Annotated in this window: 52 protein-coding genes (1 of these 52 cut by a window edge); 19 read left to right on the plus strand and 33 right to left on the minus strand. The window is 64.8% G+C overall.

What is annotated here, in order from left to right:
* A protein-coding gene (locus tag HU735_RS18820) for an AI-2E family transporter (RefSeq protein WP_186714727.1) crosses the window boundary here: on the minus strand, positions 1-1,011 show its 5' portion. 54 nt of this gene lie to the left of the window's left edge; 1,011 of the gene's 1,065 nt are visible here — the first part of the coding sequence; it begins with the start codon at positions 1,009-1,011; the stop codon falls past the left edge of the window.
* 124 nt (positions 1,012-1,135) lie between these two features.
* Here HU735_RS18820 and yegQ point away from each other — a divergent pair, with 124 nt between their 5' ends.
* From yegQ to HU735_RS18845, 5 genes are all read left to right on the plus strand, one after another.
* Positions 1,136-2,470: a tRNA 5-hydroxyuridine modification protein YegQ gene (gene yegQ, locus HU735_RS18825; RefSeq protein WP_186714728.1), complete on the plus strand. Its 1,335-nt coding sequence runs from the start codon at positions 1,136-1,138 to the stop codon at positions 2,468-2,470.
* A 145-nt stretch (positions 2,471-2,615) separates the two neighbouring features.
* Positions 2,616-4,352 carry a copper resistance system multicopper oxidase gene (locus HU735_RS18830; RefSeq protein WP_186714729.1) on the plus strand — a complete coding sequence of 579 codons (1,737 nt, stop codon included), beginning with the start codon at positions 2,616-2,618 and terminating at the stop codon, positions 4,350-4,352.
* Positions 4,345-5,250 (plus strand): copper resistance protein B, encoded by a 906-nt coding sequence (locus tag HU735_RS18835; protein WP_186714730.1) that lies wholly within the window; start codon positions 4,345-4,347, stop codon positions 5,248-5,250. The genes HU735_RS18830 and HU735_RS18835 overlap by 8 nt, the downstream gene beginning before the upstream one ends.
* Positions 5,251-5,319: 69 nt before the next feature.
* A complete protein-coding gene (locus tag HU735_RS18840; RefSeq protein WP_186714731.1) occupies positions 5,320-5,748 on the plus strand; it encodes a DUF411 domain-containing protein in 429 nt (142 codons plus the stop codon).
* Positions 5,748-6,185 (plus strand): YqaA family protein, encoded by a 438-nt coding sequence (locus HU735_RS18845; RefSeq protein ID WP_186714732.1) that lies wholly within the window; start codon positions 5,748-5,750, stop codon positions 6,183-6,185. Before HU735_RS18840 ends, HU735_RS18845 begins: the two co-directional genes overlap by 1 nt.
* Before the next feature lie 56 nt (positions 6,186-6,241).
* On the opposite strand, the gene HU735_RS18850 is transcribed toward HU735_RS18845, so the two are convergent.
* The 11 genes from HU735_RS18850 to HU735_RS18900 form a co-directional block, all read right to left on the minus strand.
* A complete protein-coding gene (locus tag HU735_RS18850) occupies positions 6,242-7,450 on the minus strand; it encodes a hypothetical protein (protein ID WP_186714733.1) in 1,209 nt (402 codons plus the stop codon).
* Positions 7,451-7,729: 279 nt separating this feature from the next.
* Positions 7,730-8,551, minus strand: coding sequence for a hypothetical protein (locus HU735_RS18855; protein ID WP_186714734.1), 822 nt, complete (start codon positions 8,549-8,551; stop codon positions 7,730-7,732).
* 14 nt (positions 8,552-8,565) lie between these two features.
* Positions 8,566-9,657, minus strand: a complete 1,092-nt coding sequence (gene sctE / locus HU735_RS18860; RefSeq protein WP_186714735.1) for a type III secretion system translocon subunit SctE — start codon at positions 9,655-9,657, stop codon at positions 8,566-8,568.
* Positions 9,647-10,153, minus strand: coding sequence for a SycD/LcrH family type III secretion system chaperone (locus HU735_RS18865; RefSeq protein ID WP_238349848.1), 507 nt, complete (start codon positions 10,151-10,153; stop codon positions 9,647-9,649). Before HU735_RS18865 ends, sctE begins: the two co-directional genes overlap by 11 nt.
* 8 nt (positions 10,154-10,161) lie before the next feature.
* Positions 10,162-11,055, minus strand: a complete 894-nt coding sequence (locus HU735_RS27145) for a virulence-associated V antigen (RefSeq protein ID WP_186714736.1) — start codon at positions 11,053-11,055, stop codon at positions 10,162-10,164.
* A gap of 224 nt (positions 11,056-11,279) precedes the next feature.
* Complete coding sequence (gene sctV, locus HU735_RS18875) at positions 11,280-13,379, minus strand: type III secretion system export apparatus subunit SctV (RefSeq protein ID WP_186714737.1); 2,100 nt, start codon at positions 13,377-13,379, stop codon at positions 11,280-11,282.
* Positions 13,376-13,705, minus strand: a complete 330-nt coding sequence (locus tag HU735_RS18880) for a type III secretion protein (protein WP_186714738.1) — start codon at positions 13,703-13,705, stop codon at positions 13,376-13,378. The genes sctV and HU735_RS18880 overlap by 4 nt, the downstream gene beginning before the upstream one ends.
* A 4-nt stretch (positions 13,706-13,709) precedes the next feature.
* Complete coding sequence (locus HU735_RS18885) at positions 13,710-14,075, minus strand: hypothetical protein (protein ID WP_346655370.1); 366 nt, start codon at positions 14,073-14,075, stop codon at positions 13,710-13,712.
* Positions 14,072-14,443: a type III secretion chaperone SycN gene (locus HU735_RS18890; protein ID WP_186714740.1), complete on the minus strand. Its 372-nt coding sequence runs from the start codon at positions 14,441-14,443 to the stop codon at positions 14,072-14,074. The genes HU735_RS18885 and HU735_RS18890 overlap by 4 nt, the downstream gene beginning before the upstream one ends.
* 2 nt (positions 14,444-14,445) lie before the next feature.
* Positions 14,446-14,730 (minus strand): TyeA family type III secretion system gatekeeper subunit, encoded by a 285-nt coding sequence (locus tag HU735_RS18895; protein ID WP_186714741.1) that lies wholly within the window; start codon positions 14,728-14,730, stop codon positions 14,446-14,448.
* Positions 14,711-15,553, minus strand: coding sequence for an HrpJ domain-containing protein (locus HU735_RS18900; protein WP_186714742.1), 843 nt, complete (start codon positions 15,551-15,553; stop codon positions 14,711-14,713). The genes HU735_RS18895 and HU735_RS18900 overlap by 20 nt, the downstream gene beginning before the upstream one ends.
* Before the next feature lie 207 nt (positions 15,554-15,760).
* Between HU735_RS18900 and sctN the strand changes: the two genes are divergently transcribed.
* The 8 genes from sctN to sctU all read left to right on the plus strand — a co-directional run bounded on the left by sctN (position 15,761) and on the right by sctU (position 22,058).
* Entirely contained in the window at positions 15,761-17,089 is a 1,329-nt protein-coding gene (sctN, locus tag HU735_RS18905) for a type III secretion system ATPase SctN (RefSeq protein WP_186714743.1), read from the plus strand.
* Complete coding sequence (locus HU735_RS18910) at positions 17,080-17,550, plus strand: YscO family type III secretion system apparatus protein (protein WP_186714744.1); 471 nt, start codon at positions 17,080-17,082, stop codon at positions 17,548-17,550. The genes sctN and HU735_RS18910 overlap by 10 nt, the downstream gene beginning before the upstream one ends.
* 206 nt (positions 17,551-17,756) lie before the next feature.
* Positions 17,757-18,392, plus strand: coding sequence for a type III secretion system needle length determinant (locus HU735_RS18915; protein ID WP_186714745.1), 636 nt, complete (start codon positions 17,757-17,759; stop codon positions 18,390-18,392).
* Complete coding sequence (gene sctQ, locus HU735_RS18920; RefSeq protein ID WP_186714746.1) at positions 18,389-19,312, plus strand: type III secretion system cytoplasmic ring protein SctQ; 924 nt, start codon at positions 18,389-18,391, stop codon at positions 19,310-19,312. Before HU735_RS18915 ends, sctQ begins: the two co-directional genes overlap by 4 nt.
* Positions 19,309-19,962 (plus strand): type III secretion system export apparatus subunit SctR, encoded by a 654-nt coding sequence (gene sctR, locus HU735_RS18925; protein ID WP_186714747.1) that lies wholly within the window; start codon positions 19,309-19,311, stop codon positions 19,960-19,962. Before sctQ ends, sctR begins: the two co-directional genes overlap by 4 nt.
* A gap of 1 nt (position 19,963) precedes the next feature.
* Positions 19,964-20,230: a type III secretion system export apparatus subunit SctS gene (sctS, locus tag HU735_RS18930; protein ID WP_050704915.1), complete on the plus strand. Its 267-nt coding sequence runs from the start codon at positions 19,964-19,966 to the stop codon at positions 20,228-20,230.
* Positions 20,227-21,015 carry a type III secretion system export apparatus subunit SctT gene (gene sctT, locus HU735_RS18935; RefSeq protein ID WP_186714748.1) on the plus strand — a complete coding sequence of 263 codons (789 nt, stop codon included), beginning with the start codon at positions 20,227-20,229 and terminating at the stop codon, positions 21,013-21,015. The genes sctS and sctT overlap by 4 nt, the downstream gene beginning before the upstream one ends.
* Entirely contained in the window at positions 21,012-22,058 is a 1,047-nt protein-coding gene (gene sctU, locus HU735_RS18940) for a type III secretion system export apparatus subunit SctU (RefSeq protein ID WP_186714749.1), read from the plus strand. The genes sctT and sctU overlap by 4 nt, the downstream gene beginning before the upstream one ends.
* A 261-nt stretch (positions 22,059-22,319) precedes the next feature.
* On the opposite strand, the gene HU735_RS18945 is transcribed toward sctU, so the two are convergent.
* The 12 genes from HU735_RS18945 to HU735_RS27400 are packed head-to-tail and all read right to left on the minus strand — an operon-like array spanning position 22,320 to position 29,283.
* The gene (locus HU735_RS18945) at positions 22,320-22,955 is read right to left on the minus strand and encodes an HrpE/YscL family type III secretion apparatus protein (RefSeq protein WP_186714750.1); all 636 of its coding nucleotides are present in this window, start codon (positions 22,953-22,955) and stop codon (positions 22,320-22,322) included.
* On the minus strand, positions 22,934-23,548 hold the full coding sequence (locus HU735_RS18950; RefSeq protein WP_186714751.1) for a SctK family type III secretion system sorting platform protein: 615 nt from the start codon (positions 23,546-23,548) through the stop codon (positions 22,934-22,936). Before HU735_RS18950 ends, HU735_RS18945 begins: the two co-directional genes overlap by 22 nt.
* Positions 23,545-24,258 (minus strand): type III secretion inner membrane ring lipoprotein SctJ, encoded by a 714-nt coding sequence (gene sctJ, locus HU735_RS18955; protein ID WP_186714752.1) that lies wholly within the window; start codon positions 24,256-24,258, stop codon positions 23,545-23,547. The genes HU735_RS18950 and sctJ overlap by 4 nt, the downstream gene beginning before the upstream one ends.
* Positions 24,259-24,286: 28 nt before the next feature.
* A complete protein-coding gene (gene sctI / locus HU735_RS18960) occupies positions 24,287-24,625 on the minus strand; it encodes a type III secretion system inner rod subunit SctI (protein WP_186714753.1) in 339 nt (112 codons plus the stop codon).
* Complete coding sequence (locus tag HU735_RS18965) at positions 24,622-24,843, minus strand: hypothetical protein (protein ID WP_186714754.1); 222 nt, start codon at positions 24,841-24,843, stop codon at positions 24,622-24,624. Before HU735_RS18965 ends, sctI begins: the two co-directional genes overlap by 4 nt.
* Positions 24,840-25,190, minus strand: coding sequence for a YscG family type III secretion system chaperone (locus HU735_RS18970; protein WP_186714755.1), 351 nt, complete (start codon positions 25,188-25,190; stop codon positions 24,840-24,842). The genes HU735_RS18965 and HU735_RS18970 overlap by 4 nt, the downstream gene beginning before the upstream one ends.
* Before the next feature lie 2 nt (positions 25,191-25,192).
* Positions 25,193-25,453, minus strand: coding sequence for an EscF/YscF/HrpA family type III secretion system needle major subunit (locus HU735_RS18975; RefSeq protein ID WP_186714756.1), 261 nt, complete (start codon positions 25,451-25,453; stop codon positions 25,193-25,195).
* Position 25,454: 1 nt separating this feature from the next.
* Complete coding sequence (locus HU735_RS18980) at positions 25,455-25,652, minus strand: EscE/YscE/SsaE family type III secretion system needle protein co-chaperone (RefSeq protein ID WP_186714757.1); 198 nt, start codon at positions 25,650-25,652, stop codon at positions 25,455-25,457.
* Positions 25,642-26,544: a type III secretion system inner membrane ring subunit SctD gene (gene sctD, locus HU735_RS27310; protein WP_186714758.1), complete on the minus strand. Its 903-nt coding sequence runs from the start codon at positions 26,542-26,544 to the stop codon at positions 25,642-25,644. The genes HU735_RS18980 and sctD overlap by 11 nt, the downstream gene beginning before the upstream one ends.
* A 1-nt stretch (position 26,545) precedes the next feature.
* Positions 26,546-28,066 carry a type III secretion system outer membrane ring subunit SctC gene (gene sctC, locus HU735_RS18990; RefSeq protein WP_186714759.1) on the minus strand — a complete coding sequence of 507 codons (1,521 nt, stop codon included), beginning with the start codon at positions 28,064-28,066 and terminating at the stop codon, positions 26,546-26,548.
* A complete protein-coding gene (locus HU735_RS18995; protein WP_186714760.1) occupies positions 28,054-28,476 on the minus strand; it encodes a CesT family type III secretion system chaperone in 423 nt (140 codons plus the stop codon). The genes sctC and HU735_RS18995 overlap by 13 nt, the downstream gene beginning before the upstream one ends.
* Positions 28,477-28,509: 33 nt before the next feature.
* Positions 28,510-29,283: an AraC family transcriptional regulator gene (locus HU735_RS27400; RefSeq protein WP_186714761.1), complete on the minus strand. Its 774-nt coding sequence runs from the start codon at positions 29,281-29,283 to the stop codon at positions 28,510-28,512.
* Positions 29,284-29,590: 307 nt separating this feature from the next.
* On the opposite strand from HU735_RS27400, the gene HU735_RS19005 reads away from it, so the two are divergent.
* Positions 29,591-29,959: a CesT family type III secretion system chaperone gene (locus HU735_RS19005; protein WP_186714762.1), complete on the plus strand. Its 369-nt coding sequence runs from the start codon at positions 29,591-29,593 to the stop codon at positions 29,957-29,959.
* Between the two features lie 7 nt (positions 29,960-29,966).
* Here the strand turns inward: HU735_RS19005 and HU735_RS19010 are convergent, their stop codons facing one another.
* The 6 genes from HU735_RS19010 to HU735_RS19035 form a co-directional block, all read right to left on the minus strand.
* A complete protein-coding gene (locus HU735_RS19010) occupies positions 29,967-30,551 on the minus strand; it encodes a DinB family protein (protein WP_186714763.1) in 585 nt (194 codons plus the stop codon).
* Positions 30,552-30,562: 11 nt separating this feature from the next.
* Positions 30,563-31,663: a cell division protein ZapE gene (gene zapE / locus HU735_RS19015; protein WP_186714764.1), complete on the minus strand. Its 1,101-nt coding sequence runs from the start codon at positions 31,661-31,663 to the stop codon at positions 30,563-30,565.
* Between the two features lie 61 nt (positions 31,664-31,724).
* Positions 31,725-32,873: a PQQ-dependent sugar dehydrogenase gene (locus HU735_RS19020; protein WP_186714765.1), complete on the minus strand. Its 1,149-nt coding sequence runs from the start codon at positions 32,871-32,873 to the stop codon at positions 31,725-31,727.
* A gap of 21 nt (positions 32,874-32,894) precedes the next feature.
* Positions 32,895-33,215: a hypothetical protein gene (locus HU735_RS19025; protein ID WP_186714766.1), complete on the minus strand. Its 321-nt coding sequence runs from the start codon at positions 33,213-33,215 to the stop codon at positions 32,895-32,897.
* Positions 33,216-33,347: 132 nt separating this feature from the next.
* The gene (gene speB / locus HU735_RS19030; protein ID WP_186714767.1) at positions 33,348-34,313 is read right to left on the minus strand and encodes an agmatinase; all 966 of its coding nucleotides are present in this window, start codon (positions 34,311-34,313) and stop codon (positions 33,348-33,350) included.
* A gap of 23 nt (positions 34,314-34,336) precedes the next feature.
* Positions 34,337-35,416, minus strand: coding sequence for an extracellular solute-binding protein (locus HU735_RS19035; protein WP_186714768.1), 1,080 nt, complete (start codon positions 35,414-35,416; stop codon positions 34,337-34,339).
* Between the two features lie 102 nt (positions 35,417-35,518).
* Between HU735_RS19035 and HU735_RS19040 the strand changes: the two genes are divergently transcribed.
* From HU735_RS19040 to HU735_RS19050, 3 genes are all read left to right on the plus strand, one after another.
* Positions 35,519-36,409, plus strand: a complete 891-nt coding sequence (locus HU735_RS19040; RefSeq protein WP_186714769.1) for a LysR family transcriptional regulator — start codon at positions 35,519-35,521, stop codon at positions 36,407-36,409.
* A gap of 122 nt (positions 36,410-36,531) precedes the next feature.
* Positions 36,532-37,002, plus strand: coding sequence for an LEA type 2 family protein (locus tag HU735_RS19045; RefSeq protein ID WP_186714775.1), 471 nt, complete (start codon positions 36,532-36,534; stop codon positions 37,000-37,002).
* A 28-nt stretch (positions 37,003-37,030) separates the two neighbouring features.
* Positions 37,031-37,609, plus strand: coding sequence for a GNAT family N-acetyltransferase (locus HU735_RS19050; RefSeq protein ID WP_186714770.1), 579 nt, complete (start codon positions 37,031-37,033; stop codon positions 37,607-37,609).
* Here HU735_RS19050 and HU735_RS19055 read toward each other — a convergent pair.
* Both HU735_RS19055 and HU735_RS19060 read right to left on the minus strand, forming a co-directional pair.
* Positions 37,545-38,486 carry a carbon-nitrogen hydrolase family protein gene (locus HU735_RS19055; protein WP_186714771.1) on the minus strand — a complete coding sequence of 314 codons (942 nt, stop codon included), beginning with the start codon at positions 38,484-38,486 and terminating at the stop codon, positions 37,545-37,547. The genes HU735_RS19050 and HU735_RS19055 overlap by 65 nt on opposite strands.
* A gap of 66 nt (positions 38,487-38,552) precedes the next feature.
* The gene (locus HU735_RS19060; RefSeq protein WP_050704891.1) at positions 38,553-38,816 is read right to left on the minus strand and encodes a hypothetical protein; all 264 of its coding nucleotides are present in this window, start codon (positions 38,814-38,816) and stop codon (positions 38,553-38,555) included.
* Between the two features lie 132 nt (positions 38,817-38,948).
* Here HU735_RS19060 and HU735_RS19065 point away from each other — a divergent pair, with 132 nt between their 5' ends.
* The gene (locus HU735_RS19065) at positions 38,949-39,269 is read left to right on the plus strand and encodes a DUF883 family protein (protein ID WP_186714772.1); all 321 of its coding nucleotides are present in this window, start codon (positions 38,949-38,951) and stop codon (positions 39,267-39,269) included.
* Position 39,270: 1 nt separating this feature from the next.
* Here HU735_RS19065 and miaE read toward each other — a convergent pair whose 3' ends face one another.
* On the minus strand, positions 39,271-39,888 hold the full coding sequence (miaE, locus tag HU735_RS19070; protein ID WP_050704889.1) for a tRNA isopentenyl-2-thiomethyl-A-37 hydroxylase MiaE: 618 nt from the start codon (positions 39,886-39,888) through the stop codon (positions 39,271-39,273).
* 156 nt (positions 39,889-40,044) lie between these two features.
* Between miaE and HU735_RS19075 the strand changes: the two genes are divergently transcribed.
* A complete protein-coding gene (locus HU735_RS19075; protein WP_050704888.1) occupies positions 40,045-40,908 on the plus strand; it encodes a universal stress protein in 864 nt (287 codons plus the stop codon).
* Positions 40,909-41,007 lie beyond the last annotated feature (99 nt).

Raw genomic sequence — 41,007 nt, forward strand, 5'->3', positions numbered from 1 at the left:
AATGAACAACGCCGCGATCAACGGCCCGATCACGAAGCCATTGAGCCCGAACACCGCCAACCCGCCCAGGGTCGACACCAGCACCAGGTAATCCGGCATTCGCGTGTCCTTGCCCACCAGGATCGGCCGCAGCAGGTTGTCCACCAACCCGATCACCAGGACGCCGAACGCGGTCAGCACGATCCCCTGCCAGATCGCCCCGGTCAGCAGGAAGTACAGCGCCACCGGCCCCCAGACAATCCCCGCGCCCACCGCCGGCAGCAACGACAAAAACGCCATCAGCACCGCCCACACCAGCACGCTGGGAATGCCCAGCACCCAGAAGATCAACCCGCCCAGCGCACCCTGGGTGATCGCCACCAGCAGGTTGCCCTTGACCGTGGCCCGCACCACGCGCTTGAACTTCAACTGCAGGCGGCGCTTCTGCTGCTCGGGCAGCGGCACCGCCTGGCGCACCTTGCGCGCCACCTCCGCGCCCTCGCGCAGGAAGAAGAACAGCAAATAGAGCATGATGCCGAAGCTCACCAGGAACTCGAAGGTGCCCTGGCCGAAGCTGAACGCCTGGCCGGCGAGGAACTGGCTGCCCTGGCTCGCCCACTTGCTGATCTTGTCGCGCAGGCCGTCGAGGTTGCCCATGCCCATGCGGTCGAGGAAATGCTGGGCATAGGCCGGCAGCATGTCCTTGCCGCGTTCGATATAGCCGGCGATATCCAGCTGGCCGCTCTCGATGCGCTGGTACAGCGCGGCGCCCTCCTGCACCAGCAAGGCGCCGATGATAATCACCGGCAGCACCGCGATCAGCAGGCAGGTGAGCAACGCCGTCGCCGTGGCCAGGTTGCGCCGCCCGCCGAAGCGCAGCAACAGGTGGCGCTGCAGGGGCGCGAAGAGTATCCCGAGGATCACCGCCCAGAAGATCGCGCCGGAGTACGGCAGCAGGATCCAGATGAAGGCGATGGTCACCAGTGCCAGCAGCACGGTCAGGGCTTTGTTCTGCAAGACGGCTTCGTTCATGGGCATTCCTCGAGGGCTCAACAATTTAGTGCCCCGCGCATCGGCAAAAGTGCCGTTGACCCAGATCAATACCTGTGCGGTGCCGCCGTCTTAGCATCCGCGCCTTTTGCCCCCGGTGCGCACCATGACCTCTCCCGCCAAGCCCGAACTGCTCGCCCCCGCCGGCACCCTCAAGACCATGCGCTACGCCTTCGCCTACGGCGCCGACGCGGTCTACGCCGGCCAGCCGCGCTACAGCCTGCGGGTGCGCAACAACGAATTCGACCACGCCAACCTGGCCCTCGGCATCCAGGAGGCCCAGGCCCAGGGCAAGCGCTTCTACGTGGTGGTCAACATCGCCCCGCACAACGCCAAGCTCAAGACCTTCCTCAAGGACCTGGCACCAGTGATCGAGATGGGTCCGGATGCACTGATCATGTCCGACCCGGGATTGATCATGCTGGTGCGCCAGCACTTCCCGCAGATGCCCATCCACCTGTCGGTGCAGGCCAACACGGTGAACTGGGCCAGCGTGCAATTCTGGCAAGGCCTGGGGCTGACCCGGGTGATTCTGTCGCGGGAGCTGTCGCTGGAAGAGATCGAGGAGATCCGCCAGCAGGTGCCGGAGATGGAGTTGGAAGTCTTTGTGCACGGCGCCTTGTGCATGGCCTATTCCGGGCGCTGCCTGCTGTCGGGCTACATGAACAAGCGCGACGCCAACCAGGGCACCTGCACCAATGCCTGCCGCTGGAAGTACCAGGCCACCCCGGCCAGCGAGAACGCCACCGGCGATATCGTCCGTGAATGCGAGCCGACCCTGGGCCTCGGCGCGCCGACCGAGCAGGTGTTCCTGCTCCAGGAGTCCAACCGCCCCGGCGAAGAGATGCCGGCCTTCGAGGACGAGCACGGCACCTACATCATGAACGCCAAGGACCTGCGCGCCATCCAGCACGTCGAGCGCCTGGCCCGGATGGGCGTGCATTCGCTGAAGATCGAGGGCCGCACCAAGTCACACTTCTACTGCGCCCGCGCCGTGCAGTCCTACCGCCAGGCCATCGACGACGCGGTGGCCGGGCGGCCGTTCGACCGCGGCCTTATGAACAACCTCGAATCCCTCGCCCAGCGCGGCTACACCGAAGGTTTCCTGCGTCGCCACGTGCACGACGAGTACCAGAACTACCAGCGCGGCAACTCGGTGTCCGAGCGCCAGCAGTTCGTCGGCGAGCTGACCGGGGTGCGCGTGGACGGCCTGGCCGAAGTGAAGGTGAAGAACCGCTTCGCCGTGGGCGACCACCTGGAGCTGATGACCCCGCGCGGCAACTACCACTTCGACCTGCACCGCCTGTGCGACCGCCAGCAGCAGGGCATCGAGGTGGCGCCTGGCGACGGCCATGTGGTGTACCTGCCGATTCCCGAGCAGGTGTCGCTGGAATTCGGCCTGCTGATGCGCGACCTGGAGGGTGGCGAGGCCGCTGCCTGACAAATCTGTAATCCGCGCCTCAGGTGGCTGACAGGCGCTGGCGACGACCATCGTCTCATTCCTGATCGCGGGGCAAGCCCGAGCCCACAGTGGGAGCGGGCTTGCCCCGCGATCAGATGAACCTTGCCAGCACCGAGAACACGCCATGCCACCGACTCCAACCCGCCGCACCTTCGTCAAGGGCCTGGGTGCCGCCAGCGCCCTGGCCGGCCTCGGCCTCTGGCGCCCGCTGGCCCAGGCCGCCGAAGGCCGCCTGCCGCTGCACGACCTGAGCGGCCAGCAGTTCGACCTGTTCATCGGCCAGACCCCGGTCAACATCACCGGCCGCCCACGCACCGCGCAGACCATCAACGCCAGCCTGCCCGGCCCGCAGTTGCGCTGGCGCGAGGGCGACACCGTGACCCTGCGCGTGCGCAACCGCCTGGACCAGCCCACCTCGATCCACTGGCACGGCATCATCCTGCCGGCCAACATGGACGGCGTGCCGGGCCTGAGCTTCGCCGGCATCGAACCCGGCGGCGACTACCTCTACCAGTTCACCCTGCGCCAGAGCGGCACCTACTGGTACCACAGCCACTCCGGGCTGCAGGAGCAGGCCGGCGTGTACGGCGCCATCGTCATCGAGCCCCGCGAGCCCGAGCCGCACCAGTACCAGCGCGACCATGTGCTGTTGATCAGCGACTGGTCGGACCAGGCGCCAGAAGCGCTGATGGCCACCCTGAAGAAACAGTCCGACGCCTTCAACTACCACAAGCGCACGGTCGGCGACTTCGTCGACGATGTCGCGGAAAATGGCTGGGGCAAGACCGTCGACAACCGCTGGGCCTGGGCGAAGATGCGCATGAGCCCGACCGACCTGGCCGACATCAGCGCCGCCAGCTACACCTACCTGCTCAACGGCCAGCCCCCGGACGGCAACTTCACCTGCCTGTTCCAGCCCGGCGAGACCGTGCGCCTGCGCCTGATCAACGCCTCGGCGATGACCTACTTCGACTTCCGCATTCCGGGCCTAAAGCTCACGGTGATCGCCGCCGACGGCCTGCCGGTGACCCCGGTAACCGTGGACGAACTGCGCATCGCCGTGGCCGAAACCTACGACGTGCTGGTCACCGTGGGCGACCTGCCCGCCTACACGCTGTACGCCCAGAGCATGGACCGCACCGGCTTCGCCCGTGGCACCCTGGCCCGCGCGGCGGGTCTGCAAGCCCCCGTGCCCGAGCCGGACCCGCGTCCGGTGCTGACCATGGACGACATGGGGCACGGCGGCATGGGCGGGATGGACCATTCGAACATGCCAGCGATGGACCACGGCAACATGGCGGGTATGGACCACTCGAACATGGCCGGCATGGCCATGATGCAAGGCCACCCTGCCAGCGAGACCGACAACCCGCTGGTGGACATGCAGACCATGGCCCCCCGGGCCAACCTGGCCGATCCCGGCATTGGCCTGCGCGGCAACGGCCGCCGCGTGCTGACCTACGCCGACCTGCGCAGTCCCTACCCCGATCCGGACGGGCGCGAACCATCGCGGGACATCGAGCTGCACCTGACTGGCCACATGGAACGCTTCGCCTGGTCGTTCGACGGCATCAAGTTCAGCGATGCCGAGCCGCTGCGCCTGAAATACGGCGAGCGGGTGCGCATCACCCTGGTCAACGACACCATGATGACCCACCCCATCCACCTGCACGGCATGTGGAGCGACCTGGAGGATGAACAGGGTCGCTTCCTGGTGCGCAAGCACACCATCGACATGCCCCCCGGCAGCCGGCGCAGCTACCGCGTCAGCGCCGACGCCCTGGGCCGCTGGGCCTACCACTGCCACCTGCTCTACCACATGGAGACCGGCATGTTCCGCGAGGTACGGGTCGATGAATGAGAACCGCAACCGCCACATCGTCACCGGTGTCGCGCTGATGGCCTTGCTGGCCAGTGAACGGGCCCTCGCCGCGGGCATGGATCACATGAACCATGGCGCCATGCCGATGGACCACGGCCAGATGAACCCTGGCAGCATGCCCATGGACCACAGCCAGATGAACAACGCGGCGGCACCACCCAGCCAACCGCGCACACCGCTGCCGGTGATCACCGATGCCGATCGCCGCGCCGCCTTCCCGCCATTGCCGGGGCATCAGGTGCATGACCGGGCGACCAACTGGGCAGTAATCGTCGACCAACTGGAGTACCAGAACTTCGAAAACAGCAGCGCCCTGAACTGGAACGCCACCGCCTGGGTCGGCGGCGATATCGACCGCCTGTGGCTGCGCTCCGAGGGTGAACGGGAACAAGGCAAGACCCACAAGGCCGAGCTGCAGGCCCTCTGGGGCCATGCCATCAGCCCCTGGTGGGAACTGGTCGGCGGCGTGCGCCAGGACTTCAAGCCCGCCAGCGGCCAGGGCTGGGCCGCCTTCGGCATCCAGGGCACGCCGCTCTACGGCCTGGAGCTGGAGGCCACTGCCTACGTCGGCGAGCGACAGCAGACCGCGCTGCGCCTGGAGGCCGGTTACGCTATGCTGCTGACCAATCGCTGGATCCTCGAACCGACCGTCGAAGCCAACTTCTTCGGGCGCAACGATGCCGGGCGCGAACAGGGCTCGGGGCTGGCCGAAAGCGAAGTGGGCCTGCGCCTGCGTTACGAGATCACCCGCGCGTTCGCGCCCTATGTCGGGGTCAGCTTCAATCGGCTGCATGGCAACCGCGCCGACCAGGCCCGGGAGGATGGCGAGGACATCGGCCAGACCCGGCTGGTGGCCGGGGTCCGCCTGCGTTTCTAATGTTTGACGCCGCTCCTACAGGGCCGGCGCTGATTAACTCGATGTGTTTAGTTTCACAGGAGCTCCACCATGCTGCGCAAACACCTGCTCACACTCGGCCTGCTGGCTGTCACCGGCCTGGCCCAGGCCGCCGAGACCATCGATGTCTACCGCAACCCCAACTGCGGCTGCTGCAAGGAATGGATCAAGCACCTGAGCGACAACGGCTTCATCGTCAACGACCACGTTGAACCGAACATGAGCGCGGTCAAGCAGCGCCTGGGCGTCGAGCCACGTCTGGCGTCGTGCCACACCGGGGTGATCGACGGCAAGTTCGTCGAAGGCCATGTCCCGGCGGAGCAAGTACGCCTGCTGGCCAAGCGCAATGACCTCAAGGGCATCGCGGTGCCGGGCATGCCGATGGGCTCGCCGGGCATGGAAATGGGTGACCACAAGGACGCCTACCAGGTCATCGGCGTGACCCGGGATGGCCAGGATACCGTGGTCGCCAGCTACTGATGCTCAGCCTCGGGGCGCTGTTCCTCAGCGCCTTCGGCGCCGCCACCCTGTTGCCGCTGCAGTCCGAGGCGGTGCTGGTCGGGTTGCTGATTCGCGAACCAACTGCCTGGGCGACCCTGCTGCTGGTGGCCACGCTCGGCAACGTGCTCGGTTCCATCGTCAACTGGCTGCTGGGGCGGGCCATCGAGCACCTGCGCGAACGCCGCTGGTTCCCGTTCAGCGCCAGCCAGCTGGAACGCGCCCAGCGCCGTTACCAGCGCTGGGGCCAATGCTCGCTGCTGCTGAGCTGGATGCCGGTGATCGGCGACCCGCTGACCTTGATCGCCGGGATCATGCGCGAGCCGTTCTGGCGCTTCGTGCTGCTGGTCACCCTGGCCAAGGGTGGGCGCTATATCGTGGTGGCGATGATCACCCTGGGCTGGTTTCACACGGGGTGATCAGGCGGGAATTCGAAGGGCTGGCTGGAGCCTGCAGGCTCCAGCCAGCGTTACGCTCAAGCCGCGTCTGCGGCCTGCAGGTTGTCGAGCAGACGTGCCGCCATGTCCAATTTCTTCTGCAGCGTGTCCACGAACGAGAGCGCGGAGTGAGCCTGCAACAGATAGGGCTCCAGCTTGCGCTGCCCGAAGAGATCGCCGTAGGAGTGGGACTGCCCTATCGCCGCATGGTCCAGGACCATTGAAGCGATTGCCTTTTCGGCAGCACTGCCATGCTCGGCCAGATGCTCCAGGTGCTCAAACGACTGCGAGAGCGGACTGCTCGGCCGCTGCAGCGAATGCATGGTCGCGTTGAAGTCATTGCGCGTCGGCAGAGCGACATCATCGTCAATCTTGACAAAGGCGAGCTTGACGGCCTTCAACGACGTTACCGGATCGGGCTGTCCGGCGGTAGTCGCTTGGTAAGCCGCTTCAGGCTCCACAGGCTGTGCAGCGCTCGCTCCGGCTAAGGTGCCGGCCACCACCGAAGAGGCATCGTCGCTTGCATCCACCACGACAACTGGCGCCACTGCATCAGGCTTCTGGGCGAACAGTTCGATGAACTCGGCATCGACCTCTTTGACAAACTCCACCACCACTTCAGGCCCCACCTGCTCGGGATCCGGAAACTCGGCGAATCGCGAAGCCAGGAAAATCACCGCATCGAGCACCTTGGCGGCAGCCATCGAGTCGTTTTGAATCAGTGCGATATTGTCCGGAAATTGGGCTTCCTTCAAAGAGTATCCGCCGACGATATCGACCTCGTTGATGCTCGTCTCTACCTTCAGCTCTGGCACAAGCTCACCCAGCTTGACGACATTCGACAACAGGCAGTTGGCGTTACGCATGACATTACTGCCCGTGAGCTGTTCCGTGTAACTGGCCATGAACTGCTCGGTTGGCAGACTCTCCTGCTTCGCCAGTATCCCGTTGGCCTGCGACCTCATGACATCCGGCAGCCCTTTGGCCATCTGCTCGTTCAAAGAGCGCATCATGTCCGGCGTCGAGGCCGTGGCCTGCGTACCACCCGTCGCAACGCCGGGACGAAAGCCAAAGAACTCGGCAATCGCAATGAACAGGCGCATCAGGATGCCATGTTTCTGCGGTTCCTCATGGCGTGCCAAGCGCTGCGCCGACTCGCTGGTTTTCACCTGTGCGCAATCGCTGCTCTCGTTGACAGGGTCCAGGCTGGCGCCACATACCCAACTGGTTGAAACCGATTCGATCATTGTGCAAACCTCATCTTGCAGCATCGTTTGGCTTGGGGAGAAGACCGCTCCCACACCTGCAAGAACAGATGTCTTCTCCGAAGTGTCTTGCCTCCAACATGACGGAAGCTGAGCGAACGATACCGCCGCTACACCTCAGGCCCCATCAGCCCTTATCGCCTTTTTTGCACTTTTCGGCGTTGGTGTGCCGGCACGGTATTCGTTGATGCACAAGCATGAATAAGCCGCAAGAGCCTGAACCCTTGCGGCTTGGAACATTCTTCAAGGAACCTGACGTGCTCAGGCCATGATGCCTGCAGCCCTTAGCCCTTGATTGTCATTGCGCAGGATTTCCTGGATCAGCTGGCGCACCTGATCGATCATCTTCGCCAGGTCATCGGTACAGCGCTGGAATAGCTCCTTCTGGTTGCCGGCAACCGCCGCCGCAAGCTCCTGCTCCTTGGCCCAAGTATCCTGCAGGGACTTGACCCCTTGGGCGATGCCCGTAGCGCAGGCGGCGCTACTCTGGGCCACGCCATTGAGCGTGTGCAGCCTGGTGTTGCGGGCGTCGATCGCGTTCTGCAGATGCTTGACCTCGATACGGTTCTCGGCGATCAGCTTTTTCGAAGCCATCGCCAGCTCGCCGGGCTTGGCATACTCGGCAGCATGGCTGGCTTGTTCCAGGCCCTTGATGGTCCGCGCATCTCCCAGGTTCTTGAGCATGCCGGTGCTGCCACGGGTCAGGGTGAACATACCCAATGCACCACTGACGGCCGCCGAGGCGAACAGCGCATTGCTGGCGGTCCTCATCCAGCCGATCTGCTCCTTGCTCGCCAGCACGCCGACTTCGGCCTGGGTCCTGCGCCCCTGGGCGTTGCCGTCGCGCACCTGCATGGCGGCTCGGAGAATGGCCAGCAGGCTCTCCAGGTCCTGGCTGCAGGGCGTGGCCTGCGGCGTATCCAGGCTCACCCGCCCCTGCTTCTCGGCAAATACCGCCCTCGCGCTTGCGCAGGGCATGGCCAGCATCGCCCACAGCGGCTGCCCAGCCTTCTGCCCCTCGGTGACCGGCAGTTGGGCATCCATGCGAGACGAATGATCGATAGTGGAAATGGACAGACTCATGATTGACTCCTTGATCAGGCAATGACGTTTCGGCACGCGATATCGGCGCAGGCCTTGCTACGGTTGTTCAACAGTTCCAGCAGTTGCTCGAAGCGTTGCTCCTTCCCTGCGAGGAGTTGTTCAAGCGCCTTGGCCAACTGCTCGAGAAAACTGTGTCCCTGGTCCAGCAGCAGGCGCATTTCCGCCAGTTGAGCCTCGCTGCGCAGTGCCAGCCCCTGCATGATCGAACTGGCCACCTCCCCGGTGCAGGACAGCGTGGTGCCCCCGATGGAGACGACGTTCTGGATATTCTGGACCACCGACTGTACTGTCTGCGCGACCTTGCCACTCGCCTTGCCGGCCACCCGAGCGGCGACCACCACGAGGCTGCCGCCGCAGGTCAGCACTACCGAGGCCAGCGCCAGGGCGACTTCCACCGCCATCAGCATCGGCCCGAGGTACTTCATCACTTCCTTGGAGATGTGTCCGTCCTCGGCGGCCTGGTTCAACGACATGGACACCACGCCCATGACGCCACCAGCGATCATCAGCGCGCCCGCGACGGCGCCCAGACCGGTCGCGACCATGACGGTCCCCACCACGATAGACACGATGGCTGCGGCCCAACCAAAGACCTTGGCGAACACGCCCGCCGTGCCGGCGTCCTGGTGCCGCTGGGCAACCTCCTCCATCTTCTGCGCGTTGAGCGCCATCTGCTGGCGGTTCTGTTCGGTGAGCTGACGTACCTGCTGCAGGTTCAGCTCGGTCTGGCGAGCACCCAACTGGCTCAGCATTTCGGTGAGGCGGATATCCAGTTCGGCGTCGGAGATGTCCCCGGCGAGTTGGCCGAGGATCAATGCACCGACATCAGGTACCGCGACCAGCACCGGTTGCATGAGACCTTCAGCATCGATCAGCTTTTCGAGTACCAGCCCCTGTTGCTGTCCCGTCGCCAGTGACGCTGGAGGATCCAGCCGGACGCTCATGTCTGGCTTGGTCGTTGTGGCTGCAGACGGTGTGCCGGTCTCGCCGGGCAACTGGATCGCCATGGCCGGCAGCGGCGATTGCGATTCGATTTCAGCCGGCATCAGGAGCAGTTGCTCCACAGCCAGAAGCTCAGTTCGCATGACGTGCGTCCTCCTTCTGCTGCAGGGCCTCGAGCAGCACCTGTGCCTGGCCTGCCAGAGCGGCATGCTCACTGTCCAGCGCCAGGATCTGCGCCTGCTCGTAACTGCTGCGCGCCGAGGCAAGGTCGCCCAGGTGCTGGTGGCATTGCGCGGCATGGAAGGTGAAACGCGGGTCCTGCGGCGCGAGCATCGCGCCATAGGCATAGGCCGGCAATGCGTCCTGGTAGCGCTCGAGGGCCTGGTACGCACCTGCCACCCCCAGAAACGCCCGGGGGTCATAATGGTCGAGCGCCGCCAACCCCTTGAACAGCGTCAGCGCATCGTCCAGCCGACCCGCCTGGTAGAAGTTGAATGCCTGGGCATAGAGCGTTTCCAGTTGCGCCGCGCAGACTCCGCGCAGCATGGCGAAGGTACCGCCATCGCCGAAGAAGCGCTCGATCGCATCGACATTGTTGGCATCGGCATCGTGGCCGGCCACCTGTTGTACTGCCATCATCACCTACCTCAGTTCTGCAGAATCTTGGACAGCATCGAGAACCAGGTCTCGACGAACTTCATCATCACCTCGGTGGAGGTGGTGTACCGCGACCCCACATCGTTGAGCAGGGTGGTCTGTTCGGTCACCTTGTCGTTGACGATGCGGGTTCGGTCGCTCAATGCCTGGGAGAAATTGGCCAACGGGTTGTTGTCCTTGTCCCAGGCGTACTGCGTTTTCAGGTCGGTCATCGGTCCACTGACCTTTTGCAGGCGGCTACCGCTTTCAGTCGACGAAGTGGCAGATTGCGTGCCCTCGAGGAAGTGCCGCACCGTGACGATCCCTGAGCCGTTGAAGGCGGGCTTGAACGTGTCCAGGCTCGAGAGCAGTCGGCGTTCGGCGCTCTTCTCCCAACTGTCCGCATCGAGGTCGTAGAGCTTGCGGTCGAAGAGGTTGAAACCATCGTCTTCCAGCTTGAAGGTGCCCTTGTCGGCCATCACCACGTTGACCTTCGACTGGATCACGCTGAAGATCTTCAGCTCCGCCGTGAGGCACTTGAGCTGCTCGCTGAGCTCGGTGCGTTCGGCCTTCTGCTTGCGCATGCGCAGGCCCATCGCCGCCATCACCAGCTCGTCCATGCGCAGGCGCTCGCCCAGGTTCTGCAACTGCAGAGGCGCGCCCGGTAACCAGCTGGCATAAGCCTCAAGCAGTTGGCTCACTGCATCAAAATGCTGGTCGGACAGTGGTTGCGACAGCAGGTTGTCGAAGTAAGGGCGATTTGCCGCCAGCTGCGCCTGCCCTTCGGGCCCCAGCAGCGCCTCGATGGCCGGCCAGCGCAGCTCCCGGCTCAGCGGCTGTCCTTGCCCATCAACGGCTACGATGCCTTTTTGGTCCAGAAGCGACTCCAGCCTCTGAATGTCCACCCAGATGTCCGGCGGTGCGACACGGTCCACGTACGGCAATGGGACAGGGCGACTACTTGATTCAATAGAACTGCTCATCATCTGTATCCGGTTGGCCAGGTACCCTTCTTGGCGCAAGGCCGGGGTACATGCAGATGAAGTCTATTGAGGGGCGAGCGGCCGCTCCGTCAGGCCCGGCCGCGATTTTGTAGTTTATGGGTACGGAATCTGACGCCAGCATGGCGTCAGCCGATGCGCCCCAGTGGCTGGATGTTGATCTGCGTGGTGAGCTCCTGGAATGACAACACCGGCAGATCGAAATAGATGCCCTCGACCAGCTTGCGCACATAGCGGCGGATATCCATCGACACCACCAGCACGGGCCTGGCCTGAACATCCTGCAGATCGCCCACCACGGCTTTCACCTGGGCGAGAAAGGCGTCGCTCTGCGCCGGCTCCAGGGCCAGGTAGCTGCCGGCGCTGGTCTGGCGGATACCATTGCGGATCATCTCCTCGGCCGCCGGGTCCAGCAGGTAGGCCGGCAGCAGGTTGTGGCCGCTGGCGTACTTGTAGCAGATGTAGCGCTTGAGGCTGCTGCGCACGTATTCGGCCAGTTGCACCACATCCTTTTCCTTCTGCCCCCATTCCACCAGCGCCTCGAGGATCGAGCGCATGTTGCGGATCGAGAGGCCTTCGCCCACCAGCCGCTGAAACACCTCGGTGATGCGCTGCAACGGCAGGATGCGCTGCACCTCCTTGACCAGCTCGGCATAGCCCTGCTCCATCTGTTCCAGCAGGTAGCGGGTCTCCTGGATGCCGATGAAGTCCCCGGCGTACTCGCACAGTACCTGGGACAGGTGCCAGGCGAGCACCTGGTCGATCGCCAGGAAGGCGCATCCGGCGTGCTCCAGGCGCTCGCGCTGGGCCTGTTCCACCCATAGCTCCGCACGCCCTGGCCGCAGGGCTTCGCCTTCCTCGTAGGGCACGCCGATGAGCGCCAACTGGCTGGGCTTTTCCTGGACCAGCAGCCGCTCCGGCATCAGCCTGCCACGCGCCACCGGCACTTCCTGCAACAGGATGCGGTACTCGCCGGGGCCGAGCGCGCGGGTGAAACGTAGGCGGATACCGGGAAACGGCACGCCATGATCCAGGTAAAGCGCCTGACGGACCCGCGCCAGCTCCTCATTCAGCGAGGCGGCCTCCAAGGCGGCTTGCAGGCCGCTGTCCACATCGATGAGCAAGGGCACCGTCAGGGCGAACGCTTGCGCGTCAGCGGTCGTCTTCGCCTTGCCGGGTGGCTTGAGCGTGGGCGCACCGGCGCCATTGGCCAACAGCGCCGGTAGGCCACCGCTCTGCTGCCGGCCATTCTCCTCGATGCGCCGCTGGCGGTTTGCCCACCAGCCACCGCCACCGACCAGCAGTGCCAGAAGGAAAAAAGTAATCGTCGGAAAACCCGGGATGATGCCGAACAGCGCCAGCAGCGCGCCGCCAATCATCAGGGCCTTGGGTTGCGCCATCACCTGGCTGCCGATGTTCGCCCCCAGGTCGCGGGACCCTTCGCCATCGCGAGTGACGATGATGCCCGCGGTAATGGCGATCAGCAGCGCCGGCACCTGGCTGACCATGCCGTCGCCCACGGTAAGCACCGCGTAGAGCTGCAAGGCATCCCCCGCCGTCATGCCCTTCTGCATCACGCCGATGGCAAGGCCCGCCAGCAGGTTGACGACGATGATCACCAGCCCGGCGATGGCATCGCCCTTGACGAACTTCATCGCCCCGTCCATGGCGCCATACATCTGGCTGGCCTTCTCCACCTCGCCACGACGTTCGCGGGCCTCGTTGACATCGATCACCCCGGCGCGCAGGTCGCCATCGATGCTCATCTGCTTGCCCGGCATGGCGTCGAGGGAAAACCGCGCGCTGACCTCCGCCACTCGCTCGGCGCCCTTGGTGATGACCAGGAACTGCACGATGGTGATGATCAGGAACAGGATGCAGCCCACCACCAGGTTGCCGCCCACCACGAAGTCGCCGAAGGTCTGCACGATCTGCCCGGCGTCGGCCTCCAGCAGGATCATCCGCGTGGTACTGATCGACAGCGCCAGGCGAAACAGCGTGGTGACCAGCAGCACCGAGGGGAACACCGAGAAGTGCAGCGGCGAGACGACGTACACCGACATCATCATCAGCACCACGGCGATGGTCATGTTCAGGGCGATCAGCAGGTCCAGCAGCAGCGGCGGCAACGGCAGGATCATCATGAACACCACCGCCAGCAGCATCACGGCCAGCATCAGGTCCTTGCGCGCGCCAATATGGCCGAGCATCCGGGTCAGGGTGTTCATGAGCGGTCCTTGCGTCGCAGGTACTCGGCGAAGGTGACCTGTGCCTGTTCCTGCCGGCCCGCCATCTGCTGCGCCTCGCTCAGGCACAGCCATAGGGATGCCTGCTGCTCGCCGGCGTCACGCAGCGCCAGGCATTGCTGCTCGGCACGCGCCCAATCGCCCAGCTCGAGTGCCGCCACTACCGAGGCGCGCCGTCCGGCGAAATGATCGGGCTCAACCCGCAGCAGCACCTCCAGCAGGGTTTGCGCGCCTCCAGGTCGACCACATCGCAGGTGCAGCCAGGCCAACAGCTGCAGGACATCACGCTGTTCAATCGTCAATTGCATCTATTCATACCTTGAGCAGAAGGGTCACGTAGCACGCCAGCATGTGCCGGTCGGCCAGCAATGCTTGCAGCAGTACCGCCGCCTGGTGGTCCTCGCGGGCCTGGGTGTTCAGGAGTTGCTCCACCAGGGAGCCCAGTGTCGTGGCGAAACGCTGCGGGTCGTACAGGGCTCGCAGCTCGTGTTCGGGAGTGGCGTACGACAGGCGCAGGCGTGCCATCTGCTGCTGCGGGTAAAGGTCACGCAGATGAGCCTGCACGGGTTGTCCCGGCATCGGCAGCGGTTCGCCCGCCGAGCGAGGAAGCGCTGTATCAGCTGCCAATGACGGCAGCCACAGGTCATGGAGCTGCCCGGCTCGCTCGATCACTCTCATGCCGCGAGCACTTCGGCGCGCACCCGCGACAGCAGCCGGTAAGCTTCATGCAGGACCGGTTCGCTCACCCGGCGCTCATCGAGGCTGGCCAGCAACACAAGACGTTCGTCAGGCAGCAGGCCGCAACGCAACTGCAGGCCAGACGTCTGCTGGTCATGGACCTGCCTGAGCGCACTCGACATGGCGTGCTCGAACAATGCTCCCTGTACGGTAAAGCCCAGCCAAAGCGTCAACTGCCCCCCCAGCCGCTCGAACTGCAGGACACCGATATCCGCCAGATCCAGGCGTAGCAACGTTCCCGGCGCATACGGCAGAACCACTCCCTGATCGCGGCAGAACCGGGCGATGGCGTCAGCACAAGAATCCATGCTCATTCCTCCTGCACACCTCGCAACGACACCTCCTCCTCGTCAATGACCAGGTCCATGGTCAACTGACAGACCGCCAGCAGATGTTCGCGCTGGGCCTCTTCGCTGAATACCTGCAACGGCAACAGGCGAATGATCCGCCTCAGTTCACGCAGACAGTGAACACGTTGAGCGCCAGGGGCGAGCGGCAGCGCGGCGAGCAGGCGCAGGATGTCCTGCTCGGTGACCCAGCGCTTGTCGATCAGCGCCAGCAGGTCGCTGACCAGGTCAGAAGGCCCGTACGCCACTGGGCTCTCCGGCAAGCTGGCGGAACAGCGCGACCGTATCGCCTTCCAGTTTCTTGAGGGCCTGCACCAGCTTCATGTCACTGATGACCTGCTGCAGCTGGTTGCTGTCCAGGTACGAGGACGGCCCACTGATATGACTGGCCAGGCCGTTGAGCATGAACTGGGCGATATCGCCGATGGCAGCGTCGCCGAAGCGTGTCCGCAGGTCATCCCAGGCGTGCCTGAGCCCACGATAACCGCACAGGAAGTCGCGATAAACCTCGCGCAGCGCGGCCACCTCGGCGACACCCTGCTCCTGGGTCGCCTGGGCCAGCGGACCGATCTCGATCCCCAGCGCGATCGCCTGGCCCTGTGTTTGCGCCATGCTTGCCATGGCCTGGTCCAGCTTGCCGAGCACACCGCTGCCATCAGCCGTCTTGCCCAAGGTGTCGCGGGCATAGGCCAGGGCCAGGTAGCGATGGCAGGCCTCGGCGGAAAAACCATCCAGGCGTGCTTCCAGCTCTCCCGACGTCAGGTTTGGATGGTGACGCAACCAGGCCACCAGTTCATCCAGGGCGCGACGCTGGACGTCCGGCACCTTGGCCAGCATCTCCTCGGCCGCCTGGCCCGTCTGCAGCCCATGCTGGCGCGCATCGGTGACGCGGCTGCGGGTACTGAGCCGGGCATTGGCCAGCGACGAGAAGGCCATCGACACCTCCTCCGCCATCTCGGCCTGCTGCCCCATCGGGGTCACTTGCCGCGCCTGAAGGGTTGCCTGCGTCCCCCAGCCACCCTCCATGGCTACCCTCGGGTCAACCCGGGCAAAGCCGATGACTTCGCTCATCCCCACCTCACATCGAAATAAATGAATGAGCGGCATGCTAGAGGCAAGCCAACCGCCGCACTGTCAGCATCGGGCGCTTCTTTTTAGCTGGCCGGCGCGCGCAACACGTAGCGACCGGCATCTAAAAACATGCGACTCACAGTGAAATCCGTCTCCGGGCAGACTCCCTAGAATGCTCGCCTTCATTCACGCACCCACATCGTTCCCATGTCGCCATCGCTGCTCCAGATTCCCCAGACCCTGAAGTCTGCCGTGAACGGCGCCACCCTGGTCCAGGTCAACGGCAAGGTCTCCCAGGTCACCGGTACCCTGATCCGTGCGCTGGCGCCCGGGGTGCAGGTGGGCGAACTGTGCCAACTGCGCAGGCCCAACCATGAGCAGACGCTGCTGGCCGAGGTCATCGGCCTGCAACAGGACCAGGCGTTGCTCGCCCCTCTGGGTGACATGCAGGGCCTTTGCACGCGCACCGAGGTCTGCCCGACCGGGAGCATGCATCGCGTGGGCGTGGGGGATCATTTGCTGGGAACAGTGCTCGACGGCCTCGGCAACCCGCTCGACGGCAGCATGCCGGCCACACCGCAAGCCTGGTACCCGGTGCACCGGGATGCGCCGGCGCCCTTGAGCCGCAAGCTGGTCGACACACCCTTGAGCCTGGGCATCCGTTGCATCGATGGCCTGCTCACCTGCGCCGAAGGGCAACGCGTCGGCATCTTCGCGCCTGCCGGCGGCGGCAAGAGCACGCTGCTGGCCTCGCTGCTGCGCAACGCGCAGGCCGACGTGATCGTCCTCGCCCTGATCGGCGAACGTGGCCGCGAGGTGCGCGAGTTCATTCACCATGAGCTCGGCGAACAGGGCCTGCGCCGTGCAGTGCTGGTAGTCGCCACGTCAGACCGTCCGGCGATGGAGCGGGCCCGGGCGGGCTTCGTCGCCACTACCGTGGCCGAGTATTTCCGCGACCAGGGCCGCAAGGTCCTGTTGCTGATGGACTCGCTGACCCGCTTCGCCCGTGCCCAGCGGGAGATCGGCCTGGCCGCCAATGAGCCGCCTACCCGGCGCGGCTTTCCGCCGTCGGTGTTTGCCCAGTTGCCGCGCCTGCTCGAACGTGCCGGGCACTCGGACAAGGGCTCGATCACCGCGCTCTACACCGTGCTGGTGGATGGCGACGACCTGAACGAGCCGATCGCCGAGGAAACCCGCTCGATCCTCGATGGCCATATCGTGCTGTCGCAAGCGCTGGGAGCGGCCAACCACTACCCGGCCATCGACGTGCTGCGCTCGGTCAGCCGGGTCATGCACCAGGTGGTCAGCCCTGCCCACCGCGCCGCCGCCAGCCAGTTGCGCCAGTGGCTGGCGCGCTATGAAGACGTCGAGCTGCTGCTACGGGTCGGCGAGTACACCCGAGGCCAGGACCCGGCCGTGGATCAGGCCATCGACAAGCGCGACGCCATTCGCGGCTGGCTGTGTCAGGCGCCGCACGAGCGCAGTTCACTGCAACAGAGCCTCGAACAACTGCTGGAGATCGCCCGGTGCCCTTGACCGCCCTGTTATCCATCAAACAACGCCGGCTGCAACGGGCCGAGCGCGAAGCGCGCACTCAGCAGGCACGCTTGCAGGCGGCCCAGGCGGACAAGGCGCAATCGGTCGAGGCGCACCTGGCGTATCGGCGGTGGGCTCTCGAGGAAGAGCAGCGTCTGTTCGATGCGCAGGTGGGCCGCCTGACCAACCTGCATGGCCTGGAACACTGGCGTCGACAGGTCGGTCTGCTCGGTGAGCGCGAAGCGAGCCTGCGTGGACAGGTGGTGGCCTGCGAGGACGCGCTGATGCGCCAGCACTCGGCACGCCAGCAGGCGCAAGCGAAGCTCGCCAAGGCCAGCCAACAGTTGGACAGTTTCAAGCAGTTGCACGAGCAAGCTTCCCGGCAAAACGCTCGGCGCACAGAGCACAGCCAGGATCTCGAAGTGGAAGAGCGCCATGCCCAGGGAGGATCGCCATGCTGAACACCCTGCCTGCCCCTGCACTGCCGGACAACCCATTGCCTGACACGCCTGGACCTGGACCTGGGCCTTGCAACGAGCAGCGACTGTTGTTCGAACACCTGCTGGAAGCTCCACGGCTCAAGCGCAGGGCACCGCAGGATACTGGCCATCGGCCCGCCCGGGACCAAGCCAGGCCTGAACGCCCTATCACCCCGGTAGTCCTGAACATGGCTGCCTTGATCGAAAAGTGCCCGCCCGCCTGCGCAGCAGAACGACCTGCGCTGATCGAGGATGTCATCGAACGCCCCCTTCCAGAGCTCATGCCAGCGATACCTGATGTAGCCGAGCCAATCTCATTGACCGAGGCAAGTCGTGCCGAGGCGGGCCCTCAAACCGTCCACGACAGTACCGACAACGTGCCGGATCGTCTGCTACCCAGTGATATCGACCCAATCCTTGCGCCCCCTGCCCCATCGAGCGAGCGCACCCTGATCGACAGGGTCCTGCCATCAACTGTCGTTGCCCCCGTCCAGGATCTGCAGACGCTTGTGGAGCGCCTGCAATTGCAACTGTTCGGCAGCAGGACTGGAACCCGCGAACAGGCCCTGTTGCAGGTGCAGTTACCTCAACTGGGCCATGTCGAAGTACGCATGAACCATGTGAGCGCTGGCCTGCAGGTAGAGATACAGGCCGCGCCGGTTAGCCTGCGGCAATTGCAGGTGGCCGGCACGGACCTGCTTGAACGCCTGCAACGACTCGATCCCGCACAGGCGGTCAGCCTCGGCTTCGGCGCAAATGGCGACAGCCAGCAAGGCTCGCGCAACAAGCGCCATGTAGAGGACGAAGGCTGGCCTGAACCATGAGTACATCGAACTTGCCTGCCACCCACACCCAGGAACTGCGCTTGCAGCAGTTACTGAGCCATCGCCAACTCCATTATGCCGACGATCACGGGCAGGTCTCGCTGAGTGTCAGCGCTCCCGGCGATGACCTGGATCTGGTCGTGCTGATCGATTGGCACGGCGTGCCGGCTCGCCTGCTGTGTCGTCAGCAGAAGCTGGCACAATGGTTCGCACCGCAGTTGCAGGCAGCCGACTTCGCCAGTCTCCCCTGCGCGCTGCAGCTGGCGGTGCTGCAACGGGATACCCCTCGCCTACCCAGCCTGCAATGCCTGGGCATCGAGCCGGCAGGCGCCATCGAGCGCTCAGCCGGTCTGCAGGTGACGCTGAGAAGCGCGCAAGGCCTGCTGCCCTGCTGGGTACAAGGCGACAGCGAGCACCTGCTGGCGGCCTTGCCACGGCGTCCACTGCGCGAACGCCTGAACATCCAGCTCAACCTCTCGCTGCAGTGGCGCCCCCTCGAATTGACGTTGCACGACCTGCGCGACCTGGGCACGGGCGACATCCTGCTGCTGCCTGCCGGCACGCCAAGTTCCCCGCGACTGCTGGGCGTACTCGATGGCCAGCCCTGGGCCGAACTGCAACTCGACGACACACACCTGGAGCTAATCCGCATGCACGATACGCCACCTGTGACCGACACCACGCTGGACGCGCTGGAGCAACTGCCCATCCCGGTCAGTTTCGAAGTCGGTCGCCAGACTCTCGACCTGCACACACTGTCGACCCTGAAGCCTGGAGCGCTGATCGAACTGCACAGCCCGCTGGATGCCCAGGTGCGCATCCTCGCCAACCAGCGCTGCATCGGCACTGGCCTGCTGGTACAGATCGACGGCCGCCTCGGGGTGCGCGTCGACCGCCTGCTGGAACAGCAACCGACATGATCCAGCTGCCGGACGAACTGAGCCTGATCCTCGGCCTGGCGCTGCTGTCGCTGGTGCCCTTCATCGCGGTCATGGCCACCTCGTTCCTGAAGATGGCCGTGGTCTTCTCGTTGCTGCGCAATGCCCTGGGCGTCCAGCAGATCCCGCCGAACATGGCCCTGTATGGCCTGGCGATCATCCTCAGTATCTACGTCATGGCCCCGGTGGGCATGGCCACCTACGACTACCTGAACGGCCACGAGACCAGGCTCGACGATGCCCGTTCGGTCGAGCGCTTTCTCGACGAAGGCATGGCGCCGTTTCGCGCCTTCCTCGACGGCCAGGTCAACCAGCGCGAGCGCGCCTTCTTCCTCGATAGCGCCCGCCAGCTATGGCCCAGCCAGTACGCCGAACGGGTCGATGGCAACAGCCTGCTGGTGCTGCTGCCGGCGTTCACCATCAGCGAGCTGAGCCGGGCCTTCGAGATCGGCTTCTTGATCTACCTGCCGTTCATCGCCATCGACCTGATCATCTCCAACATCCTCCTGGCCATGGGCATGATGATGGTCTCGCCCGTGACCATCTCGCTGCCCTTCAAACTGCTGCTGTTCGTCCTGCTCGACGGCTGGGGGCGACTTTCCCATGGCCTGGTGCTGAGCTACGGAGGCTGACATGGGCAGTACCGAAGTCCTGCACTTCGCCAGCCAGTCGCTGTGGCTGGTGCTGGTCCTGTCGCTGCCGACGGTGCTGATGGCCGCGCTGGTCGGTACCCTGGTTTCCCTGGTGCAGGCGTTGACCCAGGTGCAGGAGCAGACCCTCGGCTTTGTCGCCAAGCTGGTGGCGGTGGTCGTCACCCTGTTCGTCACCGCCGACTGGATGGGCGGCGAGTTGTACCGCTACACCGATCTGGTGCTCAACCGGATTCCCTCGGTGCGATGACGGTCCAGACGCTTGAACAGATGTTGCTAGGCTTCAGCCTGATCCTGCCACGGCTGTTCGGCTGCTTCCTTATGCTGCCGATCCTCGGCAAGCAGGTGCTGGGCGGCGCGCTGGTGCGCAATGGCGTGGCCTGTTCGCTAGCGCTGTTCATCTACCCCTGCGTGGCCGGCACCCTGCCTGCCGACCTGGACGGGTTGCAGTTGGGGCTGCTGGTCGGCAAGGAGGTGCTGCTCGGCGTGCTGCTCGGCTTTGTGGTGGTCATCCCGTTCTGGGCCCTGGAGGCCTGCGGCTTTCTCATCGACAACCAGCGCGGCGCCACCCTGGCCTCCACCCTCAACCCGCTGCTGGGCAGCCAGACCAGCCCCACCGGCGCGTTGCTGGCGCAGACCCTGGTTACCCTGTTCTTCACCGGCGGCGCCTTCCTGGGGCTGCTGGGGGCGCTGCTGGGCAGTTATGCCAGCTGGCCGCTGACAAGTTTCTACCCGCACATCGCCAGCCAGTGGAACACCTTCTTCCTCGCCCAGTTCGACTACCTGCTGCGCCTGTGCGCACTGTTCGCCGCGCCGTTGCTGATCGCCATGTTCCTCGCCGAATTCGGCCTGGCCCTGGTCAGCCGCTTCGCGCCGTCGCTGAACGTGTTCATCCTGTCCATGCCGATCAAGAGCCTGGTCTGCAGCGCGCTGCTGGTGCCGTACCTGTTCCTGCTGATGACACTGGCCGAGGATCAGGTGTTCATCGCGCTGGCCAAGGTACGTCTGCTCGGTCCGTTGCTGGAGCAACCATGAGCAGCGAAAAGACCGAACAGCCCACACGGGCGAAGCTGCGCGATGCACGCAGTAACGGCCAGGTGGCCAAAAGCAAGGAACTGGTCTCCACGGTGCTGATCCTGAGCCTGGTTGCTTTGCCCATGGCTTTCCCCGACTACTTTCTCGGGCACCTTGGTGAGCTGATGCTGCTGCCCGCGCCCTTGCTCCACCTGCCCTTTCGCCAGGCGCTGGAGCTGATGCTGGAGCAACTGCTGCATGAATTGCTATGGCTCACCCTGCCGTTCCTGCTGACGGCGGTGCTGGCGGCCCTCGCCGGCAATCTGCTGCAGACCGGCTTCGTGTTCAGCGGCCAGTCGCTGGCACCGGACCTTAAGAAGGTCAGTCCGCTGGAGGGGATGAAGCGGATCTTCTCGGTCAGAAACCTGCTCGACTTTCTCAAGTCATCGCTCAAGGTGTTGCTGCTGGGCGCACTGGTGCTCGGCCTGCTCGGCGACCACCTGCGCACGCTGCTGCGGGTGTCGTCGTGCGGCATCGAATGCATCCTGCCGTTGCTGGGCAACCTGATGGGCCAGCTGATCGGGGTCTGCGCCGTGGGTTTCATGGCGATCTCGGCGGCCGACTATGGCCTGGAGCGTTGGCAGCATCTGAAACAGCTGCGCATGAGCAAGGAGGAGGTCAAGCGTGAACACAAGGAAATGGAGGGGGCCCCGGAGCTCAAGCGCGAGCGTCGCAAGCGCCACCGCGAGATGCAGAACGGCACGCTGCGCGCGGATGTCAGGCGCTCGTCGGTCATCGTCGCCAATCCGACCCATATCGCCGTGGGCCTGCGCTATCGGCCCGGGGAAACGCCTTTGCCGCTGGTCACCCTCAAGTACACCGACGAGCAGGCGCTGTTGGTTCGACGGATTGCCGAAGAGGAAGGGATACCGGTGCTCGAACGTATTCCCCTGGCCCGGGCGCTGTTCGCCGCCAGCCGGGTGGAGCAGTACATTCCGGGCGATTTGATCCAGCCGGTGGCCGAGGTGATCCGTTGGTTGCAGGCGCAGGAAGAGATGGCGTAGATAACGCAAACCACAGGGATCGCGCCAGACTCTAGAAATTGAGCAAGACAGTTGCTCCCACAGGTCCTGGACAATGGAGATGGGAGAGCTAGACCAGGATCCCTCGCTGCGGCAATGGTCGGCGCACAGGCAAGGTATCTGCGCCATCCCCTGCAGGCGTCCGTGCAGGCTGGCGAAGCTGTGTCCAGAACACCTGGAGCAACGCATCGCGCTCCTGATCATCGCGGATCGCCCGCTTGGCTGCGGCCAACACAGCTTCGTTCATGGCGCTTCAGCCTCATCATCAAGGTGCCGTTGCGTCAGCGCCCGCTGCAACGCGGCCAACTGCCCGTCGATACTGGCATCGACCACGCAACCTTCGGTCTCCAGGCGACAACCACCTCGCGCAAGCCGGGCATCGGCGCGAATCTCGACAGGCCCCGCCTCGGGAAACAGCATCAGTACTTCATCGAAGCGCCGGCGAACCTCAGCCAACTGATCCGGAGCAACGTGCAGGAGCAGTGCCTCCCGTGGCTGGACCCGCGCCAGCGCCTGACGGGTCGCGGCCAATGTCAGCTCGATATCGGGGTATTCGCCCAGCACCTTGCACACCGCCTGCTGCACCACCTCGCTCATATGCCGGTCGGCCCGACGATAGAATTCGGCACAACGCAAATGCGTCCGGTGCAACAACGCCGCCTGTTCGACGGCGGCCGTCTGCAACCCGATCTCCCGCCCGAGTCGCTGATGCTCCTCGAGCACAGCATCGGCCCGGGCGTCGATGTCTCGGGCACGCTGATGGGCATGTTCGGTCAATGCGTCGGCATCGAGATACCGCTGGTAGTCAGCGCTGCGCACTACGGTCTGGCTCGGGTCGAGCAACGGCCGGGCATCGATTAACTCAATAAATGGCAACATTCCGGGCTCCTGTCTCGGGCCACTTTCAGGCAAAGGGTTCGGGCCAGGTCGCGTTGTTCATCGTCCATCGGCCAAGTTGGCACAGCAGTCCTGCCTGGCAGGCGCAGGGCCAGGCGCCGAGAGAACCCTGGATCGACCTCGCCGCATGCCTGCAGCCAGAATGCCAAGCCACAACCGGGCAGATACGCATCCAGGTCACCGGCTGGCAATACCTGTTGCCAGCCGGCAGGCCAAGGGCCGATGACCAGGGCCCACTTTTCCAGGCAATAGCGAAGGTCCTGCGAGTCGAGCGCCTGGCGCAACCGCGTCTGACCTGGAGGGTCAAGTACCTGCTTGATAGCCTGCCCATGCAGCAGGCCACCCAAACTCGCCAACACCCGCGCCAACGCCGGCTGCGAAAAAAGGGCCAGGCTACCGAGTCGTTCTGGCAGGTCGAACGGCTCGCACAGCTCCAGCACCGACATCAGCCAGCCGTTGACCTCGCGACTCTCCCGCCAGTACGGCAAGGCCTGGGCCATCTGATCCAGCACTTCGGGACAATGGGTCAAGTGCAGGTAGTGCGCCGGGCAGTAGCGAAACTGGAACTCGGTCATGCTCGCTGACGCCACCACAGGTACTGCGCCAGGTTGCTCAGCACCAGCACCCCGAGCAGCACGCCCAGCAGCGCCACTAGGCGCCAGCGCGAGCCTTCCAGAACCTGCACCGACAACAGCGTGACATGGCGCAGGCCCGCCAGCGGTTGACGCGCCTGGTTCGACGGCACCAGCACCACACTGATACGCTCGTAGTCCAGGCCTTCGATACTGTTGCTCAACAGCTGCTTCATCTGCCCGATGTACAGGTCCAGCGCCGCATCCGCCGCGTGCTTGATGAAGATCGACGCCGACGCCGCACCGGCTTGCGGACGCAGGCCGTCACGGGGTTCCGGCAACACCACATGCACCCGCGCCACCAGCACGCCATCGATCTCCGACAGGGTCCGCGACAGCTCCTGGGACTTCACATAGGTCAGCCGCGCCTGTTCCTCCAAGGGCGAGGAGATCAGGCTGTCCCGGGGGAACACGTCATTGACCGTGGAGAACATCTCCCGCGGATAGCCCTGGCGCTTGAGCGCCGCCACCGCGTGGCCGATATCGGCCTCGTCGATCAGGATCTTCACCTTGCCGTCCTTGTCCTGGGCCTTCACCGCAGCGATGCCCTCGGTGTCCAGCACCGCGAGCATCTCGTTGGCCTCGCGCTGGCCGAGGCCGAGGTAAAGCTCGACCCGGCAGCCGCCCAGTGCCAGCACCGCCAGAAGCAGCATGCACTGCCATGATCTTTTCACAGGGCACCTACTGGGCTTTCATGAGGGTTTCGATGTTCTGCGTGGTGCGCCCCACACCCTTGGCGATCAACTCCACCTGCAGGTTGCTGCGGATCAGCGCCCAATGAGCATCCATCAGCGCCACGGGATCGCCTGTGCCAGAGACCAGGTTGGCGTGCGCGCCCTGCCTGGCCTGTGCATGTTGCTGGCTGATCTGCCCGAGCTGATGCAACAGCCCGCCCTCAAGGCTAGTGGCAGCAGCGGACAACGCCTGCTCGAACTCGGCCACCTGCCGGGCATCGACAGCCGGTGCCGACAGGGATTGCAGATCGGTGACCATCAGGGATACCTCGGCAATGCCACTCATGCTTCGCCCTTTACCGTGAAGGAGTCATTCAGCAGGTCCATCGCCATGGCGAGTACCTGCAGGTTCATTTGTTGCGTCAGTGCCAAGGACGCCTGCTCGCGGTGCTGATGTTCAACCAGGCTTGCCTGGAATTGGGCGGCGTGTTGGTCGGCGTGGGCGGGCAACGAGGTCAGTGCATCTTGCGCGGCGGACACCAGCATTGAGGTCAGCGGATTCATGCCACCACCTGGGCGCGCATGCCCTCGGCGAACCTGACCAGATCAGGGTCCTGGCTCTGTGTCATGCGTTCAAGCCGCCGTTCCAGCGCGGCCATGTAGCCCAACTGACGCTCGCACAGCGCCAGCCATGGCCCCAGGGACGGCCAGGGCGCCTGGTTGCCCTCCGCCAACGCCTCCTCGCACTGCCCCTGCCCCATCAGGCTGGCAATGCGTATCGCACAAGCGGCTTCCATCGTCGCCGGCTCACGAGCCAGCCAGTGCGCAATGGACAGCGCCTCTTCATGGTGACGATGCTCGACACCCAGCAGGCCCAGGCGAGCCAGCAGATTGTTCACGGAATGGTTCATGCTCAGAACTTCTGCAGAATGCTGCTGATGGTGTTCTTGAAGGTCTGGCCCAGCGTCGCGTCGACCTGGAAAACGTTCGACCAGATATTCGAGCGATGCCGCATGTCCGCCAGCAACGCGGGATCGTCACTTTTCTCGTTGAGCTTCTGCAGGGAGTCGAGAACCGCCTTGTTGGCCTGCTGCGCCTGCTTGACCATGCCCTCGTGGACCATGTCCATGGTGTTGCTGGTGCCGTCGTAGAAGCCGCTGCTGATGTTCGTCATTTCAGTGTTCCTCCAGTTTCTCGAGTATTTTCAAGGCTGCTACAAGGGCCGCCAGTTGTTGGTGCAATACCTGGAACTCGGGAGGTGGCAGCGGCTCCGACAACTGCCTGGCACAGGCCTGCCGTGCGTGCTCCAGCACCGAGAACATTCGCGCCTGCTTACGCGGATCACGCACCTCCCGCATGAGTTCATCCATCATCTGCCGGTCTCTCCTTCAGGTTGATCAGGTAGTTCCGGCCGCCCTTGCTCAGCGTGATCGCCTGCCGATCGATCGCCAGAATGCGAATGCCGGAGGGCATCAGAGCTCCCACTGGGTAACGGCGGTTGTCGGTCAGCGTCACGTAGGGTTGACGCCCCAGCGAGACGCCTCGAACAGGGAAATCGAGTTTCGCGGGTGCAGGTGCCCTGCCCTCGTTGACCAACCGTAACGATGGGTGGTCGCCGAATGCCTCGCGGTACTGTCGCTGCAGGTTCTGGTAGTTCTGAACCTGGCGCTCGCGCAGCGCTCCGTGCAGCACCAGGGTGTGTCCCTGGTCAGTCACGCTCAAGGTGTCCTCCAGGCGCCATTCGCGCAGCAGTTGCGCCAGCCGCGTCCGGGCTTGCTCCTGGGGCTGGGACGGTCGCTCGACGGGCGCTACCACCGCCGTTGGCGTGTCCTGTGCCTCAGCGTCGGCAATCAACAATCGCGTGAGCAGCACGAGCAGCAAAAGCAACCCGGCACCCGGCACCATGAACCAGCCGTGGCGCAAGCCTGACCGAGGACGCTGCGCGGGAGGCCACTCGGCGAACATGTCGTCTTGATTGCAGAAGGCCCACTGCAGCGGACCGCAACATTGAGTCGCCAATGCCTGGAGTTCGGCCTGCGCTGCCACCTCCCGTCCATCCTGGGTGGGTGCTTCGCTCGAACCCCACTCCAGCAGGCGTACGCCACCGGCCTCGACCATCAGTACCAGGTGAGTGGCGGCAATGCCCGCATCCGCCAGCACCAGGTCGGCCTGGCCCGGATCGGTGCCGATGACCACCCGCCCAGGCATCAGGGACACCTCGGCGCCGGCATTCAAACCGCTGTAGACCCGCAGTTTCCAGGTCATGTCAGGCACGCTCGCCAAGCCCGGGGTCAATCAGCCTCGGCTCGATCAGGAACAGCCGCACCGAACGCCGGGTGTTGCTCGACTGATAGCGGAACAAGGCGCCCAGGAAGGGAATGTCACCCAGCAACGGGACCTTGCGGATGCTTTCGCTCGTCTCGTCGCGATGGATGCCGCCGATCATCAGGCTTTGTCCAACATCGACCCGGGCCAGCGTGTCGATAACCGTGCGGCTGATGGTGGGAATACCATCGGGCCCGGTGCTGTTGGGCTTCTGGCTGCCGTCCTCGATATGCAGGCTCAGGCTGATTTCCGGTCGATCCGTGCTGCGGATCAGGCGCGGCGTCATCTTCAGCAAGGTGCCGTAGGTAATGGCCTTGAGCTCGGCCACCCGCTCGCCCATCACCCGCACATAGTAGGTTTCGCTATGATCGATCACCGCCAGGGTGTTTTCCTGGGTCAGCAAGGTCGGTCGCGACACCACCTGGGCATGGCCTTGGCCCTGCATCAGGGTCACCTTGGCCAGTAGCCGGTTCAAGCCGCTACTATCGACCAAACTGCCGGATAACGTGGTTTGCGCCAATCCCGCTTGGGTACGGATGTCCATCAGTTGATGCTTGCCGATTCCAAACTGCCATTCCACGCCAAGCTCATCCAGGTGTTCGGCGTTGATATCGAGGATCGTCAGACCTACTTCGATCCGCGCCGCCGGCCGGTCCAGCGCCATGACCAGGCGCCGGTACATGGGCAGGCGCTCGGCGTGATCACGCACGATGATGGCATTGAGCGACGGTTCGGCCTGGACCACGGCCCGGCCGGCACGCACGGGCGCGCCCTCTCTCACGGACTGGCCGTCGACCGCCACCACATTGGCATCGGTCAGCACCCGGGAAAGGAGCGTGGCCACGCCTGGTACCGCCACCTTCTGGTCGCGATAGTCGATCTCGCGGTCCACGGCCACCGCATGCCGCAGCGGGATCACCTCGACGCTCAGGCTGCCACCCAGTTCATCCTGCAGGCTCGCCTGCTGCTCCAGGGCCTTGACGGTCTGCTCGACCCGATCCAGGTAACGCGGTGGCCCCGAGGCATACACCAGCCGTCCACCCGCCGCGGCACGCCAGGCAAAGCGTGAGGTCCAGCCACCACCCTCCTGGAGCGCGGCGCGCAGTTGCGGTTCGCGCACCTTGTCCAGGTGGATCAGCCGGGTCTGCACTTCGCTCGACTTGTCGACATGCAGCACCGCGCCGTCGTAGTACCAGGCCAGGTTGTAGAGCACTGCGACCTGCTCGAGAAACGCCTGCGGGTCCGGCTGCTCGAAGGTGGCGCTGACCTGGTCCCTGACCTTGTCGCTGACCACCACCGAACCCTGATAGCTGGCGGCAAAATTGGTCAGCACGTCACGCAGGTTCTCGCCCTGGGCGATGTAGTGGAACGGTTCTTCCGACCAGTCCAGCGGCTCGCCCTGGGCGACAAGACTGGCCAGCAGGGCTGCCAAACCGGTGGCAAGCGATCTCATGGCAGCCATACGCTTGCTCCCCGGGCAATCACAGGTGCTGGACCGAAACGTTGCGCACACAGACGCTTCAGCAGGGCGACCTGCACCCCAAGCACATGTTCGAGGGTGTCGACATCGCCCTGTGACACGTCGATCAAAGCCTCGAGCATCAACTCTGCGTCAGACGTCAGCGCCAACCGCTGCGGGCAATGCGCGGCCCACGCCGTGACCATGCCTAGCAGGCGCCGCAGGACCTGCTGGTCGAGACCGGCACCTTGCCCAACCACTGACGCCAGCGAACTGCGCACCATCAGCTGTGCGCCTCGCGGTTCAAGCCGCAGGCCATGGCCATCGATGCACAGGTGGTAGCCGCCAGCGTCATCGGCCAGCCAGGGCGCCATGCCCAGGCGATGGGCCAACTGCGTTGCAAGTCTGTTCATGCAGGTCTTGTCCATTCGGGCTCAGGGGGATGTCTAGCGGCGGGCGTCACTGGGCGTACAGCCGAAACGCCGGCGGTAGCTCTGGCTGAAATACGACTGGCTGGAAAAGCCGCTTTCCATGGCGATGTCGACAATGCTCATGCGCGTGTTCAGCAGCAGGTGATGCGCATGGACGATCCTGCGCTCGGTGATCCAGGCGCGTGGCGAGCAGTTGTAGAAGGAGCAGAACAGGCTCTTGAACGCCGTCAGGCCCAGCCCGAAAGCCTCGGCGTACTGGTCCAGGCGCCACTCGCGCAGGTAATGCTGCTCCATGAAGGCGTGCAGCCGATCGACATGGCGATTGCCCTGTTGCCGCAGGGCCGCCAGCAGCGTCCGCCCTTGTGCCCCGAACACCAGCAGCAACAGCAGCTCCTCCAGGCGCAGCATCGCCAGCATCGACGAGGTCCCCTCGCCTTCGAGCGCCGCCAGGCGGGTCACGCATTCCTGCGCCAAGGTGCAGGGATGAAGTCGCAAGGTATTCACACCAGGTTCGCCGCAGCGCTCGAGATGGCTCAGTTCCTGGCCGTGGCGCTGCATGAACGCCTGCACGAAATTCACGTCCAGCGGCAGCCACAGCACCTGGCACGCCTGCCATCGGGTCGCCACCAGGTAGGTGCCACGTTTGACGAACAGCAGCTCGCCGGCCTGTAGATCGATGACGTTGTCTTTTTCGCGCACGGCCAGCTCACCGGCCATGATCGCGTAGAAGCCTTCCAGACCCTGGGACGCAAAACCCGCCCCGACAACATCCAACTGCCGCCCTTGCACACACCAGTCCTCAACTGGAGAAATCCCTCTCGCACCAGGCTCACTTCCCGTAGGCCCCTTTACACACCACGTCGAAGCTCAACCGGTGTAGTCATGGCCATAGGCTACGATGCCCTCCCACGCTTGAACGCAGGGATTGTCCTCGCATGGACAGAGGCATTTCGCCATCGTTTGTAGGAAGTTCGCCGAGCTTGGCGCACAGCAGAAAGCGGGAGACCGCCAACAGCTAAAAAATGACGACAGCCTCCGATAGTCGGGCAAGCGACGCGGTCGTTACCGTGGCGGCCCCCTCCAACGAGAATTCGCCATGCCAGGCACGAACTATGACTATGCACTGACCCAGCTGTACGCGGCCTTGAAGCTGGAACCCCCTGTGGCCTTCGAGCCCGTGATCAGCCTGCGGGTAGGCACCCATGTGTGCAACGTGACCGAGCACCCTGCCGACCAGTTGCTGATGTTCATCGAACTACCCGCCACCGATGGCGTGGGCTGGGGCCAGCAGAACCTGTTCTGCCAGGACCTCTGCAAGCCCATGCTCGGGGTCGATCCGCTCACGGGCATGCACGTGCTGTGGAACCGCCAGCCCCTGGCCCAAATGGACCGCGCCATGGTGCATCACCAGCTGGAACAGCTGGTTCAGGCCGCCCACGACCTGGCCGACAGCGAAACGCCTTGAGCCGCGTTCAGCGCTGCGCCCAGATCTGCGCCTCGCTCCAGCCCAGGGCGGCAAAGTCCTCGGCGCGCAGCGAGGCCTCCTCCTCGCAGAAGAATTCATCCAACTGCGGAGGCCTGACCGCCGTGTCGCTGAGCATCGCATGTACCTGGCCGCGGTGATGGATCTGGTGCTCGAACAGGTGCGACAGCAAGCGCAGGCGCGGCTCATGCTGCATCCGCTCAGGCCGCGCGATGCTGACATAGCGTCCGAGCTGGTCGTCATGCAACTGCCGGCAATAGGTGATCAGTCGCTGATCGGCCTGAACCTGCTGGGCGTGCAGGTCGGTGCACGTGGCAAAAGGTTGCTCAGGCACGAAGAAGCGCTCGCCGTCAAGATCGGGCGCTTCACCACGCTGCTCGCACTCCAGCGCGTCCAGGTAGAACCAGTCCACCGTCAACAGGTGGTTGAGGGTGGCCTTGATCGAGGGGAAGAAGCTGCAGCGGGGGGCGACGAACTCGTCCTGGGTCAGTTGCAGGCAAGCCTTGTACAGGCGGTGGTTGGCCCAGCCATTGTTGTAGGCCTGGGTCAGCAGATGATGCGACAGCGGCTCCATGGTCGACTCCTTCAGGCGAAGCGTTGCAGTTGCATCTCCCGTAGCCGGCTCAGGGTTCGTTGGTACGGGAACGCCAGATACCCTTGAGTGTAGAGCGCTTCCAGCGGGACCTCGGCCTCCAGGTACAACGCGACCCGACGGTCGTAGCACTCGTCGACCAGCGCGATGAAGCGCCGCACGCTGTCATCCTTGGGCGCCAGGGTCGGCAGTTCGCGGTCTCCGGCCTCGACGCGGGCCGCGCCATCTTCAGTCCCACGGGCGATACGCCCGGCCTGCTGCACGCCGCCCAGGGCCGGCACATCACTCAGCAGAATGGCCGGGTAACGGTCGCACAGTGCCATGAAGTCCATGGCGGCCAGGGGCTGCTCGCACAGATCGGCAAATCGGCACCAGAGCGCCCTGGGGCTGTGGCGCACGACCCGCACGTGGCGTGAACCGACCTGCACGGCCTGCTCACTGCCAGGATCATCCAGGCTCAACTGGTCGAACACCGCCGCCAGCGCCCCGCCACCTCCCGATGGCGCCACCCAGTAGCGCTGCAGCCGTGCCCCCGGGTGCAGGCGATGGTCCTGCTCCCCGGCCACCGACAGCACGCGCATATGCTGCTCGATGGCGGCAATGGCCGGCAGGAAGCGCTCGCGGTTGAAGCCGTCGCGGTACAGCTGGTCGGGGGGCTGGTTGGAGGTGGCGACGATCACCACGCCCTGGTCGAACAGCACCTGGAACAACCGGCCGAGGATGATCGCATCACCGATATCGCTGACGAACAGCTCGTCGAAACACAGCACGCGGATCTCGCCGGCCAACTCACGGGCCAGGGCCTTGAGCGGGTCGGCGGTGCCGTTGAGCTGGAACAGGCGCTGGTGGACCCAGGCCATGAAGTGGTGGAAGTGCTGGCGCCGTGCCGAAAGCTGTAATGAACGGTGGAACAGGTCCATCAACCAGGTCTTGCCACGGCCGACCGGGCCCCAGAGGTACAGACCCTGGGTCGGCGTGCCCTTTGCCAGGGCGTCGAAACAGGCCTGCAATGCAGTGACGGCGGCCGCCTGGGCCGGGTCAGGAAAGAAACCGCGTTCGCTGAGCGCTTGCTGGTAGAGGGATTCTGGCGTCATGCCGGCCATGGTACGACACTTTCGCCCCTCTAGTGCGTGGGGGCGGGCTAGCCCGCAGGCATCAACCGTCCTTCAATCCCACCTTCAACAATGCCCCGTCCTTGGCATCGGTCAGCACATACACATAACCATCCGGTCCCACCCGCACATCACGGATCCGCGCCTTGAGATCGCCCAACAAGCGCTCTTCATGCACGATCTTGTCACCATCGAGCTGCAAACGAATCAACTCCTGGGTCGCCAGGGCGCCAATGAACAGGTTGTGGTCCCACGCCTTGAACGTCGGGCTGTCGTAGAACGCCATGCCGCTGATACCTGGCGACTTCTCCCACACATGATGCGGGTCGACCATGCCCTCGACGTGCTTGCCCTTGGCTTCCGGGATCGGCAGCATCGAGTAATTGATGCCATGGGTGGCGATCGGCCAACCGTAGTTCTTGCCGGGCCTCGGAATGTTGATCTCGTCGCCGCCACGGGGGCCGTGCTCGTGGGTCCACAGCTGGCCGGTCCAGGGGTTCAACGCCGCGCCCTGCTGGTTGCGGTGGCCGAACGACCAGATTTCCGGACGCACATTGTCGCGGCCGACGAAGGGGTTGTCCCTGGGCACCTCGCCATCGGGCAGGATGCGCACGATCTTGCCCTGCAGCTTGTCCAGGTCCTGGGCGGTGGGCCGCTGGTTGTTCTCGCCCAGGGCGATGAACAGGTAACCGTCGCGGTCGAACACCAGCCGCGAACCGAAATGATTGCCTTCGGAGAGCTTGGGCTGCTGGCGGAAAATCACCGTGAAGTTTTCCAGACGGGCTCGGTCCTGGGACAGCTGGCCACGGCCGACCGCAGTTCCCGCCTTGCCGTCGGGGCCTTCCTCGGCGAATGACAGATAGACCGTTCGGTCCTTGGCGAAGTCCGGCGACAGCACCACGTCGAGCAGGCCACCCTGGCCTTCGGCCCACACCTTGGGCACGCCGGACAATGGCGGGCCGACCTTGCCCTCGGCGCTGACGATGCGCAGATTGCCGGGGCGTTCGCTCACCAGCATGTCCTTGCCACCCGGCAGGAAGGCCAGGGCCCAGGGATTGCGCAGGCCGTCGGCGACGGTGCTGACGGTCAGTTGCCCCTCTTCACTGGGAAATTGCTGCTCGGCGGCCGCCTGGGCCAACAGCGGAAACAGGCCGGCGGCGGCCAGGGTGGTCAACCAGGTACGTGGCGTCATGCTCGATTCCTTCGATAAGGCTCACGGCACGCGCAGCGAATCGCGTGGTGGCCGGGTGGGTTCCAGGTTCGGGGTGTGCTGCTCGCGGCGCAGGTTGTCGCCATTGCCGATACCCCGGTTGTCGAGGGTTGGCGGGCGCGGGTTGGGCTGCGTGGACGGGCCGCGCACCGGCGGCGTGGCGGGTACGCTGCCCTGGCGGCTGTTGGGGTTGGCACGCATGATCGGGCTGTTGTACGGATTGTTGCTGTCGTTGGCAGCGAGCAACGGCGCCGGCAGGGGCGCAGCCTGGAGCGGCATGGCCAGCAACAGGCCGAGGCCCAGGATTGGCAGGGTGGGGTTCATGCTTCACCTCCGGTACGAAAAGGCGCGCTCCAGGGTTGGATAGCCTAAAGCGCGCAGGGTTCGACGCAAAAGGATGAATATGGGTCCTGATGTTTCAGTATGGCCCCCTGGGGCGGCCATGCAGCCCCGGTGTCAGCCGGCTTTGTCCACCTTGTGCCGCGCCGCATACAGGCACAACATCTCCATCGCCAGCGTCGCCCCGGCCAACGCGGTGATGTCGGCATGGTCATAGGCCGGTGCCACCTCCACCAGGTCCATGCCCACCAGGTTGATTCCGCGCAAGCCGCCGAGGATCTCCAGCGCCTGCACCGTGCTCAGCCCCCCGCATACCGGCGTGCCGGTGCCGGGCGCGAAGGCCGGGTCCAGGCAGTCGATATCGAAGGTCAGGTACACCGGCCGCTCCCCCACCCGCTGACGGATCGCCGCGATGATCGCCTCGGTGCCCTGGCGATGCACCTGGCGGGCATCGAGGATGGCGAATCCCTGGCTGTCGTCATTGGTGGTGCGCAGGCCGATCTGCACCGAGTGCGCCGGGTCCACCAGGCCTTCGCGCGCCGCGTGCCAGAACATGGTGCCGTGGTCGATGCGCTTGCCCTCCTCGTCTGGCCAAGTGTCGCTGTGGGCGTCGAAGTGGACCAGTGCCAGCGGGCCATGCCGGCGGGCATGAGCCTTTAGCAGCGGATAGCTGATGAAGTGGTCGCCGCCCAGGGTGAGCATGGCGCAGCCGGCCTCGAGGATGTGCTCGGCGTGCGCCTCGATGCTGTCCGGCACCGACGCGGGCGTGCCGCTGTCGAAGGCGCAGTCGCCGTAGTCGATCACCGCCAGGTGGTCGAACGGGTCGAACGCCCAGGGCCAGTGCCTTGCCCAGGCCTGCTGTACCGAGGCGGCGCGGATCGCCCGCGGGCCGAAGCGCGCACCGGGGCGGTTGCTGGTGGCGGTGTCGAACGGCACACCGCTGACCACCACGTCGACACCGCGCAGGTCGCGGCTGTAGCGGCGCCGGGAAAAACTGGTGATACCGGCATAGGTGCTCTCGGCGGCGGTGCCGTAGAGGCTGTCACGGGTCATGGCCTGGTCGTTGTCCTGGGCGAGGTCCACGGTCTGTCTCCTGTCGTTGTTGTTCACTGGCGGCTGCGGAAGGCGGTCCACAGGCGGTTGCGCTGGCGCAGGTCGGACAACGCCATGCTGCGGTCGGCGAACAGGCGCTGGCGCACCTCGGCCGGCGGGTAGATGTCCGGGTCGTTGCGGATCGCCGCATCCACCAGCGGCGTGGCGGCCTGGTTGGCGTTGGCGAAGAACAGCGTGTTGGTCAGTGCCGCCACCGATTCGGGGCGCAGCATGAAGGCGATGAAGGCGCGGGCCGCCTCAGGGTGCGGCGCGTCCTTGGGAATCACCAGGTTGTCCTGCCAGACCAGCGTGCCCTCGCGGGGGATGCGGTAGATCAGCTCGAACGGCTTGCCGGCGCGGCGGGCCTGGTCGGCGGCCATGGCCGCGTCGCCGTTGTAGGTCAGCGCCAGGCACACGCTGCCGTTGGCCAGGTCGTTGATCTGGCGACCGTTGGCCACGTAGCTGATCGAGGGCTGCAACTGCTGCAACAACGCCTGGGCAGCGTCCAGATCGGCCTTGCTCTGGCTGTACGGGTCCTTGCCCAGGTAGTTGAGGGTCAGGCCGATCACCTCCTGGGGCGAGTCCGGCATGGCGATTCCGCAGTCCTTCAGGCGGCTGGCGTATTCGGGCTTGAACAGCAGGTCGAGGCTGTCCAGCGGCACGTCACCGAGGCGCTGGCGCACGGCCTCGACATTCACCCCCAACCCCAGCGTGCCCCAGGTGTACGGCACGGCGTGGCGGTTGCCGGGGTCGGCTTCGGCCAGCTTGGCCAGCAGGTCCGGGTCGAGGTTGGCATAGCCGGGCAGCGCCTGCGCCTCGAGCGGCTGCAAGGCGCCGGCCTTGAGCGCCCGGGCCAGCACCGTGGCCGACGGCACCACTACGTCGTAGCCACTGCCGCCGGTCAGCAGCTTGGTCTCCAGCACCTCGGTGGTGTCGAAGGTGTCGTAGCGGACCTTGTAGCCGGTCTCCTGCTCGAACCGCGCCAGGGTTTGCGGGGCGACATAGTCGGCCCAGCTGTACAGGTTGACGACCTTCTCCTCGGCCTGCAGCGGCAGGGCGATCAGCAATGAAAGCAGGCACAACGTTCGACGCATGGCGGGCACCTCGGCGTGGGGGTGGATGCCGCCAGCATGCCTGCCGGGTTACATTGTAAAAATGACAACTATTCAAAGCTGACATTCATCAGGACCAATGTGATGCTCGGACAACTGCACGACCCCGACCTGCACCTGCTGCGGCTGTTCGTCACTGTAGTCGAGGCCGGCGGCTTCAGCGCCGCCCAGGGCGTGCTGGGGCTCAGCCAGCCCAGCATCAGCCAGCAGATGGCCAGGCTCGAGACCCGCCTGGGCTATCGCCTGTGCAGCCGTGGCAAGGGCGGTTTCCGGCTGACCGAGAAAGGCCAGCTGCTGCTCCAGGCGACCCGCGGCCTGCTGCTGCAGATCGAGCAGTTCCGCCAGCAGGCCAACGGCGTGGCCGGACGCCTGCTCGGCACGTTGCGCATCGGCCTGGCCGAGAACCAGGACCGCGAGGTCACCTTGCGCCTGGCCCGGGCCATCGCCCGGTTTCGCCAACGTGACGAGCAGGTGCGCTTTGAACTGACTAGTGCGCCACCCGCCGAGCTTGAGCGGCTGTTGCTGGAGCAGCGCCTGGACTGCGCCATCAGCTACTTTTCCGGCAACCAGGCGGCGTTCGATTACCTGCCGTTGTTCGAGGAACGCCAGCGACTCTACTGTGGCCAGGGGCATGAACTGTTCGACCAGGCCCGGATCAGTCGCGAGCAATTGCTGGAGGCCGACCAGGTCTGTCATCCCTATCGCTTTCTCAAGCAGGGTGAACCCTTCCAGAGCCGCCACAGCCTAGCGGTGGCGGAACAGATCGACAGTGCGCTGACGTTGATCCTGTCGGGCCGGCATATCGGCTACCTGCCCCGCCACTGCGCCGCGCCTTGGGAAGCCCAGGGACTGTTGCGGGCACTGGACCCTACACTGGATTTCGTGGTGCCGTTCACCTTGGCGCGGCACCGTGGGCAGGAGCCCGGTGAAGCGCAGCAGGCGTTCATGGAGGATCTGCGCAGTATATTCATTTGAATCGGGCCGATCTGCGCTCCGTCGCAGGCAAGCCCGCTCCCACAGGAACCGCACATTCCTTGATTGCGCCGCCACGCATTTGCCACACTGAGGACTCGCCCGTGTCCCGAGCCTCTATCACCATGTATGCCCGCGCCTGCCTGATTTTGCTGCTGACCCTTGGCCTGAATGCCTGCGCCCTGTTCCAGGGCCGTGACCCGCTGACTATCAGCGTGATCGGCATCGATCCCCTGCCCGGCCAGGACCTGGAGCTGCGCATGGCGGTGAAGATCCGCGTGCAGAACCCCAACGAAACCCCGGTGGATTTCAACGGCATTGCCCTCAACCTGGAAGTCAACGACCAGCCCTTGGCCGCCGGCGTGAGCGACCAGCGCGGACATATCGGTCGTTACGACGAGGCGGTGATCGTGGTGCCGGTGAGCATCACCGCCTTCGCCTTCCTGCGCCAGGCCTACGGCCTGAGCCGGATCGAGTCCCTGCAGGGCCTGCCCTATGTCTTGCGCGGCAAACTGGCGAGCGGCCCGCTGGGCACCGTGCGCTTCACCGACAAAGGCAAACTCGACCTGCCCGCCGCCATGGGCAGCACTTGGTAGTAAGGTTGTACAGGTAAAGGAACTACCGATGCCCCCCACACCCGAACTGAAAACCGCCCGGCTCTTGCTGCGCCCCCTGCAACTGAGTGACGCCGAGGCCATCCAGCAGCTTTTCCCGCAGTGGGAGGTGGTGCGCTACCTCAACGCCAAGGTGCCTTGGCCTTATCCGCCGGATGGCGCATTGAGCTATCTGCGTGACGCCTGCCTGCCGGCCATGGCCGCGGGCCGCGAGTGGCACTGGTCGATCCGCCTGCTGACGCAGCCGGAGCAACTGATCGGCAGCATCAGCCTGATGGACCTGCCGGACAACCATCGCGGCTTCTGGATGGCGCCCGCCTGGCAGGGCCAGGGCTATATCACCGAGGCCTGCGAGATGATCGACGCGTTCTGGTTCCTGACCCTGGGCCGCGAGGTGATGCGCGTGCCCAAGGCGGTGCCCAACGAAGCCTCCCGGCGTATTTCGCAACGCGGCGGCATGCACCTGCTGCGTATCGGGCAAGGCGACTTCGTCAGTGGTCGCCTGCCGCAGGAGGTCTGGGAGATCACTCGCCAGCAGTGGCTGGACCGACAAAGCGCACGCCGGGACGCGGACGCTCGTCCACGCTGAGCTCGAACACATCCGGCCGCGCATAGTGGCCGACCACATCGAAGTCGTAGCGCGCACCCACCAGCTCGTCGGTATCGACCTCGGCGCAGAGCAGCCCACGTTCGCCCACCAGTGGCCCGGCCAGTACCTCGCCGAGGGGGCCGACGATCACACTACCACCATTGATCAACGGCCGGTCGGCCGGCCAGTTGGCCACCTCAAGGCCCAGCGCCGCCGGTGAGTCCTGCACCTGGCAGGCACTGATGACGAAACAACGCCCTTCGGCGGCGACATGGCGCATGCTGACCTGCCACAGCTCGCGCTCGTCCACCGTCGGCGCGCACCACAGTTGCACGCCTTTGGCGTACATCGCAGTGCGCAGCAGCGGCATGTAGTTCTCCCAGCACACCGCGGCGCCGATGCGTCCGGCGCGGCCCTCCACCACCGGCAGTGTGGAGCCATCGCCCTTGCCCCAGATCAGCCGCTCGGTGCCGGTGGGCATCAGCTTGCGGTGCTTGGCCACCAGGCCGCCTTCAGGCTCGAAAAACAGCACGGTGCAGTACAGGGTGTTGCCGCTGCGCTCGATCACGCCGAGCACCAGGCTCGCCCCGGTGCGCGCCGACAGTCCGGCCAGCGCCTCGGTCTCGGCACCCGGTACATCGATGGCGTTGGCAAAATAGCGGGCGAAGGCTTCACGCCCTTCGGGCAGGCGATAGCCGAGCTGGGTACCGAAGCCCTCGCCTTTCGGGTAGCCGCCGAGCAACGCCTCGGGCATCACCACCAGGCTGGCGCCGGCCTCGCCGATGGCCTGCTCGTAGCCGAGGATCTGTTCCAGGGTGGCGGCCTTGCCTGCAGGCAGCGAGCCGATCTGCAGGGCGGCAACGATGGATCTTGGCATCTTGGGGACTCCTGTCAGAAGAAAGCCGAATGGTGCGCGCCGCCGTACCGGGAGTGTCCGCCTGACTCAGCGGTTGGCGCTGGCGGCGGCCATCATCTTGTTCACTTCACTGCGTACCAGCTGGTTGAATTCCACCGGCGACATGCCGTCGAGCTCGGCGCGTACCCATTCGGCCCACTTGCCCTTGCGCCGCGGCTTCTCCGCGATCAGCCGTGCGGCCTCGCCCTTGGCCTTGCCCAGGTTGTTCTGCCAGTACTCGAACAAACGGGCCTTCTCTGCCTCGATCTGCGCCCGTTCCTGGAAGCTCATGTTGGCCAGATTGAAACTCATGGGGGTATTACCTGCCGCTGGAAAATGGGCGCTATCTTACACTGTAGCGACGCGCCATCGGTACGCCGCTGCAACTTTCCCGGCGCCGTGGCATCCACTGTTCAACGCCCAACCCTTCACGAGGATGTGTACATGGCCAGGAAAACCGCCACGCAAGCCAACAACGACCAGATCAAGGATCAGGTGTTCAGTGAGCTGCAGGCCTTGATCGAGGAGTCCGAGAAACTGCTCAGCGACAGTGCGTCGCTGGTGGGAGAGGAAGCAGAAGGCCTGCGCGCGCAGCTCGGCCTGAAACTGCGGCAGGCCCGCGACGCCACCGGTCGGCTGGGCCGTAAGGCGCAGCCCGCGGTCGAGGCGACCCAGGAATACATCGGGGGCCACCCCTGGCAGACCGTGGCGATCTCGGCGGGCTTTGGCCTGGTGGTCGGGTTGCTGCTCGGCCGCCGGCAATAGCTCAGGCCGCTTGCGCCATCGGAATCCCGCTGTGGAAGCGCAGCTCCTGGTCGGGTGAGGTAATCAGCCCGGCCTCCGCCTCGCGCACCTGCTCCACCACCCGGGCGATATCCGCTTCGTCACCGTACTGGTGAGCCAGCTTCAGATAGCCCTGGTAGTGCCGAGCCTCGCTCTTGAGCAGGCCGTGGTAGAAGGTGCCGAGTTCTTCGTCCAGATGCGGCACCAGGGCGGCGAAACGCTCGCAGCTGCGCGCCTCGATGAAAGCCCCCACCACCAGGGTATCCACCAGCTTGACCGGCTCATGGGCGCGCACCAGCCGGCGCAAGCCCGAGGCATAGCGCCCGGCCGAAACCGGACGCAGCGGCACGCCGCGGCGCTTCATCAGGCGCAGCACCTGTTCGTGGTGCACCAGTTCCTCGCGGGCCAGACGCGACATCATGTTGATCAAGTCGAGGTGGGTGTTGTACTTGGCGATCAGGCTCAGCGCGGTGCTGGCCGCCTTGAACTCGCAGTTCTTGTGATCGATCAGCAGGGTCTCCTGGTCGGCCAGCGCCGCCTCGATCCAGGCATCAGGGGTACGGCAACCGAGGAAGGCGTCGATTTCGGGAATCAGGGACATGGCACTCACAATCACACAGGACATCGGCAGGACCGGCGATTATACCGGCGACCGTGCCGAGTACCAGTGACTATGCTTGATACATATCAAGCGGCAGCGGGAGCAGCGCCGTCTATAGTCAGGCATTGGCCGCCATTCTGAAGGGAGTTCACGCCCATGCAAGCCGTACGCAGCATTCTTGTCGTCCTCGACCCCGAGCACGCCCACAGCCGTGCCTTGACTCGGGCCAAGCTGATCGCCGGGGTAACCGGCGCGCGCCTGCATCTGTTGATGTGCGACAAGAAGCAGGATCATGACGCCCTGCTCAGCTTGCTCAGCAGCCAACTGCACGACGATGGTTACGACAGTGTCACCCACGAGCAGCACTGGAAGGACAACCTGCACAAATCGATCATCCATGTGCAGCAAGCCGAAGGCTGCGAATTGGTGATCAAGGAGCATCGGCCGGACAATCCGCTGCGCAAGGCATTGCTCACCCCCAGCGACTGGAAACTGCTGCGCGAATGCCCGTGCGCGGTGCTGATGGTCAAGAGCGAGCGGCCATGGACAGGTGGCAAGATCCTGGCGGCCGTGGATGTCGGAAACCAGGACGAAGCCCATCGCCTGCTGCATGCCAGCATCATCGACCACGGCTATGACATCGCCAGCCTGGCCAAGGGCGAGCTGCACGTGATCAGTGCCCACCCCTCGCCCATGCTGTCGGCTGCGGATCCGGTCTACCAGCTCACCGAGACCATCGAGAAACGCTATCGCGAGGCATGTCTGGCGTTCCAGGCGGAGTTCGATATCACCGATGACCGCCTGCATATCGCCGAAGGGCCGGCGGATGTGCTGATTCCCTATACCGAGAAGAAGCTCGATGCCGTGGTGACCATTGTCGGTACCGTGGCGCGGACCGGGATCTCCGGGGCGCTGATCGGCAATACCGCGGAAGTGGTGCTGGACTCGCTGGAAAGCGATGTACTGGTGCTAAAGAGCGAAGAGGCCAAGGCGCATCTGGCCGAGTTGGCGCGGGGTTGAAAGACGCCACGCGATCCCCTGCAATAACAGAATAGCGTGGGAGCGGGCTTGCCCCGCGATAGGGCCCTAGGCAGGCAGTGATGTTGCCTGGACTTGCCC

The organism is Pseudomonas sp. BW16M2 (genome assembly GCF_014268865.1).
Lineage (GTDB): Bacteria > Pseudomonadota > Gammaproteobacteria > Pseudomonadales > Pseudomonadaceae > Aquipseudomonas > Aquipseudomonas peradeniyensis.

Bases quoted from the DNA above. Each gene is read 5' to 3' on its own strand.
- HU735_RS19060 (WP_050704891.1), bottom strand. From the start codon at position 38,816: ATGAGTTTCAATCTGGCCAACATGAGCTTCCAGGAACGGGCGCAGATC.
- HU735_RS19045 (WP_186714775.1), top strand. From the start codon at position 36,532: ATGTATGCCCGCGCCTGCCTGATTTTGCTGCTGACCCTTGGCCTGAAT.
- HU735_RS19050 (WP_186714770.1), top strand. From the start codon at position 37,031: ATGCCCCCCACACCCGAACTGAAAACCGCCCGGCTCTTGCTGCGCCCC.
- HU735_RS18855 (WP_186714734.1), bottom strand. From the start codon at position 8,551: ATGAGTCTGTCCATTTCCACTATCGATCATTCGTCTCGCATGGATGCC.
- HU735_RS18880 (WP_186714738.1), bottom strand. From the start codon at position 13,705: ATGCAATTGACGATTGAACAGCGTGATGTCCTGCAGCTGTTGGCCTGG.
- HU735_RS18885 (WP_346655370.1), bottom strand. From the start codon at position 14,075: ATGAGAGTGATCGAGCGAGCCGGGCAGCTCCATGACCTGTGGCTGCCG.
- HU735_RS18865 (WP_238349848.1), bottom strand. From the start codon at position 10,153: ATGATGGCAGTACAACAGGTGGCCGGCCACGATGCCGATGCCAACAAT.
- HU735_RS19040 (WP_186714769.1), top strand. From the start codon at position 35,519: ATGCTCGGACAACTGCACGACCCCGACCTGCACCTGCTGCGGCTGTTC.
- HU735_RS19065 (WP_186714772.1), top strand. From the start codon at position 38,949: ATGGCCAGGAAAACCGCCACGCAAGCCAACAACGACCAGATCAAGGAT.
- HU735_RS19005 (WP_186714762.1), top strand. From the start codon at position 29,591: ATGCCAGGCACGAACTATGACTATGCACTGACCCAGCTGTACGCGGCC.
- HU735_RS18970 (WP_186714755.1), bottom strand. From the start codon at position 25,190: ATGAACCATTCCGTGAACAATCTGCTGGCTCGCCTGGGCCTGCTGGGT.
- HU735_RS18835 (WP_186714730.1), top strand. From the start codon at position 4,345: ATGAATGAGAACCGCAACCGCCACATCGTCACCGGTGTCGCGCTGATG.
- sctI (WP_186714753.1), bottom strand. From the start codon at position 24,625: ATGAGTGGCATTGCCGAGGTATCCCTGATGGTCACCGATCTGCAATCC.
- sctC (WP_186714759.1), bottom strand. From the start codon at position 28,066: ATGGCTGCCATGAGATCGCTTGCCACCGGTTTGGCAGCCCTGCTGGCC.
- sctT (WP_186714748.1), top strand. From the start codon at position 20,227: ATGACGGTCCAGACGCTTGAACAGATGTTGCTAGGCTTCAGCCTGATC.
- sctQ (WP_186714746.1), top strand. From the start codon at position 18,389: ATGAGTACATCGAACTTGCCTGCCACCCACACCCAGGAACTGCGCTTG.
- HU735_RS18900 (WP_186714742.1), bottom strand. From the start codon at position 15,553: ATGAGCGAAGTCATCGGCTTTGCCCGGGTTGACCCGAGGGTAGCCATG.
- yegQ (WP_186714728.1), top strand. From the start codon at position 1,136: ATGACCTCTCCCGCCAAGCCCGAACTGCTCGCCCCCGCCGGCACCCTC.
- sctD (WP_186714758.1), bottom strand. From the start codon at position 26,544: ATGACCTGGAAACTGCGGGTCTACAGCGGTTTGAATGCCGGCGCCGAG.
- HU735_RS19055 (WP_186714771.1), bottom strand. From the start codon at position 38,486: ATGCCAAGATCCATCGTTGCCGCCCTGCAGATCGGCTCGCTGCCTGCA.
- HU735_RS18845 (WP_186714732.1), top strand. From the start codon at position 5,748: ATGCTCAGCCTCGGGGCGCTGTTCCTCAGCGCCTTCGGCGCCGCCACC.
- HU735_RS18830 (WP_186714729.1), top strand. From the start codon at position 2,616: ATGCCACCGACTCCAACCCGCCGCACCTTCGTCAAGGGCCTGGGTGCC.
- HU735_RS18850 (WP_186714733.1), bottom strand. From the start codon at position 7,450: ATGATCGAATCGGTTTCAACCAGTTGGGTATGTGGCGCCAGCCTGGAC.
- HU735_RS18980 (WP_186714757.1), bottom strand. From the start codon at position 25,652: ATGATGGATGAACTCATGCGGGAGGTGCGTGATCCGCGTAAGCAGGCG.
- sctV (WP_186714737.1), bottom strand. From the start codon at position 13,379: ATGAACACCCTGACCCGGATGCTCGGCCATATTGGCGCGCGCAAGGAC.
- miaE (WP_050704889.1), bottom strand. From the start codon at position 39,888: ATGTCCCTGATTCCCGAAATCGACGCCTTCCTCGGTTGCCGTACCCCT.
- sctU (WP_186714749.1), top strand. From the start codon at position 21,012: ATGAGCAGCGAAAAGACCGAACAGCCCACACGGGCGAAGCTGCGCGAT.
- HU735_RS19035 (WP_186714768.1), bottom strand. From the start codon at position 35,416: ATGCGTCGAACGTTGTGCCTGCTTTCATTGCTGATCGCCCTGCCGCTG.
- HU735_RS18915 (WP_186714745.1), top strand. From the start codon at position 17,757: ATGGCTGCCTTGATCGAAAAGTGCCCGCCCGCCTGCGCAGCAGAACGA.
- HU735_RS18965 (WP_186714754.1), bottom strand. From the start codon at position 24,843: ATGAATCCGCTGACCTCAATGCTGGTGTCCGCCGCGCAAGATGCACTG.
- HU735_RS18995 (WP_186714760.1), bottom strand. From the start codon at position 28,476: ATGAACAGACTTGCAACGCAGTTGGCCCATCGCCTGGGCATGGCGCCC.
- sctS (WP_050704915.1), top strand. From the start codon at position 19,964: ATGGGCAGTACCGAAGTCCTGCACTTCGCCAGCCAGTCGCTGTGGCTG.
- HU735_RS19010 (WP_186714763.1), bottom strand. From the start codon at position 30,551: ATGGAGCCGCTGTCGCATCATCTGCTGACCCAGGCCTACAACAATGGC.
- zapE (WP_186714764.1), bottom strand. From the start codon at position 31,663: ATGACGCCAGAATCCCTCTACCAGCAAGCGCTCAGCGAACGCGGTTTC.
- sctE (WP_186714735.1), bottom strand. From the start codon at position 9,657: ATGCGAACTGAGCTTCTGGCTGTGGAGCAACTGCTCCTGATGCCGGCT.
- sctJ (WP_186714752.1), bottom strand. From the start codon at position 24,258: ATGCTGCTTCTGGCGGTGCTGGCACTGGGCGGCTGCCGGGTCGAGCTT.
- HU735_RS19075 (WP_050704888.1), top strand. From the start codon at position 40,045: ATGCAAGCCGTACGCAGCATTCTTGTCGTCCTCGACCCCGAGCACGCC.
- HU735_RS18975 (WP_186714756.1), bottom strand. From the start codon at position 25,453: ATGACGAACATCAGCAGCGGCTTCTACGACGGCACCAGCAACACCATG.
- HU735_RS19025 (WP_186714766.1), bottom strand. From the start codon at position 33,215: ATGAACCCCACCCTGCCAATCCTGGGCCTCGGCCTGTTGCTGGCCATG.
- HU735_RS18945 (WP_186714750.1), bottom strand. From the start codon at position 22,955: ATGTTGCCATTTATTGAGTTAATCGATGCCCGGCCGTTGCTCGACCCG.
- sctN (WP_186714743.1), top strand. From the start codon at position 15,761: ATGTCGCCATCGCTGCTCCAGATTCCCCAGACCCTGAAGTCTGCCGTG.
- HU735_RS19020 (WP_186714765.1), bottom strand. From the start codon at position 32,873: ATGACGCCACGTACCTGGTTGACCACCCTGGCCGCCGCCGGCCTGTTT.
- HU735_RS18890 (WP_186714740.1), bottom strand. From the start codon at position 14,443: ATGGATTCTTGTGCTGACGCCATCGCCCGGTTCTGCCGCGATCAGGGA.
- sctR (WP_186714747.1), top strand. From the start codon at position 19,309: ATGATCCAGCTGCCGGACGAACTGAGCCTGATCCTCGGCCTGGCGCTG.
- HU735_RS18950 (WP_186714751.1), bottom strand. From the start codon at position 23,548: ATGACCGAGTTCCAGTTTCGCTACTGCCCGGCGCACTACCTGCACTTG.
- HU735_RS18840 (WP_186714731.1), top strand. From the start codon at position 5,320: ATGCTGCGCAAACACCTGCTCACACTCGGCCTGCTGGCTGTCACCGGC.